This window comes from Sphingomonas sp., assembly GCF_964263785.1.
In the GTDB taxonomy this organism is placed as follows: domain Bacteria; phylum Pseudomonadota; class Alphaproteobacteria; order Sphingomonadales; family Sphingomonadaceae; genus Sphingomonas.
Window position 1 is genome coordinate 1 of sequence record NZ_CAXVWL010000091.1, and the last position, 50,008, is coordinate 50,008.

46 protein-coding genes, 3 pseudogenes and 1 CRISPR repeat array are annotated in these 50,008 nt (G+C 67.3%); of the genes and pseudogenes, 15 read left to right on the forward strand and 34 right to left on the reverse strand.

Annotation, left to right across the window (positions count from 1 at the left end):
* Positions 1 to 237: pseudogene (locus ACE5C1_RS12170) on the reverse strand (MFS transporter); the annotation flags it as partial.
* A 134-nt stretch (positions 238 to 371) separates the two neighbouring features.
* Here ACE5C1_RS12170 and pdhA point away from each other — a divergent pair.
* The gene (gene pdhA / locus ACE5C1_RS12175; protein ID WP_374944345.1) at positions 372 to 1,433 is read left to right on the forward strand and encodes a pyruvate dehydrogenase (acetyl-transferring) E1 component subunit alpha; all 1,062 of its coding nucleotides are present in this window, start codon (positions 372 to 374) and stop codon (positions 1,431 to 1,433) included.
* Positions 1,433 to 2,857, forward strand: coding sequence for a pyruvate dehydrogenase complex E1 component subunit beta (locus tag ACE5C1_RS12180; RefSeq protein ID WP_374944346.1), 1,425 nt, complete (start codon positions 1,433 to 1,435; stop codon positions 2,855 to 2,857). The genes pdhA and ACE5C1_RS12180 overlap by 1 nt, the downstream gene beginning before the upstream one ends.
* 37 nt (positions 2,858 to 2,894) lie before the next feature.
* On the opposite strand, the gene ACE5C1_RS12185 is transcribed toward ACE5C1_RS12180, so the two are convergent.
* From ACE5C1_RS12185 to ACE5C1_RS12195, 3 genes are all read right to left on the reverse strand, one after another.
* Positions 2,895 to 4,247 (reverse strand): pilus assembly protein TadG-related protein, encoded by a 1,353-nt coding sequence (locus ACE5C1_RS12185; protein ID WP_374944386.1) that lies wholly within the window; start codon positions 4,245 to 4,247, stop codon positions 2,895 to 2,897.
* Between the two features lie 98 nt (positions 4,248 to 4,345).
* Positions 4,346 to 4,825, reverse strand: a complete 480-nt coding sequence (locus ACE5C1_RS12190; protein WP_374944347.1) for a TadE/TadG family type IV pilus assembly protein — start codon at positions 4,823 to 4,825, stop codon at positions 4,346 to 4,348.
* Between the two features lie 44 nt (positions 4,826 to 4,869).
* Positions 4,870 to 5,427 (reverse strand): TadE/TadG family type IV pilus assembly protein, encoded by a 558-nt coding sequence (locus tag ACE5C1_RS12195; RefSeq protein WP_374944348.1) that lies wholly within the window; start codon positions 5,425 to 5,427, stop codon positions 4,870 to 4,872.
* A gap of 78 nt (positions 5,428 to 5,505) precedes the next feature.
* Here ACE5C1_RS12195 and ACE5C1_RS12200 point away from each other — a divergent pair, with 78 nt between their 5' ends.
* Positions 5,506 to 6,141: a squalene/phytoene synthase family protein gene (locus tag ACE5C1_RS12200; RefSeq protein ID WP_374944349.1), complete on the forward strand. Its 636-nt coding sequence runs from the start codon at positions 5,506 to 5,508 to the stop codon at positions 6,139 to 6,141.
* A gap of 52 nt (positions 6,142 to 6,193) precedes the next feature.
* Complete coding sequence (locus ACE5C1_RS12205) at positions 6,194 to 6,652, forward strand: EF-hand domain-containing protein (RefSeq protein WP_374944350.1); 459 nt, start codon at positions 6,194 to 6,196, stop codon at positions 6,650 to 6,652.
* 69 nt (positions 6,653 to 6,721) lie between these two features.
* Here the strand turns inward: ACE5C1_RS12205 and trmFO are convergent, their stop codons facing one another.
* Entirely contained in the window at positions 6,722 to 8,104 is a 1,383-nt protein-coding gene (trmFO, locus tag ACE5C1_RS12210; RefSeq protein WP_374944351.1) for a methylenetetrahydrofolate--tRNA-(uracil(54)-C(5))-methyltransferase (FADH(2)-oxidizing) TrmFO, read from the reverse strand.
* Between the two features lie 285 nt (positions 8,105 to 8,389).
* Positions 8,390 to 10,063 (reverse strand): DNA methyltransferase, encoded by a 1,674-nt coding sequence (locus tag ACE5C1_RS12215; RefSeq protein WP_374944352.1) that lies wholly within the window; start codon positions 10,061 to 10,063, stop codon positions 8,390 to 8,392.
* A gap of 314 nt (positions 10,064 to 10,377) precedes the next feature.
* Between ACE5C1_RS12215 and ACE5C1_RS12220 the strand changes: the two genes are divergently transcribed.
* Positions 10,378 to 10,779: a GFA family protein gene (locus ACE5C1_RS12220; RefSeq protein WP_374944353.1), complete on the forward strand. Its 402-nt coding sequence runs from the start codon at positions 10,378 to 10,380 to the stop codon at positions 10,777 to 10,779.
* Between the two features lie 156 nt (positions 10,780 to 10,935).
* Positions 10,936 to 11,367 (forward strand): DUF488 family protein, encoded by a 432-nt coding sequence (locus ACE5C1_RS12225; protein ID WP_374944354.1) that lies wholly within the window; start codon positions 10,936 to 10,938, stop codon positions 11,365 to 11,367.
* A gap of 145 nt (positions 11,368 to 11,512) precedes the next feature.
* Here ACE5C1_RS12225 and ACE5C1_RS12230 read toward each other — a convergent pair whose 3' ends face one another.
* The 5 genes from ACE5C1_RS12230 to yaaA all read right to left on the reverse strand — a co-directional run bounded on the left by ACE5C1_RS12230 (position 11,513) and on the right by yaaA (position 16,489).
* Positions 11,513 to 11,779 carry a hypothetical protein gene (locus tag ACE5C1_RS12230; RefSeq protein ID WP_374944355.1) on the reverse strand — a complete coding sequence of 89 codons (267 nt, stop codon included), beginning with the start codon at positions 11,777 to 11,779 and terminating at the stop codon, positions 11,513 to 11,515.
* A gap of 32 nt (positions 11,780 to 11,811) precedes the next feature.
* On the reverse strand, positions 11,812 to 12,174 hold the full coding sequence (locus ACE5C1_RS12235) for a DUF952 domain-containing protein (RefSeq protein WP_374944356.1): 363 nt from the start codon (positions 12,172 to 12,174) through the stop codon (positions 11,812 to 11,814).
* A complete protein-coding gene (gyrA, locus tag ACE5C1_RS12240) occupies positions 12,171 to 14,975 on the reverse strand; it encodes a DNA gyrase subunit A (RefSeq protein ID WP_374944357.1) in 2,805 nt (934 codons plus the stop codon). Before gyrA ends, ACE5C1_RS12235 begins: the two co-directional genes overlap by 4 nt.
* An 81-nt stretch (positions 14,976 to 15,056) precedes the next feature.
* Positions 15,057 to 15,743: an SDR family NAD(P)-dependent oxidoreductase gene (locus ACE5C1_RS12245; RefSeq protein ID WP_374944358.1), complete on the reverse strand. Its 687-nt coding sequence runs from the start codon at positions 15,741 to 15,743 to the stop codon at positions 15,057 to 15,059.
* Positions 15,740 to 16,489 (reverse strand): peroxide stress protein YaaA, encoded by a 750-nt coding sequence (gene yaaA / locus ACE5C1_RS12250; protein ID WP_374944359.1) that lies wholly within the window; start codon positions 16,487 to 16,489, stop codon positions 15,740 to 15,742. Before yaaA ends, ACE5C1_RS12245 begins: the two co-directional genes overlap by 4 nt.
* Before the next feature lie 151 nt (positions 16,490 to 16,640).
* On the opposite strand from yaaA, the gene ACE5C1_RS12255 reads away from it, so the two are divergent.
* Positions 16,641 to 17,960 carry a hypothetical protein gene (locus tag ACE5C1_RS12255; protein ID WP_374944360.1) on the forward strand — a complete coding sequence of 440 codons (1,320 nt, stop codon included), beginning with the start codon at positions 16,641 to 16,643 and terminating at the stop codon, positions 17,958 to 17,960.
* A gap of 317 nt (positions 17,961 to 18,277) precedes the next feature.
* Here the strand turns inward: ACE5C1_RS12255 and ACE5C1_RS12260 are convergent, their stop codons facing one another.
* The gene (locus ACE5C1_RS12260; protein ID WP_374944361.1) at positions 18,278 to 18,745 is read right to left on the reverse strand and encodes an Lrp/AsnC family transcriptional regulator; all 468 of its coding nucleotides are present in this window, start codon (positions 18,743 to 18,745) and stop codon (positions 18,278 to 18,280) included.
* Positions 18,746 to 18,834: 89 nt separating this feature from the next.
* On the opposite strand from ACE5C1_RS12260, the gene ACE5C1_RS12265 reads away from it, so the two are divergent.
* Complete coding sequence (locus ACE5C1_RS12265; protein ID WP_374944362.1) at positions 18,835 to 20,652, forward strand: sensor histidine kinase; 1,818 nt, start codon at positions 18,835 to 18,837, stop codon at positions 20,650 to 20,652.
* 1 nt (position 20,653) lies between these two features.
* On the forward strand, positions 20,654 to 21,655 hold the full coding sequence (locus ACE5C1_RS12270) for a polysaccharide deacetylase family protein (RefSeq protein WP_374944363.1): 1,002 nt from the start codon (positions 20,654 to 20,656) through the stop codon (positions 21,653 to 21,655).
* A 13-nt stretch (positions 21,656 to 21,668) separates the two neighbouring features.
* Here the strand turns inward: ACE5C1_RS12270 and ACE5C1_RS12275 are convergent, their stop codons facing one another.
* The gene (locus tag ACE5C1_RS12275; RefSeq protein ID WP_374944364.1) at positions 21,669 to 22,502 is read right to left on the reverse strand and encodes an MOSC domain-containing protein; all 834 of its coding nucleotides are present in this window, start codon (positions 22,500 to 22,502) and stop codon (positions 21,669 to 21,671) included.
* Between the two features lie 294 nt (positions 22,503 to 22,796).
* Between ACE5C1_RS12275 and ACE5C1_RS12280 the strand changes: the two genes are divergently transcribed.
* The gene (locus ACE5C1_RS12280; RefSeq protein ID WP_374944365.1) at positions 22,797 to 24,122 is read left to right on the forward strand and encodes a murein L,D-transpeptidase; all 1,326 of its coding nucleotides are present in this window, start codon (positions 22,797 to 22,799) and stop codon (positions 24,120 to 24,122) included.
* Here ACE5C1_RS12280 and ACE5C1_RS12285 read toward each other — a convergent pair.
* Entirely contained in the window at positions 24,101 to 24,385 is a 285-nt protein-coding gene (locus ACE5C1_RS12285; RefSeq protein ID WP_374944366.1) for a hypothetical protein, read from the reverse strand. The genes ACE5C1_RS12280 and ACE5C1_RS12285 overlap by 22 nt on opposite strands.
* A 496-nt stretch (positions 24,386 to 24,881) precedes the next feature.
* On the opposite strand from ACE5C1_RS12285, the gene ACE5C1_RS12290 reads away from it, so the two are divergent.
* The 3 genes from ACE5C1_RS12290 to ACE5C1_RS12300 are packed head-to-tail and all read left to right on the forward strand — an operon-like array spanning position 24,882 to position 28,808.
* Positions 24,882 to 25,547, forward strand: coding sequence for an RNA polymerase sigma factor (locus tag ACE5C1_RS12290; RefSeq protein ID WP_374944367.1), 666 nt, complete (start codon positions 24,882 to 24,884; stop codon positions 25,545 to 25,547).
* On the forward strand, positions 25,534 to 26,487 hold the full coding sequence (locus tag ACE5C1_RS12295) for a FecR domain-containing protein (RefSeq protein ID WP_374944368.1): 954 nt from the start codon (positions 25,534 to 25,536) through the stop codon (positions 26,485 to 26,487). Before ACE5C1_RS12290 ends, ACE5C1_RS12295 begins: the two co-directional genes overlap by 14 nt.
* Positions 26,484 to 28,808, forward strand: coding sequence for a TonB-dependent receptor domain-containing protein (locus ACE5C1_RS12300; protein ID WP_374944369.1), 2,325 nt, complete (start codon positions 26,484 to 26,486; stop codon positions 28,806 to 28,808). Before ACE5C1_RS12295 ends, ACE5C1_RS12300 begins: the two co-directional genes overlap by 4 nt.
* A gap of 4 nt (positions 28,809 to 28,812) precedes the next feature.
* Here the strand turns inward: ACE5C1_RS12300 and ACE5C1_RS12305 are convergent, their stop codons facing one another.
* The 17 genes and pseudogenes from ACE5C1_RS12305 to ACE5C1_RS12385 all read right to left on the reverse strand — a co-directional run bounded on the left by ACE5C1_RS12305 (position 28,813) and on the right by ACE5C1_RS12385 (position 46,230).
* Positions 28,813 to 29,319: a DUF2141 domain-containing protein gene (locus tag ACE5C1_RS12305; protein WP_374944370.1), complete on the reverse strand. Its 507-nt coding sequence runs from the start codon at positions 29,317 to 29,319 to the stop codon at positions 28,813 to 28,815.
* On the reverse strand, positions 29,316 to 29,486 hold the full coding sequence (locus tag ACE5C1_RS12310; RefSeq protein ID WP_374944390.1) for a hypothetical protein: 171 nt from the start codon (positions 29,484 to 29,486) through the stop codon (positions 29,316 to 29,318). Before ACE5C1_RS12310 ends, ACE5C1_RS12305 begins: the two co-directional genes overlap by 4 nt.
* An 11-nt stretch (positions 29,487 to 29,497) precedes the next feature.
* Positions 29,498 to 29,632, reverse strand: a pseudogene (locus ACE5C1_RS12315) (transposase); the annotation flags it as partial.
* A gap of 78 nt (positions 29,633 to 29,710) precedes the next feature.
* A CRISPR array of direct repeats spans positions 29,711 to 30,999; the repeat unit is 36 nt; unit sequence GTTGCCGTTGGACCGCGATCTCTGAGCGGCTATGGT.
* Between the two features lie 73 nt (positions 31,000 to 31,072).
* Positions 31,073 to 31,411 (reverse strand): CRISPR-associated endonuclease Cas2, encoded by a 339-nt coding sequence (cas2, locus tag ACE5C1_RS12320; RefSeq protein WP_374944371.1) that lies wholly within the window; start codon positions 31,409 to 31,411, stop codon positions 31,073 to 31,075.
* On the reverse strand, positions 31,408 to 32,337 hold the full coding sequence (gene cas1, locus ACE5C1_RS12325) for a type II CRISPR-associated endonuclease Cas1 (RefSeq protein WP_374944372.1): 930 nt from the start codon (positions 32,335 to 32,337) through the stop codon (positions 31,408 to 31,410). The genes cas2 and cas1 overlap by 4 nt, the downstream gene beginning before the upstream one ends.
* 3 nt (positions 32,338 to 32,340) lie before the next feature.
* Positions 32,341 to 35,616 (reverse strand): type II CRISPR RNA-guided endonuclease Cas9, encoded by a 3,276-nt coding sequence (gene cas9 / locus ACE5C1_RS12330; protein ID WP_374944373.1) that lies wholly within the window; start codon positions 35,614 to 35,616, stop codon positions 32,341 to 32,343.
* A 229-nt stretch (positions 35,617 to 35,845) separates the two neighbouring features.
* A complete protein-coding gene (locus ACE5C1_RS12335) occupies positions 35,846 to 36,415 on the reverse strand; it encodes a DUF3422 family protein (protein WP_374944374.1) in 570 nt (189 codons plus the stop codon).
* A 128-nt stretch (positions 36,416 to 36,543) separates the two neighbouring features.
* Complete coding sequence (gene pufC, locus ACE5C1_RS12340; protein WP_374944375.1) at positions 36,544 to 37,656, reverse strand: photosynthetic reaction center cytochrome PufC; 1,113 nt, start codon at positions 37,654 to 37,656, stop codon at positions 36,544 to 36,546.
* On the reverse strand, positions 37,653 to 38,627 hold the full coding sequence (gene pufM / locus ACE5C1_RS12345) for a photosynthetic reaction center subunit M (RefSeq protein WP_374944376.1): 975 nt from the start codon (positions 38,625 to 38,627) through the stop codon (positions 37,653 to 37,655). The genes pufC and pufM overlap by 4 nt, the downstream gene beginning before the upstream one ends.
* 16 nt (positions 38,628 to 38,643) lie before the next feature.
* Positions 38,644 to 39,468 carry a photosynthetic reaction center subunit L gene (gene pufL, locus ACE5C1_RS12350; protein WP_374944377.1) on the reverse strand — a complete coding sequence of 275 codons (825 nt, stop codon included), beginning with the start codon at positions 39,466 to 39,468 and terminating at the stop codon, positions 38,644 to 38,646.
* Positions 39,469 to 39,577: 109 nt separating this feature from the next.
* Positions 39,578 to 39,760, reverse strand: a complete 183-nt coding sequence (pufA, locus tag ACE5C1_RS12355) for a light-harvesting antenna LH1, alpha subunit (RefSeq protein WP_374944378.1) — start codon at positions 39,758 to 39,760, stop codon at positions 39,578 to 39,580.
* Positions 39,761 to 39,812: 52 nt separating this feature from the next.
* Positions 39,813 to 39,977: a light-harvesting antenna LH1, beta subunit gene (gene pufB / locus ACE5C1_RS12360; RefSeq protein WP_374944379.1), complete on the reverse strand. Its 165-nt coding sequence runs from the start codon at positions 39,975 to 39,977 to the stop codon at positions 39,813 to 39,815.
* A gap of 157 nt (positions 39,978 to 40,134) precedes the next feature.
* Complete coding sequence (gene bchZ, locus ACE5C1_RS12365; RefSeq protein WP_374944380.1) at positions 40,135 to 41,580, reverse strand: chlorophyllide a reductase subunit Z; 1,446 nt, start codon at positions 41,578 to 41,580, stop codon at positions 40,135 to 40,137.
* Positions 41,577 to 43,013 (reverse strand): chlorophyllide a reductase subunit Y, encoded by a 1,437-nt coding sequence (bchY, locus tag ACE5C1_RS12370; protein WP_374944387.1) that lies wholly within the window; start codon positions 43,011 to 43,013, stop codon positions 41,577 to 41,579. Before bchY ends, bchZ begins: the two co-directional genes overlap by 4 nt.
* Before the next feature lie 92 nt (positions 43,014 to 43,105).
* Positions 43,106 to 44,083 carry a chlorophyllide a reductase iron protein subunit X gene (locus tag ACE5C1_RS12375; protein ID WP_374944388.1) on the reverse strand — a complete coding sequence of 326 codons (978 nt, stop codon included), beginning with the start codon at positions 44,081 to 44,083 and terminating at the stop codon, positions 43,106 to 43,108.
* Between the two features lie 2 nt (positions 44,084 to 44,085).
* Complete coding sequence (gene bchC / locus ACE5C1_RS12380) at positions 44,086 to 45,012, reverse strand: chlorophyll synthesis pathway protein BchC (protein WP_374944381.1); 927 nt, start codon at positions 45,010 to 45,012, stop codon at positions 44,086 to 44,088.
* 99 nt (positions 45,013 to 45,111) lie between these two features.
* A complete protein-coding gene (locus ACE5C1_RS12385) occupies positions 45,112 to 46,230 on the reverse strand; it encodes a methyltransferase (RefSeq protein ID WP_374944382.1) in 1,119 nt (372 codons plus the stop codon).
* Positions 46,231 to 46,287: 57 nt separating this feature from the next.
* Here ACE5C1_RS12385 and crtD point away from each other — a divergent pair, with 57 nt between their 5' ends.
* Together crtD and ACE5C1_RS12395 are read left to right on the forward strand one after the other, a co-directional pair.
* On the forward strand, positions 46,288 to 47,883 hold the full coding sequence (crtD, locus tag ACE5C1_RS12390) for a 1-hydroxycarotenoid 3,4-desaturase CrtD (protein ID WP_374944389.1): 1,596 nt from the start codon (positions 46,288 to 46,290) through the stop codon (positions 47,881 to 47,883).
* Positions 47,793 to 48,716: a hydratase gene (locus ACE5C1_RS12395; RefSeq protein ID WP_374944383.1), complete on the forward strand. Its 924-nt coding sequence runs from the start codon at positions 47,793 to 47,795 to the stop codon at positions 48,714 to 48,716. The genes crtD and ACE5C1_RS12395 overlap by 91 nt, the downstream gene beginning before the upstream one ends.
* Here the strand turns inward: ACE5C1_RS12395 and ACE5C1_RS12400 are convergent.
* The 3 genes and pseudogenes from ACE5C1_RS12400 to ACE5C1_RS12410 all read right to left on the reverse strand — a co-directional run.
* Positions 48,663 to 48,845 (reverse strand): hypothetical protein, encoded by a 183-nt coding sequence (locus ACE5C1_RS12400; protein ID WP_374944384.1) that lies wholly within the window; start codon positions 48,843 to 48,845, stop codon positions 48,663 to 48,665. The two genes, ACE5C1_RS12395 and ACE5C1_RS12400, sit on opposite strands and share 54 nt — an antisense overlap.
* On the reverse strand, positions 48,845 to 49,720 hold the full coding sequence (bchO, locus tag ACE5C1_RS12405; RefSeq protein WP_374944385.1) for an alpha/beta fold hydrolase BchO: 876 nt from the start codon (positions 49,718 to 49,720) through the stop codon (positions 48,845 to 48,847). The genes ACE5C1_RS12400 and bchO overlap by 1 nt, the downstream gene beginning before the upstream one ends.
* A pseudogene (locus ACE5C1_RS12410) lies at positions 49,717 to 50,008 on the reverse strand (magnesium chelatase); the annotation flags it as partial. The gene bchO and the pseudogene ACE5C1_RS12410, both read right to left, overlap by 4 nt.

Consider the following 50,008-nt stretch of genomic DNA (forward strand, 5'->3'; position numbering starts at 1 on the left):
ATCGACGCTGTCGGCAACCAGGCCGACGATCGGTGTCAACAGGAACAAGGGCACGAACTGCGCCGCACCGATCATGCCCAGGAGGAACGCCGCCTCGCGAATGTCCATCGTCTCGCGGGCAAGACCATAGACTTGCCAGCCGATGACGATCCCCTGCGCACTGACCGCGATCGTTCCGGCCAGCCGCGACAGCCAATAGGCGCGAAAGTTCGGAATGCGGAACGGGTGGGTCGCCATAGGGCGCCCGCCTTAGGCTGCGGCGTGCGGGCAGGGCAACCGCGCCGTTGCTGACTCGCGGGGCGATTGAAGTTTGCGCGCGACCGGGACTATACACACGGGCAGCCCCCTCCCCGGATACGAGGTTCCCACACGTGGCAAAAGCCCCCGCGCCCGCGTCAAGCGAGCCCCCCCCCTATCTTCCCAACCTGCCCAATCGCGAACGCCCTGCCGAACCGCAGCCGTTCGCGGCCACCAAGGATCAGCTGCTCGACTTCTACAAGCAAATGCTGCTGATTCGCCGGTTCGAGGAGAAGGCCGGGCAGCTGTACGGGCTGGGGTTCATCGGCGGCTTCTGCCACCTGTATATCGGGCAGGAAGCGGTCGCGGTCGGGCTCCAGTCGGCGCTGGACAACGACAAGGATTCGGTGATCACCGGGTACCGCGACCACGGCCATATGCTCGCCTATGGCATCGACCCCAAGCTGATCATGGCGGAGCTGACCGGGCGCGCCGCGGGCATCTCGAAGGGCAAGGGCGGGTCGATGCACATGTTCTCGACCGAGCACAAATTCTACGGCGGGCACGGCATCGTCGGGGCGCAGGTGTCGCTCGGCACCGGGCTCGCGTTCGGCCACAAGTACACGGGCGACGGCGGCGTGTGCCTGGCCTATTTCGGCGACGGCGCCGCGAACCAGGGTCAGGTTTACGAGAGCTTCAACATGGCCGAGCTGTGGAAGCTCCCCATCATCTTCGTCATCGAGAACAACCAATATGCGATGGGCACGAGCGTCAATCGCGCCAGCGCCGAGGACCAGCTGTACCGCCGCGGCGAAAGCTTTCGCATTCCGGGCATCCAAGTCGACGGCATGGACGTGCTCGCCTGTCGCGGCGCTGCCGAGACCGCGCTCGACTGGGTGCGCGCGGGCAAGGGGCCGGTGATCCTTGAGATGAAGACCTATCGCTACCGGGGTCACTCGATGAGCGATCCGGCCAAATACCGCAGCCGCGACGAGGTGCAGGCGGTGCGCGACAAGTCCGACCCGATCGAGCACGTCAAGAAATTGCTGGAGGAGCAAGGCGTGTCCGCGGACGAGTTCAAGTCGGTCGAGCAGGCGATCCGCAAGCAGGTGAACGAGGCGGCCGACTTTGCCGAGCAGACGCCCGAGCCGGAAGCGGCCGAACTGTATACCGACGTGCTGGTGGAGCGTTACTGATGGCGATCGAGATCAAGATGCCCGCGCTGTCGCCGACGATGGAAGAAGGCACGCTCGCCAAGTGGCTGGTCAAGGAGGGCGATGCGGTCAAGTCGGGCGACATCATGGCCGAGATCGAAACCGACAAGGCGACCATGGAGTTCGAGGCCGTCGACGAGGGAACGATCGGCAAGATCCTGATCGCCGAGGGCACGGATAATGTAAAGGTCGGCGCGGTGATCGCGACGCTGGTCGAAGAGGGCGAGAGCGCCGACTCGCTGCCCGCGGAGCCGCGGTCGGGCGAGGACGCCAACGCTCAGCCGAAAGAGGAGCAGCCCGCAGACAAGGCGCCGCCGCAGCCCGAGAGCAACGTACCCCATCAGGTCGAGACGGGCGCGCGTCAGCTGTTCGATGCCGCCGAACACGAGGGCGCCGCCGACCCGGAGGTCCCCGCGGGCACGGAGATGGTCAAGACCACCGTTCGCGAAGCCTTGCGCGACGCAATGGCGGAGGAGATGCGTGCCGACGACCGCGTGTTCGTAATGGGCGAGGAGGTCGCGCAATATCAGGGCGCGTACAAGGTGACGCAGGGGCTGCTCGACGAGTTCGGCGAGCGCAGGGTGATCGACACGCCGATTACCGAATACGGCTTTGCGGGAGTCGGCACGGGCGCGGCGATGGGGGGCCTCAAACCGATCGTCGAATTCATGACCTTCAACTTCGCGATGCAGGCGATCGACCACATCGTCAATTCGGCCGCCAAGACGAACTACATGTCGGGCGGCCAGATGCGCTGCCCGATGGTATTCCGCGGCCCCAATGGCGCGGCGTCGCGGGTCGGCGCGCAGCATTCGCAGAATTACGGACCGTGGTATGCGTCAGTTCCCGGGCTGATCGTGATCGCGCCATATGACGCGGCGGACGCCAAGGGGCTGCTCAAGGCCGCGATCCGCAGCGACGACCCGGTCGTGTTCCTCGAGAACGAGCTGATGTACGGACGCAGCTTCGATGTGCCGAAGATCGACGATTGGGTGCTGCCGATCGGCAAGGCGCGGGTCGTCAGGCCCGGCAAGGACGTGACGATCGTCACCTATTCGATCGGCGTCGGCGTATCGCTGGAAGCCGCCGAGCAATTGGCAAGCGAGGGAATCGACGTCGAGGTGATCGATCTGCGTACGCTGCGTCCGCTCGACACTAGGACGGTGCTCGCGTCACTCAAGAAGACCAACCGCATGGTCGTGGTCGAGGAGGGCTGGGCAACCTGCGGCATCGCGTCGGAGATCGTCGCGATTGTGATGGAGCACGGCTTCGACGACCTCGACGCGCCGGTCCTGCGCGTCGCCAACGAGGATGTGCCGCTACCTTATGCAGCCAATCTCGAGAAGTTGGCGCTGATCGACGCCGCCAAGGTGGTCGGGGCGGTGAAGAAGGTCTGCTATCGCTGAGATTGCATCGCCTCGCTGGTGAGCGAGGCGATGCACATCATTGTATGATATGCGCGTTGGAGACCGACGCCAGAAAGAGCTTGTTGAGCGCTGCCGAGATGTCACCATCGGTGGTGACCTTGTACATCAGCCCCGGCGACGCGCATGACGTCAGTGCAGGCTCGATTAACGGTATACGGTTGAGAATGTTTCCTCTTGAGGCTTGGATCGACCAGTCATCGCCGGTCACCGCGTCGGTGAGGTACTCGGTATAGAGAATGGCGATGCGAATCCCGCGCGATTTCACCGTCTGGCACAAGGCGGTGTCGATCGCCACTTCGGGTTTGCTGCCGGGACGGCTTTCGTCTCGCATGCCGTCGGTTATCACGAACAAGATCTTTTGTGGCGGGTCGCCGGCGGCCTTGGTGCCGTTACCAGGATTGGGCATGATGGCGTTGATACGCGTGAACGCATCACTCGTCGCTGTGTCCGTATCGTCGTTGGTGTAATCCTTGGTCGGCTTGCCGTTGCTGTAATAAAGCGACGTTGAAGCGCTGTTGGCAGCCGTTCCGACAAGCGACAGTGTGGGCGTCAAGTCTTGCAGTTTCCTGAATACGTTGTTGGCACGCGCGTCCGCTGCCGCAAACGAGTATAGGGCTGCTTGGTACGTCGCGTTGTTGTTGTTCGCCGTCGTTCTCGCGAGAGTCATCATGTTGGATACCGCTGTCTTCGCCTCGTCTACGCGCAACGGGATGCCGAAGGAGGTCGCCACGCCGTAGTAATCGCGCAGATTGTTGCTGGCGTCACGAGCGGTGGCATCGTTGGTCGAGTGGCACGCGAAGGCGCAACCACCGGTCTTGCTGCGCAACAGCGTGATGCCGGCGGACGTCGACGGGAACGCCATGGACCCTGACGTGTCCAGCATGACGAAGAAGTCGATGTTCGGCGCCGTCTTGGCGTTGGTTGTCGACGTACCGCCGATCGCAATGGACGATTGTGCAAGCAGGTTGCCGAAGATGTTCTCCGACCGCGCATCATAGCTGATGTTGACGACGCGGCTCAGTCCGACTGCGTTGTTGTCGGTGACCGTCACCCTGATCGTTCCATCATATCCCGTAAAAGTCGTACCGTTATCCGACAATCCGAAGCCTGAAGCGGCGCATGGATTGAAGATGACTCGGTTCACCGTAGCGCCGGAACATTGGGTGACACCGGCTTGGGCGTACCACATGTTAGCAACAGCCTGGGCCGACTCAAGCCGGGTTTTGGACAGCATCTGCGGCGTCACACCTGCCAGTGCCGCTGCGTCCGTCACCGCGTTCAGCCGTGTCTGCGTACGCGCCGCGCGCGCGTAGTCGATGGTCATGCCCGTCGCGAACGTGATCGGCAGCAACGCGAAGCCAAAGATCATCAGCACGTTGCCGCGCCGATCGCTTCGAAGGCGCTGCCCTAGAGGGGCAAAACGATGAAGGGGCGACACCATGACCGAAAACCTCGTGGAAGATTGCATCAATTATAAGCAACGAATGCCGAGCTGCGCGGCGACATGTAGAGGGTTTGCGTCAGCGGGATCGTGCCGATGAAAGTCGGTGCGATGCGGGGGACATAGGTGTAGGTGATCTCGCTGAAGATATAGTATTTGCCGGGCTGCCGCAGTCCCGCCGGAAGGGTGACCGCGGTGCCATCGGCGTACTCGGCGCCGTTAAGTGCCCGACTCCAGCTGACGGTCGCTCGATTGAACGCGTCGACCTGGATTTGGCTTATCCTCAGCACTGCGCTCGATGGCGAATAGGGTGCCATCACCTGTCGCGAAGCGTTGAGAATTTCATCGGCCTGCGCGTCGGTGATGACGGTGTTCTGCGTCGTCAGGTCGGCGAGCGTACGCACGGTGCTACCGACTTTGCGATACGCGGAAATGGCATCCATCAATTGAAACCCTCCGACGAACAGCAGGACCAGAAAGGGCAACACGCAGGCGAATTCGATCAAGGCCGTTCCGCGGCGGTCCGTCGCAATCTGGGCAGTCGGTCCTGTCATGACCCGTAGGGCTCCGTCTTGAACACCGACGTGGAGATGAGCAGCCGCTTTCCCGTGGACATTGTCGTCAGGTCGAAGCCGAGCGGCCCCTTGCTCACGTTCCATACGTACATGATCCGCGCGACCGTGATCTGGCCGGGCACGCCGGGCTGGTATGTCCAGTTGTTCGTGATATTGCCGCTGGCGTCATAGGTAAGCGTCGGCACGCCGGTATTCGCAGACGAGAAGTTGGAGGCAACCTGAACGTCGACGATGAGATTGGCGCAATCCATGAAGGCGGGCAGCTTGGAACACGCAAGCGATTTGAACTGCGCCTTGGTCATGCTGCTCGATTGGGCGGCACCGGTGAGCAACTGGCGAACCGACTTTTCGGCGGTCGTCTCCAAATTCTGCTGTGCGAAGAAGACGAGACTGGTTTGCAGAGCGGCCATGATCAAGGCAATCAGCGGTCCGGCGACGAAGGCGAATTCGATCAGAGCCGCCCCGCGCCGGTCACGACCTAGCCTTGCCACGAGGCGGGTGAGGCGAGCCTCGAGGAAGGTCTTGATGGACATGGCGTAATCCCCGATGTGCGAGCTCGTCGCACAGCCAAGGTTAAGATTTCGACAATGTCCCGAGGGAAACAAGCGGCGGTGGTGAGTAGGGCCGATCCGGAACGGGCGTTGGCGCTCAGCTATGCCCCCGCCGATGCGCGCGCCGGCATGGCCGCGCTGCTGGCGCTCGACGACGCACTTGCCGCGATCCTGAGGACGACGCGTGAGCCGATGGTCGGGCAGATGCGGTTGACATGGTGGTATGAGGCGCTGGGCGCGCTCGACGAGCGGCCGTCGCCTGCCAATCCGGTCTTGCAGGCGCTCGCCGTGCATGTGCTGCCGCATGTCTCGGGCAAGACGCTGGCGGCGATGGTGGATGGGTGGGAGGCGTTGCTCGACGAGCCGCTCGATACCGCGGCGATGGAGCGTTTCGCGGAGGCGCGCGGCGGCGGACTGTTCGGCGCGGCGGGCGCGGTGCTGGGGGTCGTGCGAGCGGGGCTGGAGGAGGCCGGGGCAGGGTGGGCGCTGGCGGACCTGGCGGCGAACCTTGGCGATCCTGGCGGTGCCGCGACGGCGCGTGCGCTGGCCGCGCCGCGACTGGCGCGGGCGATGCGGGGGCGGTGGCCGGTGCGGGCTCGGGCGCTGGGTGCGCTCGTGCTGCTGGCGCGGCCGGGGACGCCGGGGTCGCCCGCACGGGTCGCGCGGCTCTTGTGGCACCGGGCGACGGGGCTCTAGCGGTGCCGCCATCGACGCGTTAGCCTTGGCTCGGGCAAATGGGGAGACGGCGATGTGGCGGTATCTGGTGGGGGCGGTGGCGGCGCTGATGCTGGCTGGGGCGGGGATGCTGCTGTTCGGCGCGCGGGCACGGACCGACACCGTGCTGCCGGCCGCCTCCACGGCACTGGCGCAGGTCGGGCAGGACGGCGAGGCGCTGCCGGCGACGATGCCGGAGGCGTCGGCGAAGACGCGTGAGGAGAAGCGCTTCGGGCGGTACGACAAGGACCGCGACGGCAAGATCACGCGCGACGAATACCTGGTGTCGCGGCGCAAGGCTTACGCCAAGCTCGACGTGGATCACGATGGCAAGCTGTCGTTCGACGAATGGTCGGCCAAGACGCTGGGCAAGTTCGCCACCGCGGACCGCGACAAATCGGGGGCGATGTCGGCGGGCGAGTTCGCGACCACCGCGGTCGTGCGCAAGACCAAGGCGGTGGTGAAGTGCCCGCCGGTCGAGGCGGAGAGTTAGAGCGAAGCGGTCGAGTAGATCGCTGATTTCCCGTCCGCCCTGAGTGAAGTCGAAGGGCATCGCCCGGCGCTATGTGCTTCGACTTCGCTCAGCACGAACGGGGTCTGGATCTAGCCATCCCGCCAGAGCGGCGCGGGCGCGGTCGGTGTACATCTTCTTGCGGTCGGCCTTCTTGGTGCGGCCCGCGATGGGTGGGAAGAGGCCGAAGTTGACGTTCATCGGCTGGTAGGTGTCAGCTATCGCGGCGCCGGTGATGTGAGTCAGCAAGGCGCCGAGCGCGGTTTCGACCGGGGGTGGGGCGAGGGTCTGACCGGACAGCTCGGCGGCGGCGAACCTACCTGCGAGCAGGCCGATGGCGGCGCTCTCGACATAGCCTTCGCACCCCGTAATCTGGCCGGCGAAGCGGATGGTGGGCTTCGATTTGAGCCGCAGCGTCGGGTCGAGCAGCTCGGGCGAGCGGATGAAGGTGTTGCGGTGGAGCCCGCCCAGACGCGCGAATTCGGCGTTCCGGAGGCCCGGAATGGTGCGGAAGATGCGGACCTGTTCGGCGTGCTTCAGCTTGGTCTGGAAGCCGACGATGTTCCACAGCGTGGCGGTCGCATTGTCCTGGCGGAGCTGGACGACGGCGTGGGGCCAGCGGCCTGTCTTCGGGTTGTCGAGGCCGACGGGCTTCATCGGGCCGTAGCGCAGGGTGTCGAAGCCGCGTTCGGCCATCACCTCGACGGGCATGCAGCCGTCGAAATAGGGGACGTTCTCCCACTCGCGATATTCGGTCTTCTCGCCGTCGATCAGCGCCTGGTGAAAGACGGCATACTCGTCCTTGGTCATCGGGCAGTTGATGTAGTCCGCTTCCCCTTTGTCCCAGCGTGAGGCGCGCCAGCAGATGTCCATGTCGATGCTGTCGTGGTGGACGATTGGGGCGATGGCGTCGAAGAAGGCGAGCGCGTCGGCGCCGGTGGCTTCGCCGATCCCGGCCGCGAGTGCGGGGGCGGTGAGGGGGCCGGTGGCGATGATCGCGTGGCCGTCGGGGAGCGTGTCGACGCGCTCGCGGACGAGGGCGATGTTCGGGTGTGCTTCTATCCTTGCCGTCACGGCGGCCGAGAAGCCGTCGCGGTCAACCGCGAGCGCGGAGCCTGCGGGGACGCGGTGAATGTCGCCCTGCGCCAGGATCAGCGAACTTAGCGCGCGCATTTCCTGGTGGAGCAGGCCGACCGCGTTGCTGTCGCCGTCGTCGGAGCGGAAGCTGTTCGAGCAGACGAGTTCGGCGCAGTCGGTGGTGTGGTGGGCGGGGGTTGCTTCACCGCTGCCGCGCATTTCGGAGAGGCGGACCTTGTAACCGGCTTCGGCGAGTTGCCAGGCGGCTTCGGAGCCGGCGAGGCCTGCGCCGATGATGTGGATGTCGTGAGCCCGTGATTCGCTCGGAAGGTCACGAAGGTAACGGCCATTCGGCAATTTCGTTACTCACACTTGGTACACAGTTGCGCGGTGTGTCGGCTGCGACGGGCGATTGATTGCCGCCTATGTCATATGGGTCGGTTGTAGGACAGTCCTTCGGTCGCGAACCCTTCAAGTTGAATCGGATAGGTTCTCAAATCCTCCCCCGGAGGGGGAGGGGGACCAGCCGCAGGCTGGTGGAGGGGGGCTGGTCGCAAGCGCCTCGCCCGCGGAAGGCCCCCTCCACCACCGCCTTCGGCGGCGGTCCCCCTCCCCCGATGGGGGAGGATTTGAAGACACCATTCAAATCAGCCCGATCTGGCGGTCGTCGGCCGCGTGGGCCGCCGCGGATTTCACCGCGTCGGCGCGGGCCATCGGCAGGTCGAGGCGGTCGCCGCGGAGGATTTCGGCGATGGTGATCACCTGCAGCCGGTCGTCCTCGCGGTTGAGCATTGGGTGCTTGTACTTGCCCGCGGCGGCGATCTCGTCGCGCATCGCCTTGGTCGGCAGGTCCATCGTTATCAGGAAGCCGAAGTCGGCCTTCTCGCGCAGCCGGTCGCTGTTGAGCGTGGCCAGTGTCGCGCGGTTCGACCCACCCGATTTGACCTGGAAGATCGCCTTTCCATTCGTGTCCTTGTCGATCAGGAAATAGGCGATGCCGTCGATCCCGGCGTCGGCGCCCTTCTTTTCGTTGATCCGCGCCTGGTTGCGCGAATAGGTGAGGACCGCCCATTTCTCGAACTCTTTCCGGGTCTTGTCGTCCTTGCGGTTCGCCAGCGCGACCGCGGAGGCAAGGTCGCGGGGGACGCCGTCGAGGAGGATGCCCGCCTCGATCGCGGGCCAGTCGGCGGGATATTTGTCCTCCAGCCGTTTGAGGATCAGCGAGATCGACTGATAGGTGATGTCGATGCCGATCCAGTTGCGGTTCAGCCGCTGTGCGACCGCGACGGTGGTGCCGCAGCCGCAATAGGCGTCGAGGATGGTATCGCCTTCGTTCGAGGAGGCCTTGATGATGCGTTCGAGGAGGGCTTCGGGTTTTTGGGTGGGGTAGCCGAGGCGTTCGGCGCTCGCTGCTTGCAAGGGTGGCAAATCGACCCAAACATCCGCCAGTTTCCTGCCGTCCTGCTCCGCCAGATAATGCTTTCGAGCAATCCGACCGGACATTGTTCTTGGGAACGCCAGACGACCTTCTGAGTCCAGCTGCTCCATTAATTCACGATTGACCCTCCAACCTTTATCAGGTGGTGGATAGCCCTTATACTCGTAAGTCAGATTGGGGCGTGGATTAGGACTGTCGAGTGGCGCAAGTCTGTATTTACCCTTGCCATCTCCGTCATCCAACGTGAAACGACCTAGGTAAGCTGCATCCTTACCTGCATAAATCGACTTCATCTGAGCAAGTTGAGACTTCGTATAGTAGAAAATTACGTCATGTACGGCACCAAACTTGTTCTTGGCGTCGCCTTTAGCTGCGGTTCGCTGCCAGATAAGTTGATTGCGAAAATCGCCGCCCTGTCCGCAAAATACCGCGTCAAGTACGAGTTTCAGGTAATGCGAGGCGGTCTGATCGCAGTGGAGGTAGAAGCTGCCGGTCGGTTTGAGGACGCGGTGAATTTCGACGATTCTGAGCGTCATGTGGACGAGATAGGCGAGCAGGCTGCCGTGTTTCAGCACCTTCGACAGCCCGCGGATCAGCTCCACGGTCTGTTCGGTCCAGCGCACCCCCGATACGTCGCCGCTCAGCCGTTCGATATCGAGGATGTAGGCGAGGCCGCTCTCCGCCTCGTCGCCCCATTCCCAGGTGTCGACGAACGCCTGCGCCTGCGCCCGGTCCTCGCCGCCCTGGTTGTTGTAGATCTGGAAATAGTTGCGCTTCGAATTGAACGGCGGGTCGATGTAGCAGAGGTCGACGCTGGCGCTGGCGATCTTGCGGCGCAGGACGTCGAGGTTGTCTCCGTAGAACAGCTTGCCGGTCATTTTCGCGCGATCTCCCTTGCGGGCAGGCATGGCGGGAAGCGAGGCGGGTGGCAACGCCTGCCTTGTTCCTCCCGGTACGGGGAGGGGGACCGTTCGCGTTCTTCACGCGAATGGTGGAGGGGCAGCCCCAAGCAGTGCAGCCTGTGGAAGTGAGCAGGTTGAACGTGCCCCGCACGTTCAAGAATCGCCTGGGAGGCGATCCGACCTGCTCACTCCCCTCCACCTTGCCTGCGGCATGGTCCCCCTCCCCGTGCCGGGGAGGAAAACAGGCGTTCCGGCTTGCCGCGACGGACCTCCGCGCTCTACGCTGCGGGATGACCGTTCGAACAGCGACCTGCCGGTGCGGCCAATTGCGGGTCACGTGCACGGGCGAGCCCGTCCGCGTATCGGTGTGCCATTGCCTGGAGTGCCAGAAGCGCAGCGGGAGCGCGTTCGCGGTGCAGGCGCGCTGGCCGGACGAGCGGGTTCGGGTGACCGGGGCGTTCAGGGAATGGGCGTCGCGGGCGGGGGACAGCGGGATGCTCGCCACCTTCCGCTTCTGCCCCGAGTGTGGCGCGACGGTCGCCTATGCCAGCGAGGGGATGCCGGGCTTTACCGCTGTTGCGGTCGGCGCGTTCGCGGACCCGGGTTTTCCGCCGCCTGTTTTTTCGGTGTATGAGGGGCGGAAGCATGATTGGGTGGCGGTGACGGGTGATGCGATCGAGCGTTGGGATTGAGGCGTTGTCCAGCCGGTCTCGACACCTCGTCGCCCCGGCCCCTTCGGCGCCGCTCGCGGCGTCGCTCGGGACAGGCTTGAGCCGGGGCCCCGCTTCTCGTCATTCAGCGCCTGGAAGAAGAAGCGGGACCCCGGGTCAAGCCCGGGGTGACGAAGGATGAAAGTCTACACGATCGGCTATGAAGGCGCGACCAGCGCCGATTTCGTCGCGGCGCTGACAACGGCGGGCGTTGAGCGTGTCATCGACGTACGGGCGTTGCCGCTGTCGCGGCGGCCGGGGTTTTCGAAGACGCCGCTCGCGGGCGCGTTGAAAGAAGCCGGGATCGACTATGTGCATTTGAAGGCGCTGGGGACGCCCAAGCCGGGGCGTGATGCGGCGAAGAAGGGGGATTTGGCGACCTTGCGCGCGGTGTATGACGCGCAACTGGAGCTGCCCGAGGCACAGGTGGCGGCGGCGAAGATGCTGGCGCTGGCGGCGGAGATGCCGAGCGCGCTGGTGTGTTACGAGCGGGACCCTTGCCATTGCCACCGGACGTTGTTGCTGGCGGCGGTGGGGGAGGGGATCGAGGTGGTGGATTTGTTTGTTTGACTCTCGATACCTCCTTGGAACGGGGAGGGGGACCATGCGCAGCATGGTGGAGGGGCAGTTCCGCAGGCTGCACTGCTTGGGGCTGCCCCACCACCACGCGCTTCGCGCGCGGTCCCCCTCCCCGTTCCGGGGAGGTATAGCACAGTCAGGCCTCCTGTTTCGCCGCTTTGCGCTTCTTGCGCGGTTTGGGCTTGGCGCTGGTGCCGAACGCGTAGAACAGGCCGCCCGCGATCGCGGCCAGGCCGATGCCGGCGGCGATGCCGATCACCGTCGGGACCGATACCGTCGCCGGTTCGGGCTTGCGCGCGACGTGGGGGTCGCCGGGGGGCGGGGCGTCGTGCTTCGCGTGCGGCGGTTCGTGGAGGGGGTAGGGCGACTGGTTGCCGGCGGGGATGGGGGGCGTGTGGGTCATGGCCTGAGTAACGGGTGATGCGCGGTTAGGTTTCAGCCCGCGACCGGCAGCTTCACCTTGCCGTCCGCATCGCGCTCCAGCGGGCCGTAGGCGATCGCCGTTTCCAGCAGCAGCGGACCGTAGAGGTGCGGGAACAGCTGGCCGCCGCGCGACTCTTCCCATTTGAGCGAGTCGCCGAACGCGCCGAGGTCGACCGCGACGAGGTGGAGGTCGCTTTGCCCGGCGAAGTGCTTGTCGACGGTCTCGGTCAGCTGCGCGGCGGTGGACAGATGGATGTAGCCGTCCGCCAGGTCGACCGGCGCACCCGCGAAGGTGCCGTCGCGTTCGAGCGCCGCCATCTGATCGGCGGTCAGCACCTTGTAGGCGGTATTTGGGTAGGCGGTCGTCTCGCTCATTCTTCGTCGTCCTCGGGCGTCTCGTCGACGCGCTCGTCCATCGTCCGCGGGCCGGTGCCGTCGTCGAGCGTCAGCTGGTCCTCCGCTGCGGCGGGGGCGCCGAGGTCGTCGGCGATCATCGCCTCGGCATCGTTCTCCGGCGTCTCGTCCTCGTCGACGCGGGCGGCGGAGACGACGTGCTCGTTATCGGCGACGTCGAACAGCTTGACGCCTTGCGTGTTGCGCCCGGTGACGCGGGTGTCGCCGACCGACATGCGGATCAGCTTGGCCTGATCGGTGACCAGCATCACCTGCTGCCCCGAATGCGCGGCGAAGCTGGCCAGCACCGCGCCGTTGCGATCGGAGGAGACGATGTTGGTGATCCCCTGCCCGCCGCGGTTGGTGCGGCGGTATTCGAACGCGGAGGTGCGCTTGCCATAGCCGTTGGCGGTGACGGTGAGGATGAATTCCTCCGCCGTCTCGAATTCGGCCATGCGTGTCGGCGAGAGCGTGACGTCGCGTTCGCCTTCCTTCCAAGGGGCGGCGCGCAGGTAGGCTTCGCGCTCCTCGGTGGTGGTCGCGAAGCCGCCGAGGATCGACAGCGAGATGACCGCGTCGTCCTTGGCCAGGTTGATGCCGCGGACGCCGGTGGAGGTGCGGCTCTGGAATTCGCGGACGTCGGTGGCGGCGAAGCGGATCGCCTTGCCGGCGCGGGTGGCGAGCAGGACGTCGTCGGATTCGGTCAGCAACGCGACGCCGATGAGGCGGTCGTTGGCGTCGTCGTCGCCTTCCTCGGTGGCGAAGCGCATCGCGATCTTGCCGGCGCGCGGGATATTGGCGAAGGCATCCATGCTGTTGCGCCGCACGGTGCCGTTGGCAGTGGCGAACATGACGTGGAGGTCCCCCCAGCGCGCCTCGTCCTCGGGCAACGGCAGGACGGTGGAGATCGTCTCGCCGGGCCCCAGCGGCAGGAGGTTGACCATCGGCCGGCCGCGGGTGGCGGGGCCGCCCTCGGGCAGGCGCCAGACCTTCATCCGGTACACCTTGCCGGTGGTCGAGAAGAACAGCACCGGTGTGTGCGTCGAGGTGACGAACAGGCTGGTGACCGCGTCCTCGTCCTTGGTTGCCATGCCGGAGCGGCCCTTGCCGCCGCGGCGCTGCGCGCGGAAGGCGTCGAGGGGCGTCCGCTTGATATAGCCCTGGACCGTGACAGTGACGACCATGTCCTCGCGCTCGATCAGATCCTCGTCGTCGATACCCTCGGCGGCAGCCTGGATTTCGGAGCGGCGCGGGGTGGCGAAGGCGTCGCGGACCGCGATGAGTTCGCCGCGCATGATCTCGTACAGCTTGGCGCGGTTGGCGAGGATTTCGAGCAGCTCGGCGATCGAATCGGCCAGTGCCTTCAGCTCGTCGCCGATCTCGTCGCGGCCGAGCGCGGTGAGGCGGTGGAGGCGCAGGTCGAGGATCGCGCGGACCTGGATCTCGGACAGGCGATAGGTGTCGCCGGTGACCTCGGCCTCGACCGCCTCGACCAGGCGGATGTAGGATGCGATCTCGGCGATCGGCCATTCGCGCGCGCTGAGCTTGGCGCGCGCCTCGGCGGGGCTGGACGAGCCGCGGATGATGCGGACGACCTCGTCCAGGTTGGTGACCGCGATGACCAGCCCGAGCAGGATGTGGGCGCGCTCGCGTGCCTTGGCGAGTTCGAACTTCGACCGCCGGGTAATGACGATCTCGCGGAACTGGACGAATGCCTGGATGATGTCGCGCAGGTTGAGCAGCTCGGGCCGGCCGCCGCGGATCGCGAGCATGTTGGCCGGGAAGCTCGATTGCGCGGGGGTGTGGCGCCACAATTGGTTGAGGACGACCTCTACCGTGGCGTCGCGCTTCAGCTCGATGACGATGCGGACGCCCTGGCGGTTCGATTCGTCGCGGATGTCGGAGATGCCCTCGATCCGCTTGTCCTTGGCGGCTTCGGCGATGCGTTCGACCAGCGCGTTCTTGCCCTGCTGGTACGGGATTTCGGTGAGGATGATCGACTGCTTGTCGCCGCGTGCGGTTTCTACGACGTGGCGCGAGCGGACGATGATCGATCCGCGCCCGGTCTCGTAGGCGGAGCGCGCGCCGGCGCGGCCGAGGATGATGCCGCCGTTGGGAAAATCGGGGCCGGGAACGATCTCGAACAGCTCGGCGACCGTGATCGCGCCATTGTCCATATAGGCGAGGCACGCGTTGACGACCTCGCCGAGGTTGTGCGGCGGGATGTTGGTCGCCATGCCGACCGCGATGCCGCCGGCGCCGTTGACGAGCAGGTTGGGGAATTGCGCGGGCAGCACCGATGGCTCGCGCTCGGAGCCGTCGTAATTGGGGACGAAGTCGACGGTGTCCTTGTCGAGATCGTCGAGCAGGCTGTTGGCGACCTTGGCGAGGCGCGCCTCGGTGTAGCGCATCGCGGCGGGCGGATCGGGGTCCATTGATCCGAAATTGCCCTGGCCGTCGATCAGCGGCACGCGCATCGACCAGTCCTGCGCCATGCGGGCCAGCGCGTCGTAGATCGCGCTGTCGCCGTGCGGGTGGTACTTACCCATCACGTCGCCGACGATGCGCGCGGACTTGCGGTACGGGCGACCGGCGACGAAGCCGCTCTCCGACGCCGAATAGAGGATGCGGCGGTGGACGGGCTTCAGGCCGTCGCGCACGTCGGGCAGCGCGCGCGAGACGATGACCGACATGGCATAGTCGAGATAGCTCGACTTCATCTCGTCGACGATCGAGATGGTCGAGATCGGGGACGGGTCGGCGAGCAGGGTCTCGTCGGTCAAGTTTCAGGCGCTTTCGGGTTTGTGACGGTTCGCGGACGGTCTAGCCGAGGCCTTGGCAAAAGTCACGCGCGGGCGGGCGCGTCAGGGGGCGACTTCGGTGCCGTCCCAGGCGAAAATGCGGCCGCTGTCGGGGGGCCTCAGACCGTCGAGGACGTCGAGCAGCTGCACCGCGGCGCGGCCTGCGTCGAACAGGCGGCCGGGCTGGACACCCGCCTGGAACGGCTTCGACAGCGCGGTGTCGACGGTGCCGGGATGCAGCGCCACGACGATGCCGCGATCGTTGCGGCGCTTGTCCTCGATCGCGACCGTGCGGACGAACTGGTTGAGCGCGGCCTTGGACGCACGATAGCCGTACCAGCCGCCCTGGCGATTGTCGGCGATGCTGCCGACGCGGGCCGACAGCGCGGCAAAGACGGTGCGCTCGCCGCGCGGCATCAGCAGCAGCAGGTGTTTGGCGACCAGCGCGGGGCCGATCGCGTTGACCGCGAAATTGCGCGCGAGCCATGCCGGGTCGAGGTCGCGCAACGCCTTTTCGGGGCCGCGCTCGCCATCGTGGAGCAGCCCGGTCGCGACGATCACGAGTGTCGGCGGCGAGCCCCTGGCGATGTGCGCGGCAGCGGCTGCGATCGTGGCTTCATCTTCCAGGTCGATGTGTAGGTCGCCGGTGAAGGACCGTGCAAAGCCGAGGACAGCAATGCCCTCGGCGGCGATGGCCTCCGCCAGTGCCGCACCGATCCCACCGGAGGCTCCTATCACGACCGCGGTCATGGGCGAACGAAACGCCAGCGGTCCGCGTCGCTTTCGCTTGCATCATAGGCGTAGCCGTCGGTGTCGAAGCCGCGCAGGTCGTCGGCGCGGTCGATGCGGTGCTCGACCATCCAGCGCGCCATCATGCCGCGCGCCTTCTTGGCGTGGAAGCTGACGAAACGCTGCTGTGGGCCTTCGCGGAAATCGATGGCGATCACCCGCACGTCAGCGGGCAGGCGCCCGTCGACCGCGGCCCAGTATTCCTGGCTGGCAAGATTGACGATCGTGCCCGATCCTTCGGTCGCGACATCGCCCGCGAGCAGGGTGGCGATACGGTCGCCCCACCAGTCGGTCAGCTTGTGCCGCCGCGGTGCCCAGCGGGTGCCCATCTCCAGCCGGTAGGGGCGCATCGCGTCGAGGGGACGGAGCAGGCCATACAGCCCCGAGAGCATGCGCAGGTGATCCTGCGCGTAGTCGACGGCCTCGGGCTCCAGCGTGTACGCGTCCAGCCCGGTGTAGACGTCGCCTGCGAACGCGAAAAGGGCAGGCCGCGTGGGTGCGTGCGGGAAGGCACGAAAGCGATCGGCGTTGAGCTTGGCCAGCGCCGGGCTGATCGTCATCAACGCGGCCAGCTTCTTCTGCGTCAGGTGCGCCGCGGCCGCCGCCAGGATCGCAGCCTGCTCCTCGAACCGCGGTGCGGTGGGTGCGACGGCGGGCAAGCGGCTCTCGTAGTCGAGCGTCTTGGCGGGGGAGAGCACGGCAATCATCGCGCCTGGCGTTAGCCGCGCAACCTTGCGCGTTCAATCGACGTTCAGTGGCGGAGCGCCAGCGCTGCATTGCTTGAACGCGGGCCCAGCCGCCGGTAGATGGTCAACGACTGCGGGGCACGAGCCAGCCCCCACGAGGAGAGTTTTTCGCATGAAGACCCGGATGGAGACGATATCCCGACTCGCGCTGGCCGCAGTTCTGGCGACCGGCCTCGGCAGCACCGCGCTTGTCGCGCCTGCGGTCGCGCAGAAGAACAAGAAGGACGACAAGGCAGCGGGCGGCGGGCTGAAGCTGACGCCGGCAGTCCAGAAGCCCGCGGCCGAGGCGCAAAAGGCGATGCAGGCCAATGACATGGCCACCGCCGAGACGCAGCTGGCGGCGGTCGAAGCCGCTGCCGCGGCATCGACCAGCGACGACGACAAATACGTGGCCGCAGCGCTGCGTTACGATTTCGAGACGTCCAAGATGCGGGCCGCGCTGACCGCCAATCCCAACGCGCCGATCGACCAGAGCGTGCTCGGCAAGCCGCTCGACGTGCTGATCGCCAATCCCAAGACGCCTGCCGAGACGCGTCCGCAATACGTCTTCCGCCGCGGTACGCTGGCGTTCAACGCGCGCCAATACCCACAAGCGATCCAGTATTTCGAGCAGGCGCGCCAGCTCGGCTACAAGGACCCCGACCTCGACCTGCAGATCGCCAAGGCGAAGCTGGAGGGGACCGACGTGAAGGGTGGGCTTGCCGACCTGAATACCGTCATCGAGAAGCAGACCGCAGCCGGGCAGAAGCCGCCGGAATCCTTTTATCGTTATGGCATCCAGAAAGCCAACGCGGCCAAGATGGGGCCGGAAACGGTTGTCTGGATTCGCAAGTGGGTCGGCGCCTATCCCACGGCCAAGAACTGGCGCGACGCGATCTTCGTCTACGGGCTCCAGCCGACGTCGGTCGCCAAGCTCGACAACCAGCAGCAGATCGACCTGTTTCGCCTGCTGCGCGCGTCCAAGGCGCTGGCGGACCAGTATGATTACCGCGAATATGCGCAAAAGGTGTACGATCGCGGCCTGCCCGCCGAAGCGCAGAGCGTGCTGGCGGAGGGCTTCGCATCGGGCAAGCTGACCGGTAATGCGGATGCCAAGAGCCTGCAGACGCTCGCCGCCAATGCGCAGCGCAATGAATCGCCGTTGGCGACATTGGCGACCCAGGCCAAGGCGTCGGCCAACGGCAAGCTCGCCGCGCAGACGGGCGACGCCTATCTGGGCCAGGACAAATACGCCGATGCGGCCGGACTGTACCGGGTGGCGTTGCAGAAGGGCGGAGTGAATGCCGACGAGGTCAACACCCGCCTCGGCATAGCGCTCGCGCGATCGGGCGACAAGGCGGGCGCGCAGGCGGCGTTCGCGGCGGTGACGACGGCGCCGCGGGCCGACATTGCCGGCCTGTGGACGACGTGGCTGACGACGCCGAGCGCGTAAGCCTTGTGACGGGATCGTGGGGCAACGGCGCCGTTGCCCCATTGTTCCCCACCAACCTTTACCTAACGCGGTTCGTCGTGCGCGGAGTCGAAGCTCCGAACGACCTATGGGCTTCTATACCCTCCGTTCGTGCTGAGCGCAGTCGAAGCACATTGCTGCGAGCCATGCCCTTCGACTGCCTGCGAAGGCGGACGTTAAGGACAGGCTTCAACTGCGCTCAGGGCGAATGGGTGTTGAGGATGGTCCCATCCGCTTTTGGTCGGTGTGCTTCGACTTCGCTCAGCACGAACGGAAGCGGACGGGCTCCTTTCCACTGGTCACGGATCGCTGACCGGTATACCCGACACCGCCTTGGCCGTCCGGATCGTCAGCGACGTCTTGACGCTGGCCACGTTGGGGGCAGGCGTCAGGTGGGTCGTCAGGATGTCCTGAAAACCCTTCAGATCGGTCGCGACGATCTTCAGGATGAAGTCGATCTCGCCGTTCAGCATGTGGCATTCGCGTACCTCGGGGATCGCGGCGACATAGTGTTCGAACGCGGCGAGATCGTGCTCGGCCTGGCTCTTCAGGCTGACCATGGCAAAGACGGTAATCGGGAAGCCCAGGGTCGCGGCATCGAGTTCGGCATGATAGCCGTGGATCGCGCCCATCTCCTCCAGCGCACGGACGCGGCGCAGGCAGGGCGGCGCGGTCAGGCCGACGCGTTCGGCAAGATCGACGTTCGTCATTCGGCCGTCATCCTGCAGCAGCGACAGGATCTGGCGATCTATACGATCAAGAGCCATGACGCGGCACTCTCCACGGACTTTCCCATACGATTGTCGGACACGGGTGCGACAATAAGATAATTGCGGGTAAACGCAATTGTCCCACAATGCGACGTACCATTTTCGACAGTTCCGCGCGCGACTCCGCTGCGTTAAGAAATTCTTACCGTCTGGCGATCTGCGCCGGGTGCGAGTTCAAGGAATTCTGGCGCGTGCGCTTCGACGACAGCCTGAAGACGGTGCTATCGGCCGAAACCGCGTCGGGTTTCGGCGCGCAATCGGCGTGGCGCCAGCTGGTCGACCTGATCGGCCGCCGCCGCGTCGCGGCCGACGAGCCCGCGATGGCGCGGCTGCGATTGCTGCGCCAGGCGGTGCCGGAATCGGTGCGCGCGGCCAGCGGGCGGACGCTGGCGTTCGCCTCGCCGCCTGCCGCGCTCGTCGGGCTGTTCGGTGAAGATACGCTCGCCATCGGCGCGCCGGTGCTGCGAACCGCGGCGCTGACCGGCGACGAATGGACGACGATCCTGCCGCGGCTGTCGCCCGCTGGCCGATCGGTGCTGCGCCATCGGCGCGACCTGCCCGAGGACGCGAGGCGGGCGCTGGAGACCTTCGGCGCGACCGACTTCGTGCTCGATTACACCGCGCCGGTATCCGCGGCTTCCGCGACTCCCGAGCCGGCAGCGGAACCGGTGCTACCGGCTGCGACACCGCTCAGCGCGACGCCCTTTGTCGCGCTCGGCAAGGTGGCGCTCGGCCTGCCCGTGGTCGCGGAGGCGCTGCGCCGCGCCGAGCCGCCCGCGAACGACGTGCCGCGGTTCGAGATCGCCGATCTGGTCGCGCGCATCGACGCCTTCAATCGCGACCGGGAACGCCCGGCCGAGCAACCCGCCGCCGGATTGCCGGCAGAGGACGGCTTCCGTTTCGAAACCGACGCGAGCGGCACGGTGCGCTGGGTGGAGGGCGTTGCGCGCGCGCCGCTGGTCGGCCTGTGCCTGGCACATGCCGCGCAGCAGGGCGCCGCACAGGTCGACGGCGTCGTCGCAGGCGCCTATCGTCGCCGCTCCGTGTTTCGCGATGCGCGGCTCGCGGTCGGCGGGACGTCGGACGCGGCGGGCGCTTGGCGGCTGTCGGGCGTGCCTGCGTTCGAGCCGGCGACGGGCAAGTTCCTGGGCTATCGAGGCAACGCGCGCCGGCCGCGCGCCGACGAGATCGCGGCGCCGCGCCGGTCGCACGAAGCCGCGGATTCGCTGCGCCAGCTCGTTCACGAATTGCGCACCCCGACCAACGCCATCGCCGGGTTCGCCGAGCTGATCGAGACCGAATTGCTCGGACCGGTGGCGCCGCCGTATCGCGGTCACGCCGCTGCGATCCGCAGCCAGGCGACCGCGCTGATCCAGGCGATCGACGACCTCGACACCGCGGCGCGGATCGAAGGCGATGCGCTGGAGCTGCGCCCGACCGTCGCCGCGCTACGCCCGCTCGTCGAACGCGTGCTCGCCGATCTGCAGCCGCTCGCCGCATTGCGCGGTGCTGTCGTGACTTTCGAACCGGTCGGCGGGTCGCCTGAAATCGCTGCGGACGACCGTGCGACCGAACGCCTCATCGGTCGCCTGCTGGCGGCGCTCGTCTCGGTGGCGGCGCCCGGCGAGCAACTTGTGGTCACGATCGCTGACATGGATGGCGTCGCGCTGCAGATCGATCGCCCGGCCGCGCTGGCAGGAGGGAGCGACGAGGCGTTGCTGTCGATCGACCCGGGCAGCGATGCAGGCGACGGCGCGCCGCTACTCGGCACCGGCTTCGCGCTGCGGCTGGCGACCAATCTGGCGGTTGAACTGGGCGGCAGCCTGGCCATCGGCGCTACCCGCTTGACTTTGCGGCTGCCCGTGGCGGTAGAACGGGAAATGGGGCAGGCCTCGACCAACTGACGTGACGGCGCGCACGCACCCGTACCGCGTACCCGCGGCGCGCGACGACGAGCGCGTCGTATGGCCGGCGCCGTTCGGCACCCGCTTCATCGTATTCGTCGATGTCGAGGAGGAGTTCGACTGGCGCCGCCCGCTGTCACGCGAGAACCGGGGAACGACCGCGATGGCAGCCTTTCCGGACGCGCATCGCCGGTTTGCCGACGAGGGAGTCGCGCTGGCGTGCATGGTCGACCACCCCGTCGCCGCCGATGCGCGCGCGGTCGATATGCTGCGCCGTGCGGTCGAGGACGGGCGCTCGAGCATCGGCGCGCAGCTTCACGCCTGGGTTACGCCGCCGTTCGACGAGGCGCTCACCCCCGCCAACACCTATCCGGGTAACCTGCCGCCGGCGCTGGAAGCGGCCAAGCTCGACACGATGACTGCCGCGCTCATCGCCGCATTCGGCCGGGCGCCGCTGGCGTACCGGGCGGGGCGCTACGGCATCGGGCCGCATACGCTGCCGCTGCTTGCCGCGCGCGGGTACCGAATTGATACGTCGATGCGCGCGCGCTACGATTATCGCGCCGACGGCGGCCCCGATTTCGGCGCGATCGGCAATGTGGCCTTCGTCCGGGAAGGCATGATCGAGCTGCCGTTGACGACGGTCTACACCGGCGCGGCGCGGCGTTTCGGCCCGCGGTTGCATGCGGCGGCCGGGACCATCCGCCATGCCCGCGGCGTGTTGGCGCGCACCGGCCTGCTCTCGCGAGTCGCGTTGACACCCGAGGATATGCCGATCGCCGATGCGCGCGAGGCGGTGTCGGTGGCGGCGGGCGAGGGCACGCGATTGCTGGTCCTGTCCTTCCACTCGCCTTCGCTCGCGCCGGGGCATACGCCGTACGTTCGCGATGCGGCCGATCTGGCGCAGTTTCATGGCTGGTGGACGGCGATGTTCGCGCATCTGCGCCACCACGGGATCGCACCGGCGACGCTCGACGAAGTCCTGGCGGCAGCCGCCGGCTGAGCGCGGGATGATCTTAACTTATCGACGGAGGGACGTTGGAGTCGCCTTCAGCCAGCACTTCGACCTGATCGCCCACGCGCAGCGAGCCGTGGCCGTCGGGTATGGCATTCTGGCCGAACATGATGCCGCCTGCGGCCATCCGGCCCATTGCGCGCAACGTGGTCAGCGGCTCGTTGCCGTCGGTCCGCTCGCCGGTGCGGGGCTCCTGCGTGACGACCAGGCATCGCGGGCAGGGTGCCGCGATGCGCAGAACCGCGTCGCCGACCCGGATCGTCCGCCAGCGGTCCTCCGCCCACGCCGCGGTGCCCGCGATCACCAAATTGGGGCGGAAGCGCGCCATGGACACCGGGGTTGCCAGCCGCGCGTTCAGCGCCGCCAGCGAAGCCTGGGTCGTGACGAGCAGGGGATAGCCGTCGGCCAGGCTGACGTGGTCGCCCGCCTGCGCGTGGCGAGGATGAACCGGGCGCACGCTGGCGTCGAACTGGTGGGCGAGCCGGACCGGACGGCCGAGCGCTTCGCTAAGGAACGCGTCGGCGGCATCGTTGCCCAGGCGCAGCGCAACGGTATCGCGCCAGAGCACCGCATCGACGACCGGTGCCGCGGCGCCCGGTGCCGCAGCGACGCAGCTGCCCAGGACTGGGTGCGACAGGGTTAGCGTCGCTCCGGCCGGCACGGCATCGACAAGCGCCATGGCCGGCACGTCGCGTCGGGTGATGAAGCGATTGCGTGCGTCGATCACCATCCAGCGCCGGTCGCCGGTCAGCCCGCGCGGTTCCAACGGAGACGACGGCAGCGCTTGGCCGCCGAGGCTCTTAACCGGAAAGCGGAACAGGTGCGATAGCCACATCGTTGGTCCGCTAAGGGGCTAGATGGCATAACGGAAGGGCTTGTCGCTTTTGGCGGGCGTCTGCTTGCCGGGCGTGGCATGGGTTTGCGAATGAGCAAACGAGCACAAGCGGATACGAGCATGCCGGACACCCGCACCGGGGCAGGATGGCGCTTGCGCCTACTCGCCGTCGCATTGACGCTATCGTCGGCATCGGCGGCTGTAGCCCAGAGCGGCACGGCCCCCGCTGTGAAGGCTCCCGCGGCTTTGCAAGACGACGCTGCGCCATCCGCGGCGCCGATCGTCTCTCCGCAAGTGGCGCTGCCCGAGCTTTCGGGCGCGCAGGCGCGACTGCTCGCCGATCTGATCCGTGACGATGAGGTGGCGCAGGGTTTGCGGCTGGAGCGCGGGCCGGATCTGTCGCGGCTCGATCCGGCGGAGCTGGCGCACGCGGCGATCGATCACGCGCGAGCGGTGCGCGCGGGTCGGCTGGCGCCCGCGGATTTCCAGCGCGACTGGGCGATCATGCCCGCCGCCTACGACCCGCTGCCGGGCTTTGCCGCCGCAGTCAGGAACGATCGGCTGGCGGCTTGGATCAAGTCGCTGCCGCCGCCGTACCAGGGGTACGACGCGCTCGCCGGTGGCCTGGCCCGCTATCGCACGATCGCCGCCGCAGGCGGGTGGCCGGTCCTTTCCGCGGCCGCGAAATTCGGCGATCGGGGGCCGGCGGCGGCACGGTTGCGCGAGCGGCTCGCGATCGAGGACCCGGAACTCGCCGGTGGCGGCGACCGGTTCGATGCGGCGCTGCTGGACGCAGTCCGGCGGGCGCAACGGCGCTACGGCCTCAATCCCGCGGGGCAGGTCGGGGCACAGACGCTGGCCGCGTTCAATGTGCCGGTGGAGACGCGTATCCGCCAGATCATGGCCAACATGGAGCGCTGGCGCTGGTTGCCGCCGGTGCTCGACCGCCGGCGAGTGCAGGTCAACGTCGCCGCCGCGGTGCTGACCGTGTTCGACGGAGACGCGCCGGTGATGTCGATGAAGGCGGTGACCGGCCGACCGGGCAACGAGACACCGATGCTGGTGTCGCGCATCAACAGCATCGTCATCAACCCGCCGTGGAACGTGCCGTCCTCGATCGCCGACGCCGAGCTCTGGCCCAAGGAGCGCGCGAGTCCCGGCTACCTCAAGCGCAACGGCTTTCGCGTGATCGACACGGGTGGGGGCGGCAAGCGGTTGCAGCAATCGTCGGAGCGCAGTGCGCTCGGCCGGTTCAAGTTCGACTTCCCCAACGCATTCGCGGTGTATCTCCACGACACGCCGGCCCAGTCCGGCTTTTCCCAATACGGCCGGCTGGCGAGCCACGGTTGCGTTCGGCTCGAAAAGCCCGCCGAGCTCGCCAAGCTGCTGATGAAGACGACGAGCGACTGGCAGCCACCGGCGATCGATGCGGCAGTGACAGCGGGCAAGACCGTGCGCGCGCCGTTGGCGGAGCCAGTCAGCGTCTACCTGCTCTACTGGACCGCCTTTGCGGCGCCGAACGCGCAGGTGAGTTTCCGCGACGATCCTTATGGCTGGGACAGCCGACTCGCCGCTAGGATAGAGCGGCGCTCGGCGGTTCAGGCCCTGGCTGCGCGATAGGAAGTATCCTTGGTCACCAAACTACTCCCCGCCGCCTTGCTGACGATCGCGCTGGCCGGCTGTTCGCGATCGGAGCCCGAGGCATCCACGCCAACGAACACCCCCACCGTATCGGTCACGCCGAAGCCGCCACGCCAAGCACCACGGCCTGCGCCCGCACCCGAGCCCAGCAGGACGGCGGACGTGCTCACCACGCCGCCGCCGCCGGTCGCGGAGATCGCGGCGAACGAGCAGATGCTGGACGACGCGTCCGCCACCGGCATGACCGCGCGGGTCGACCGGGAACAAGACGAATCGATCGAACCGCCGCCTGCCAACTCGGACGCGCCATAGACTCGTGGTCCCGTGCGCCGGTCGCTCCGGCTACGCGAGAAGATCGCCGCGTGAATTTCGGGGCATTCTATGTCGTGCAACGTGGCCACTCGCGCATCTGCCTGCCTACGCGGCAATGGCGATGTTTTTCCGCCCAATTAGATCCCGACGCCTTGCTCGCGGCCATCGTCCAAATACGCGAACGAACTCCGAGCGTGGAGCCAGACCGACGCCAATTCGATCGTCATCCGCGGCGGCGACGTCGACGGCGACACCATCGCCGATCGCACGATCCGCGTCGACAGTTCGGCCGCGACCTTCTCGCTCAGCGCGGGCGGCCTGCTACTGTAAGGTCGCGGCGCATCGCCTGCGGGTCTGCCCGCCCGGCGGCGTCCCTGTCATCGAACAGGTGCGGGAGAACAATCGATGACGGTCGCATGCTGCGGCGTGGCTCTATCTTACCATGTCGCCGAACATCCGACGCGGTCGACCGCGGGCGGCGGAGCGGCTAGGGGAGCGACGGCGGTCCGGCAGTTCGGCGGGGCGGCGGCGGCGGAGGTTCGGTTGATCGAGGGGCATCCGCTCGCCTTGGCGTTCCTGGCGGATCGCGCGATGCTGATGCGGTATCTGCGTGCGCGCGGGGCGGGCGAGGAGGCGGAGGATCTGCTGCAGGAGCTGTGGTTGAAGCTGGGCCACGGCCTGGTGAACACGATCGACGATCACCGCGCCTATCTGTTCAGGATGGCGCACAACCTGATGCTCGACCGCCACCGCGCCGAGCAGCGGCGGCGGGGGCGCGAAGACGCGTTCGGCACCGCTGCCGGCGGCATCGACGAGCGTCCCGCGGCACTGCAGTCGCTGCTGGCACGCGAACGGCTGGCGCAAGTCGACGGCGTGCTGGCAGCGCTGGGCGCACGCACGGATCGCATCTTTCGCCTCCACCGGGTCGATGGCGTGCCACAGCGCACGATCGCGCGGGAGCTCGGGATTTCGCTCAGCGCGGTGGAGAAGCACGTCCAGAAAGCCTATCGTGCGCTGGCCACGATGCACAGCGATGGTGCTGGCCGCCCGGATCGCCTCGCATCCAGGGAGGTCGGCGATGGCGGACGGTGAGCGGCAGCGCGAGAACGAAGCGCTGGTGTGGGTCGCGCGCCTGCACGATCCGGCGTTTGCCGAATGGGATGCGCACATCGCCTGGCTCGAAGCCGACCCGCTTCACGCAGCAGCGCTCGATCGGGCGGAGGTTCGCATGGAGGACGCGACGGCGGGGCTCGGTTCCGCGCGCGTCATGCCGATCGAGGCCGCGAACGACAATCCGGCGGTGCCTGCCACGCGCGGGCGCGGGGTACTAGGCGCGGCGGCTGCATTGGCTGCGGCCGTCGTAGGCGCAGTCCTCGTCACCCCGGGAGAGCAAAGCGAGCCGCCGCAGCGGATCGTCGCGCAGACCCAGGCCGGCGAGCACCGCACGATCACGCTGGCCGACGGCACGACGGTCGCGCTGAACGGCGATACCGCGATTTCGCTGACCCGCGGCGACGCGCGCCAAGTCACGGTGGATCGCGGGGAAGCATTCTTCACGGTCGTTCACGACGCAGCGCGTCCGTTCCGCGTGGCAGTTGGGGATGCGGTGATCCAGGACGTCGGCACCGCCTTCAACGTGGTCAGCGCGCAAGGCGATGTCGAGATCGCGGTGCGCGATGGCGCGGTCGACTACGACGCGGATCGCACGCCCGTGCGCGTCGCCGCGGGGAAGCGGCTAAGGGTCGGCGATGGGCTGGCGGTGACGATGCCCGTCGACAGGAGCGCGGTCGGCGGCTGGCGCAGCGGCAGGCTCACCTATCGCGACACCGCGATGACCCAGGTGGCGCGCGACGTGGCGCGCAGCATCGGCGAGCCGGTCGCGGTGTCGCCAGAGGTACGGATGCGCCGCTTCACCGGGGTGATCGCGGTGAATACGAACCACCGCGCCATGTTCGAACGGATCGGAGCGGTCGCCGGCGTCCGGGCGACGCATTCCTCAGCGGGGTGGCGGATCGCGGCGGGATCGCAGTGAGGCCGGAACACGGCGGCTTGGCGCTTGCGGTACTCGTCAGCGTCCCGGGGATGGCGCGTGCGCCGCAGACCAGATCATTCGACATCCCAGCCGGCACACTCGCGGACGCCGTGATCGCGGTCGGCACCCAGGCCAACGTCACCGTCGGGCTGACCGTTCCCGATCTGGCCGTACTGCGGGTGCCGCGACTGGTGGGGCGGATGCCGGTCGCCGAGGCGCTGCGGCGGCTGCTCGCCGGCACCCCGGCCTCTTTCGTCCAAGTCGATGGCGCGACCTTCAGGATCGTCCGTCGCCGCGAGCCCCGGATTGCGCCATCGCTGCCGTCCGCGCCGCCCGTGGTGCCGGCCGATATCGTCGTGACGGCAACGAAGCGGGCGGTATTCCTGACCGATTACCCGGGTGGCGTCGTACTGGCGGACGTTTCGCGGCTGCGGCCCAACCGGCCGGCGAGCGGGTCGCAAGCCCTTGTCGACCAGCTGCCGATGCTGTCCTCGACGCACCTCGGCCCCGGGCGCAACAAGCTGTTCATCCGCGGCATCGCCGATTCGAGCTTCAGCGGCCCGACGCAGGCGACGGTCGGCCAGTATCTCGGCGACGTCAGGCTGAACTACAGCGCCCCCGATCCCGACCTGTCGCTCCACGACATCGCGGCGGTGGAGGTGCTGGAGGGGCCGCAGGGAACATTGTACGGGGCCGGCTCGCTCGGCGGTATCCTGCGCCTGGTGCCGGTGCAGCCGTCGCTCACCGACACCAGCCTGCTGATCGAAAGTGGCGTGGCGACCACCGCCAAGGGGACCTCTGGCGGCGACCTGGCGGCGATCGTCAATCTGCCGATCCGTGACGGCGTGCTGGCGGCGCGTGCGGTCGGTTATGGAAGCGTGGAGGGTGGCTACATCGACGATCGCGGGCGTGGACGCGCGGACATCAATCGCACGACGACCCGCGGCGGCCGCATTATCCTGCGCATCCAGCCTTCCACGAACTGGACCATCGACGTCGGCGCGGTCCGGCAGGACATCAATAGCCGCGACGGGCAATATGCCGAGCGCGGCCTTCCGCCGCTCGAGCGTTCCAGCGCGATCTCGCAGCCCTTCGACAATGATTACACGCTGGGCAGCATCGTTGTCCGTCATACGAGCAGCGCGACCACGCTCACGTCGGTAAGCTCGGCGGTGTCGCATGAACTCACCTCGAGCTTCGATGCGACCGATCCGGTGCAATCCTCATCGGCCGTCCCGCGCCTGTTTCGAGAGCAGGAGCGCGTCATGCTGCTCAGCAACGAGACCCGGCTGGCGCGCACGACCGCGGGCGGAAACTGGGTGATCGGCGCCGAGTTCCTGCACAGCAGCGATCGGCTGTCGCGAGTGCTCGGGCCGGTCGCGTCGCCCGCGGCACTGCCGGGGACGCGCAACGTCGTGACCGAAGGGTCTCTCTTCGGCGAGATCACGCGGTCGGTGTTCGGCGCTGTATCCGCGACGGTCGGGGCGCGCGCCGTCCTGACCCGCTTGATTGCGGAAACCCGCGAAGCGGCCGCGCCCGCCGAGGAGCCGCACCGGCACGCTAGCTCCTTCCTGCCGTCGATCGGCGTGCTGTGGCGTGCCCAGCCAAGACTTTCGATCTTCGCGCGCTATCAGGAGGGATTCCGACCGGGTGGCCTGTCCACGGGCCAAGCGGTGACGCAGCGGTTCGAATCGGACACCGTATCGTCGGTGGAGACCGGCCTGCGCTACGGCGCGACCGGCGATCGTTTCAGCGCCAGTGCGACAGTTTCGCATGTGAACTGGGAAAATATTCAGGCGGACCTCGTGTCGGACAACGGCCTGCCGTATGTCGCGAACATCGGCTCGGGAAGCATCACGGGGTTCGAGGCCCAGGTAAGCTGGCGCCCGATGCCGGAGGTGACGGCGGAAGGGGCGGTGTTTGCCGCCAACAGCGGGCTCGAACACCCCGCGCCGGGATTTGCAAGTCGGCAGGGCGATTCGCTTCCCAATGTCGCCGCAGTGGTCGCACGCGGTGCGATCCGGGCAAGTCTCCCTGTTGCCGGCAAGGCCGTCGAGATCGAAGGATCGGTCCGCTACGCTGGCCCCTCACGGCTCGGCGTCGGCACCGTGCTCGATCTCGATCAAGGGCGCTATGTCGAGACCGCGCTCGGCGCGAGCGTGCCCGTCGGCCCGGTGACGCTGTCGCTCGACGCGACCAACCTGTTCGACGCTCGCGGCAACGTCTTTGCGCTCGGCAATCCGTTCTCGGTCGCCGCCGGGCGGCAGGTGACGCCGCTGCGCCCGCGAACGCTGCGGCTGGGCACGCGGGTCGCATTCTGATGGGTCACCGGCGAAGCGGGCCGAAGGAAAACAGGCCCGAACGGTAGTTCATGATCACCGTCGTCGGCGTCGGCACCGCGCGCACGACCACCGCAGCACTCGCCGCCTTCGGTTTGGCATAGCCGAGCCGAGGGTTCGCGCCAAAGCCGATCCCGTCCTTCAACAGGCTGAAGCCGCGCTTGCCGGTGCGTGCATGGACGACCGCGAGCGCATAGGTGCCCGCAGCCGGAACCCGGATACACAGTTGGACGGGGCCGGAAGACGGCAGCGCGGCGACCACGCGGCGAAACACCTTGCCCTGCGATACCAGCGTGTTGTCGTCGGCCAGAAAGTCGCCGTCGCGCTCGGGGTATATCTCGGCACGCAGAACCCCGGCGCGATCCTTCAGCCCGGTCACGTCGACCAGCAGAGCGGGGCCGCTTTGGCCCGGACGGCACCGGCCTTCGACCGTGCCGAGCGCGGGTGTGGACGCGATTGCCGCCTGCGCCAACATCATTGCGGGCACGATCATCGCGACCAGTCCGTCAGCAGCTCGGTCGCGGTCAGCACGCCGCCGAGCAGCAGGTGGATGGCGAGCCAGAGCCCCGCGATCATGGTCAGCAGGTCGGTCATCGCCGACGCCTGACCGACGGTGAACGCGACCAGCCCGGCGAACACGATGTCCTTGTTGGGGACCAACGGCAGTCGCGATTTCCGGCCATCCACAAAATCGCATCTACGAACAACCGGTTGTCCACCCCGCTACGTCCGCGCGTTCCCGACCGCCCAGGCAGACAACCCTCGATCCGAACCCATTGTTCGTCCGTCAGCATGCGTCTGCTCAAGGCCCGGCTCCTTCGCCAGCCTTCAATCAGAACCGCCGACCAAATGGAATCCCTCAAATGCAGACGCGACCTAAGGTAGTTGCCGTTGGACCGCGATCTCTGAGCGGCTATGGTCCAGGAAGGTCTGCAGATCCAGCGCCGCAAGTTGCCGTTGGACCGCGATCTCTGAGCGGCTATGGTCCACCCGCGGCTGCACCGCCATGACCCCCAGTTGCCGTTGGACCGCGATCTCTGAGCGGCTATGGTCTCCTTCGGCCGGGGGACGGCCGGATTGCGTTGCCGTTGGACCGCGATCTCTGAGCGGCTATGGTGCATCGCCGAGACCGGTGAGGTCTGGCTTTGTTGCCGTTGGACCGCGATCTCTGAGCGGCTATGGTGAAAGCGCCTATCCCGCCGCGCCTGGCGTGGTTGCCGTTGGACCGCGATCTCTGAGCGGCTATGGTGCGAGCAGCGCCCGCGCGTCGACGATGTTCGTTGCCGTTGGACCGCGATCTCTGAGCGGCTATGGTGCTGATCCTGGAGTGCCGCGAGAAGCTGGCGTTGCCGTTGGACCGCGATCTCTGAGCGGCTATGGTCCCCGCGATCTCGCTCACGATCGTCGTGATGTTGCCGTTGGACCGCGATCTCTGAGCGGCTATGGTACTGGCGAAGATTGACCAGATGATCGCGGCGTTGCCGTTGGACCGCGATCTCTGAGCGGCTATGGTCCGCCGAAACGGGTCACGTAGATGAACATCGTTGCCGTTGGACCGCGATCTCTGAGCGGCTATGGTCCGGAACGCGACGTAGACGATGCCGTTAACGTTGCCGTTGGACCGCGATCTCTGAGCGGCTATGGTCGCCTGGGTGAAGGCCGATGCGGCCGGCTTGTTGCCGTTGGACCGCGATCTCTGAGCGGCTATGGTATTTTGCACTCGCGTATGAATGTTAAAACCGTTGCCGTTGGACCGCGATCTCTGAGCGGCTATGGTGCGAAGCGCGAGCGAGACAGAGGCGAAGCGGTTGCCGTTGGACCGCGATCTCTGAGCGGCTATGGTGCGGCGACAGGGCACGCAAGCAGGAGCAAGGTTGCCGTTGGACCGCGATCTCTGAGCGGCTATGGTGACTGAGGGACGGGGTGAAGACTTCGAGGAGTTGCCGTTGGACCGCGATCTCTGAGCGGCTATGGTGAGGCGGCAGCTAAGGCGAAGGGGGCGAGAGTTGCCGTTGGACCGCGATCTCTGAGCGGCTATGGTCACGGGCTACGCGGCCTGGAGCGCGGGAACGTTGCCGTTGGACCGCGATCTCTGAGCGGCTATGGTGCACAACGTTGGCATGGCCCTGTCGACGCTGTTGCCGTTGGACCGCGATCTCTGAGCGGCTATGGTGGATGTGTCGATATGTCGTTGTCCAACAACGGTAATATCGGCGCATCCACCATGCCAAACCGCCCGCGAATCATCAGAATAGCGCCAGCTGATCGGGGTTTTTCCGTGTTCGTCTTCGTCTCTGACCGGAGAACCGCACGATATTCTCATATTGTCGGTCGGTGAAGCACAGGATGTGGACGTCGCCCTTGTCAGGCAGGTGCGCCTCGATTCGGCGCTGATACGCCTCCACGTTTTCCTTGCCGTTGCAAAAGCGGGCATAGACCGAAAACTGGCTCTTCTCGAAGCCTTCATCCAGCAGATATTCGCGGAATTTGGTGGCGGCGCGCGCCTGCGCCTTGGTGGTGACCGGCAGGTCGAACATGACGAAGATCCACATCAGGCGATAGGCACTGAGCTGGGTCGCGCTCACGGATCGACCAGGAGCGCGGCCAGCCCGGCGAGCTCAAGCGCCGACGGCGGCTCAGGCAGCCACAGGTCGGTCGCCCGCCCGCTCTGGAACGCGCCCGCCAGCGTCTGCGCGACTCGCGCGACCGCGTTGGCGAGGGTCGTAATGCCAGCTTCGCCCATCAGGTCGAGCGCGATCAGGCGGGCGAAGGCGCGCTTGGCCTCGGGTGTTACGCGCATGGTGCCTGCGGCGAGCAGGCGCAGCGTCAGCAGGTCGACGAGCGGGCGGAAGGGCTCGATCACGTCGTCGGCCAGCGCGAACGGGTTGCCGCGGTTGGCGTGATGGACGCCGATCGACGGGTGCAGCCCGGCAGCCACCACCGCCCGCGCGCACAAGGAGCGCAGGATCGCATAGCCGTAGTTGAGCAGGGCGTTGGCGCCATCGGCATCACGGTTGCGGCGGAAGTCCTCGCCCATCAGCAGCGGCCAGTATCGGCGCGCGGCCTGCGCCTCGACATTCTCGGGATCGCCCGAACCGACCCGGCGCGCGAGCAGATCGAAGGGCGTGTGCGGCTTGCCCGTTGCCGCGAGCGCTGCGCCCTGCCAGCGGATCTTGGCGACGATGACGCGGCGCCACAGCTGCTTGGCGAGCGGCCTCCCGGCTTCCCATTGCGCGCGCATGCGGCCGTTCTGGGCGTGATGGCCGTCGAGCGGCAGGCAGACCGCCACGGGGCTATGGTTCGATCCGCACAGCAGCAGGATCGCGCCGCGCTCGGCGAGCGCCACGACCAGGTTGGTCGACCACGTCACGCCATGCGCATGGACGATAACCGCGGCGACGTCGTCGAGCGGCACCCGGCCGACCTCGACGCGGTCCTCGGCGACGATCATGAAGCCGCGGTGCGCCGAGAGGTGGCGGCCGTCGATGGCGATGTCGACGATGCGTTCCACCCGCTACTCGGCCGCCCTGGGACGCGTCAGACGGCGGCGGGTTCGGGCGCCGAAACCGGGATCGCGAACTTGGCCGATTTCGTCGATGCCGACCTTGCGTGCGCGCGCTTTCTTCAGGCCTCCCGCAGTCGGGGCGATGTATTTGAACGGATCGTCGTCGTTCGAGGCGGCATCGCGACGTTTCAGGTCGCCCGCCTCATTGGGAGCAGCGAGGGTCACCTGGCCATTCTGTCCGAACTTCACGACGCGCATCAGCCGCCGTTCACCGCCCTCCGGTTCCAATGCGAGAACGTCGTTCTGGTGCAATTGCAGAACGCGACGGGCCGCAGGATGCGGGCGAGGCCGCTCGCCCGGCTGGTGGGCGTCGAACATCGAGACGACATCGGCGCGCCATTTGCCGTCCGGCATCTCCCATATGTCGTAACGGTAGTTGGAATCGCCCTTGTAGCCCTTGTAGATGCGGCCCTCGCGATCGCGGATCGGGATGACCGACAGCGGCTCGGTGACGCGTACCCGGCGGACGCCGCGGAACTGTAACGGTCCCTTTGTCGAGAAATCGACGAGCGCCTGGTCGAGCGTCTTGCCGTCGAGTCCGTCGATCCATTTGTGGAGCTCGGCACGCAGATCGGGGTCGCGGACGGTGGGCAGATCAGCGGGCCTTATGCTGCCCAGCGGCTTGCGGCGGACGACGACCGTGTTGCCCTTGGCGTCGGTCGCGCCGGTCAGGCCGTAAGCGGTGTCGTTGTGGAGCCTGCCCGCGGTCGAACCCTTGCCGTAGCCTGCGGTGCCGTGATCGGCGCGATGGCTTACGGTGATCGCGCGAACCGTCTCGAAGACGTCGTTGCGAAAGCCGTCCCAAGGGGCCGGGATCTTGATCCGTTCGCGACCGTCCTGTCCCTCCAGTCCCGATACGCGCGCGATCTCGTTCAACATGCCGCGATCGACGATGGCGATGACGATCGCGTCGATCGCATGGTGACGATGGTCGAGGCGGTTCTTCGGCTGGTCGGCGCCGCCGGCGAAGTTGTGATCGGGCAGCAGGTCGTTCAGCCCCAGCTTGCGGCGGACCATCTCGGTCAGGCGGCCGGGTGAGACCCACACCTTGCTGCTCCCCTCGCCGCTGCCGGGATAGAGCGACGATAGATATTCCCGCGCGAGTCGGGAGAGATACTGGGTATCGATCAACTGCCTGGCCAGGAAGCCGCCGTCTTCCTTGTGGCGATCCATAGCGTCGGGTTCGAAACGGCTGCGCTTGCCGCGGGGCAGCCGGGCGGCGCGGGCGGCGATCTCCTCCCACTGGTCGGTATGGCCCCAGGTTGCCCAAGGCGACCGCTTGCGCTTGATCCGGTTCGCCTCACGCAGGCAGACCAATTTGTTGCCGTTGCTGTCGTCCAGCGTGTCCTGGAACGGCAGGATGTGATCGACCTCGACCTCCGCCGAGAACAGCATCGTCGGCGAAATGACCTTGCCGGTGTAGACGCACTGCCGCCCGAGCGCATTGCCGTCGAGCTCCTCCCAAAGTTTCAGCAGCGCGCGATTGGCACCGGTGTCGGGTTGGCCGATCTCCTGCAATTTGCGTGACCGCATCTCGGCGGCGAGGCGATTTTCGTTGTTCTCGCGATTGCGCTTCTTCTTCTCCTCGTCGGTCAGCTTCAACTCGCGCGCGAGCTCGACCGCGATCTCGGCCGGCGGGCCGTAGCGCTCGATGAGACGGTTGACGGTGCGCCGAAGCTGATTGAGGCCGATATGCACGGTCGGGTTCGTCAGCCGTCCGACACGTTTCTCCTCCGGATCGGAGGCATCTCCGGTGCCAGGCATGAGATGGCGATCGAGGACCGCCCCGTAATAAGGCAAGGCATCGTGGATTTCGCCCGTCCGAAAATCGCTGTGGTGCTTTCCCAGGGCTTCAACGGCTTCGCTATAGACGATGACCCGGCCTTCCGGATCGCGCTCGAAGGTGAGGGCGTCGATCAGCTCGCGGGTCGCGGTCTCGCCGAAGCGGCCGTGCCCTTGAGGCAGACGAGCGCCGGACACGGCCGCCGCCTGCTCGGGGGTGAACAGGTACGTATCGGCGATCCAGGTACGGAAGGCCGCGACATCGGTGTCGCTCTCCGCTGCCTCCAGTCGGGACACGACGGACCATTGCTCATCGGGAGACAGATGCTGCCAGCGCGTGCCGAACCGCGTCTTGGCTCCCATCACCGCGGCGACCTCGTCGCCCTTGAGCTTGGTACGGTTCTCGCTTTCCTTGTTGAACCGTGCGTCGGCGTCCAGACGGAGCGTCTTGCGCAGGGTTTCGAAGCTGACCTCGTTCTTGTCCTTGAGCTTGAGGACCAGCAGGTCGCGCTGCTCAGGAGTCAGCCGCTGCGCGATCTCGCCCGCGCGAACGATCTTGAGCGCGTTGACCTCCTCCAGCAGTCGGCGGCGCTGGAACAGGGGGTGCGCCTTGGGGAGGCGCGGTTCGCCCGACCCGAAGGTGCAGGTGCCGACCACCGGTGTCCGCAACGGGCGCTGGTGAAAGACGATCTCGTACAGCCGGTCGTGCACGTCGGGCGTGAGGACGTCGGGGTGGTGGGGCGCCTGCGCCGCCCAGATGACGTCGAACTCCTCCTCGAGCAGTGCTCGATCGGGGTAGAAGTCGTAACCCGTGCCCTTGGCATCGGCGCCGTCCTCCGGGCGCAGCCGGGTTCGCACCGACAGGCCTTCGGGATGGTCCTCGGTCGGCTGACGGCGGGCGTGCAGCCATTCGCCGAAGGTGCGAGCGCCCTCGTCCGCAATGGCCTCCCGCAATCGTCCGACACCGACCGCGATCTTGCCGGCATCGTCGTCGGGCTTGTCGGTCTTGCGGTTGGACTTGAACCCGCGGCGTTGGTTCAGGTGCCAGATCGCCCGTCCGAGAAGGGGCAGCCGCAGCGATTCGTCGAGCGCGCGGGCGCGTAGCGCGAACGGGTCTTCGCGCTCCAGCGCCTTGCGCTCGGCCGGGTCCGCAGGAAACAGGCCATCAGCCACCAGATACTTCATCAACGCACGCTGGCGTTGCTGCAAACGGTCCCGCCGCCGCCGCATCGCGCGCGCGTCACGCCGGTCTACCGCCAGCGAGGCTCCCGACTTGGGATCGCGGCCATCATTGAAGATGCGTGAGCCGGCGGCCAGGATGCCTTCCGGTTTGCGCGGCTCGGCCAATTCGCTGGCGGTTGCAGTCGCCGGGATTGGTTTCAGCCTTATCGCCGCCCATCCGAGCGAGTTCGTACCCAGATCGATACCCAGTCGCCAATCCATCGCGTGCCCTCCCGCCGGCAACTTTGCCGGATGACGGATCATCGCAAGGAAGAACGAATCCGCAATGGTGCAAATTGCGCTTTGGCCATCCACGGCCGGCTTGACGCGATCGATGTGGCAGGTATGGTGGCTGCTCAGAGATCGTGGTCTGGCGGTTAACAAGCGTCAGGTACGCACCAGATAGGGCCAGCGCCACGGCGCTGGCCTTTTTGCCGTCTCACTATCGCGATCAGAAGCCTGAACTGGATCGGTTTACGGGAGCTACGGCTTCGTCGGCACCACTCTGGTGAACGATCTTCCGCCGTAGCCACCGGGTCGCCAGTGCCACCCCGAGGATCACGACGGGCACGGCCACCGCGGTCGCGGTGTCGTGGTGCAGGCCCGGGATGCCGCCAGCGAGATAGCCGACCAGCCCGACCAGATAGTAACTGATGGCGACCACCGACAGGCCCTCGACGGTCTGCTGGAGACGCAGTTGCAGGTCGGTGCGGCGGTCCATCGATCCCAGCAGGTCGCGGTTCTGCTTGGCCAGCGCGATGTCGATGCGGGTGCGCAGCACCTCGCTGGTCCAGGCGACCCGCTGCGACAGATCCTCCAGCCGCGCGGAAAAGGATTCGCACGTCCGTACCGCCGGGGTCGGCCGGCGCTCGGTGAAATCGGCAAGCGTCTGATAGCCCTTGACCGCGCCGATCCCCAGACCGTGCAACCGGTCGCTGCTGAGCTGCGCATAGGCGCGGGTCGCGCTCATCCAGTAGCGTGTCTCCGCGGCGAGCCGCGCCAGATCTGCACCAGCCGGCACGGCGCCGTCAGCCGCGGCGGGCGGCGGACGTGCATTTCTTCGGACAGAGCGGCGCGCAGCGGATGGTTGCGCATGGTCACGCCCTTCGCGCCGGGGCCGGCCGGCACCGTCCAGGACCGTGCCCGCCCCTATTTGTTGTCGGTCATCGCCGCCGGCCGCCGGAACGCCGCGGGCACCGCCTTCGAGGCACCGGGGCCGCCCTCCTGTTGCGCCGGGGCGACCGGCGGTCCTTCGCGCAGTGCGGGCGCCTGATCGAGCATGCTGACGCCGCCGAGCGGCTTGGACAGCCCCTGGTGGCACGTCGTGCAATTGACCTTGTACGGGTCGCCGTGCGGGCCCTTGCGATTGGCCGGGAACACCGATCGCAGCGAATTGATGTAGTCGCCGTTGATGTCGCGGACCATGCGGATGCCGTAATAGGCCGTGCCACGCTGTGCGCGGCTGAGGTTCCAGGCGCGGAACGACTGGGTGTTGTGGCAATAGGTGCAATTGACCCCGAGTGCGGTGCTGACGTGCATCATCAGGCCGTACGACTTCTCCGCATCCTTGATCGACACGATGTGGTCGGAGGAAGGGAAGGGGCTGCTGCTCGCCACGCGGATGTTCTTCGCGCCCGCGCCCTGCAGATATTCCGCGAACGGGTCGGAGGGCAGCGAGGCGTAGCCCACGTTCTTGTCGGGGGTATTCTGCCCGTGCTTGTTGCCGCGGATCGCCATGGGATCGAGCGTGCCCTCGGCCAGCGCCCATTTGTATTCGGGCACCGCATTGCCGCGGTGGCAGGTGTAGCAGGTGACTCCGGTCTGCTTGACGTGGGTCGACCAGCGGGTGTTGATGTTGCGCGTCATCTGCAGCATCCGCCGCGCGACGACCTTGGTGTATTTCTCGTCCGAGGCCATGTTCTCGGGGTTGTGGCAATAGTTGCAGCCCTGTTCGGGCGGCGCGACCCACTGGTTCATCTCCGCCATCAGGTGGTTGAACCGCTCGGTGCTGACATTGCCGAGAACGCGCACGTTCTGGTACGTCTCCGACGCGCGCGGGCCGCTATCGTCGGGCAGCGCATAGGGTGCCGCCGGGATGGCCGCGGCCTTCTGGATGTGGCTGACATCGACGATCTGGTCGAGCCCGGCACCGCGATATCCGGTCTGCTGGGTCTGCTTGGGACCGAGCTCGCACCCGCCGAGCAGCAGGACGGTCGCGCCGAGCCCGGTGGCGATCGTCAGCCTCGTCACCAACCCGTTCATCGCGGTGCTCCCGGCAGGGTGGCGGGATCGATCGTGCCGGTGACCGGATAGCCCGGGGCATAGCCGTGCAGGACCGCCCATAGATACCAATTGTCGACCACGGTGCCGGTCAGCAGGATGCCGATCGCGCCCGACAGCGGGGTCAGCACCGCGAACCACCACGCCCAGCGGTGGATCGATTCGGCGGTCGCGTTGAACCCCATCGTCCAGCGCCAGAACAATGCGCCGCGCTCGAAGGCGGTGCCGCGATCGGTAATCTGCTCGATCTCGCGCTCGCCGCCGTAGCGACCGATCGCCAGCACGGTCGCGCCGTGCATCGCGAACAAGAGCGTGGAGCCGTAGAGGAAGGCGATCGAAAGGCAGTGGAAGGGATTGTAGAACAGGTTGCCGTAGCGGATCGAGAAGGCCGCGGTCCAATCCAGGTGCGGGAAGATGCCGAACGGCACCGCCTCCGCCCAGCTCTGCATCAGCAGCGGGCGGATGATGCCCAGCGTCAGGATCAGCAGGATGCCCGCGCCGAACGCCCAGGCGACGTGGTTGCCGAGGCCCAGCGCACGTGCGCGCCGGAACGTGCGCAGCCACCACAGGATCAGCGCACTCGACATGAAGAAGCCCGCCATCTGCCACCACCCGCCCTCCGCCAGCGGCACCGCGAGGGTGAAGCCCCATTCGGGCCCCGGCGGCTCGAGCGCCAACCAAGGGAGTTGGCGCGCGAACTGGATCGGGTCCCAGTTGACGCTGGCCCACATGTTCAGCCCGATGATCTCGAACGCCAGGAAAGCGCAGACCAGCGAGGCGATGCCCAGTTTGCCGAGATAGATCGGACCGATCTGCGCCGCGCCGACCTTGCCGGCCCAGTAGTTGTAGGTACTCAGCTGCCCGCGCGCGAAGCTGCCGGCGGGGAGCCGCGGTCCGGCCTCGAGCGGCCCGCGTAGCTGCACCTGGGTGAAGATGTTCTGATAGCGTGGCATCCCTGTGTCCTCCCTTCTACGACCAGATCGGCAGGTTGAGCCACCACGTCCACCATTCGGGCCAGCCGCGTGTCCATAGCGGGCCCGAAATGATGATGCAGATCGCGCTCCAGAACCCGGCATTCAGCGCCAGGAACAGCCCCAGCCGGTGGATGCCGAGGGTGCCCACCGAATAGCCGATCGTGTCGCGGAAGAACGCGTCCTCGTATTCCGGCGACTTCACTTCCTGGCCCTTGGGCGGGTTGACCGACGACAGCACCAATGCGCCGTGGAAGGCGAGCGCGCCGCCGGTGGTGAAGAAGAAACTGACCGCGAGCATGTGTGCGGGATTGTAGTGGAAATGGAGATATTGGTAGCCCGTGTTCGACACCCAATCGAGGTGGCTGAAGATCCCGTAAGGGAAACCGAAGCCCCAGGCGCCCAGCAGCCACGGGCGGATCACGACGAGCGAAACGTAGGCGAAGATCGCGACGCTGAACGCGACGGGCACGTGATAGCCCATGCCGAGCTTGCGGCTGATCTCCACCTGCCTGAGCGCCCAGGAGACGAAGGCTCCGGTCGCGCACACCGTGATGATCTGCCAGAAGCCGCCTTCGCGCAAAGGTGCGAGCGCCAGACCGTAGCTGAGGTCGGGCGGTGCGATGCTGATGAGCCAAGGATTCCACGTCGGCCCGAGCGAGGCGGCGTAGAAGATGAGCGCGGTGCCCAGGATTGCGAAGATCGCGGTCGTAACCCCGAAAAAGCCGACGTAGAACGGGCCAACCCAGAAATCGAAGAGATCGCCGCCGATCAGCGTGCCCCCGCGTACCCGGTATTTTCGCTCAAAGCTCAGCAGCGCCATGGCTCGATTCCCCGCGCCCGCCGTCTCCGGCGGGAAGATGTACGATGTTTGCGGTGCAGCGTGTGGGCGGGGTGAAGCGCAAAGCCCGCCCCACCCACGCGCGCGTGGGTCAGGTGCCCGACGGTGCGGCCGTCGTCGTCTGAACCGCCTGGGCGTGCCGCGGGCCATCCAGCCAGTTGAACTTGTCGGTGCTGAGCAGGATGAAGTGGATCAGCAGCGCAAGCACGAACAGGAAGATGAACAACGCGACCAGCGCGCGTCGCGGATCGAAGATGAGCCATATTCTCCACATGTCGTGGGTCCTTCTCGTTTTCGTTGAGGGTCAGGGTCTGATCACTCGGACGTCAGAGCCAAGGCCGCCACATCCACACCAAGATATGGGCGACGACCGCAATCGCGGTGAACACCAGGAAGCTCATCACGAAGAGCTTGTGAAACTCCTTGGCTTCTTCGGGGGTCAGGTACGTGCCCATCCCCATCCTTTCGTCTCTCTCGCGTAGGTCGTTCATGTCGACGTCTCCTTGGTTCCCGACGAGGGCAGGAGCGTGAAGCGCGCTCCCCGGCGGCGGCATCCGCGCGGCACGGCGTGCCACGGGGATCGGTGGGCCCGCGCGGCGGAAATGCCGCCAGCGGGAGAAAAGGCTGTCAAAGGCAGTGCCGGCGCGCTCACGACGCGCGGCTTTCGACGATCGCCAGCGCGAGGCGGGCGGGGGTGACCGACTCTTCGCCCGCACGCCGGGCGGCGCGTTCGGCGGCGTCGCGGATGCGCTTGGCGACCGAGATGCGCACCAGCACCGGCTCGCGCTCGACGACAGCGTCGAGATCGGACTTGGCGTCGTCGTCCCAGAGCAACTGGCGTTCGATCCGCGCCGGGGTCGCCTCGACCTTGTCGAGCTGTCCGGCCAGCGGCAGGATGTGGAAGAGCGCATCGAACAGTGCGTTGCACACTTCCTGGACGAGGTAGGTCGCGCCCGCATAGCCCATGAAGGGCGTGCCGATATGACGGCGGATTACCGCGCCGGGGAAGCTGGCGGGGATATAGACCCCGCGTCCGCCCGCCTCCGCCATGTACATCCGCTCGTTGAAGCTGCCGAACAGCACGAGCGGAGGTTGCTCGCGGATCATGTCCTTGACCGCCTGATTGTCGGACTTGAACCCGGCGCAGCGCGATACCGCGAAGGTGCAGGGCAGGCCCATGTCGTCCTCGAGGAACTTGCGGATGCCGCGCGCATAGGTATCGGTGGCGACGATGCCGAAGCTGGCGGTGCCGAAGAAATCCTGAGTAACCGAGCGCCACAGGTCCCACAGCGGCTTGATCGTTGTGTGTTTCTCAGCGGCGATGAACGGCTCGGGGTCGAGGCCGGTCAGTGCGCCGAGCTTGCGCAGGAACAGCGTGGTGCTCTCCAGCCCGATCGGCGCCTGGAGGTATGGCCGCTCCAGCACCTCGCACAGCCCGCGGCCGAACTCGCGGTACATGCAGACGTTGACCTGCGCCGCCGCGAGCTTCTTGACGTCCGCGAGATGGCTGCCGAGCGGGAAGGCCATGCCGACCTCCGCACCGATTCCCTCGATCAGGCGCCGGATCTCGGCGAGGTCGGACGGCATGTTGAAGGTGCCGTACATCGGCCCGATGATATTGACCTTGGGCTTCTCGCCGTCGCGCAACGGGCGGAGGGCAGGAACCTTCTTCGGCCCGAACTGGGTCCATAGCCAGGTGAGCGCACGGTCGCCCGCCTGCCACTGATCCTCGTCGATCGTGCGCGGCAGGAAGCGCTGGATGTTGGTGCCTTCGGGCGTCACCCCGCCGCCGATCATCTCGGCGATCGAGCCGGTGACGACGACCGCGGACAGATCGGGGTCGAGCGTCGCCCAAGCGCGCTTCATCGCCCCCTCGGTCCCGTCGCGGCCAAGCTCCTGTTCGCCGAGTCCGGTGACGACGATCGGCAATTCGTGCGGCGGCAGCCCGTCGGTGTAATGGAGAACCGACGTGACCGGCAAGTTCTCGCACCCGACGGGGCCGTCGATGATCACCTGCAATCCCTTGATCGCAGTGAACGCGTAGACCGCGCCCCAATAGCCGCCCGCGCGGTCATGATCGAGGATCAGGGTCATGTGCCGATATGCTCTTCGGCCTTGGCGGCGGCGATGCGTTTGGCGGCGAATTTCGCTTTGAACTCGGGGCGGTCGATTGGGGTCTGTTGCCAAACACCCGCGGTCACGCCGGTGCCGACGCCTTCGAAGAAGTCGCGCATCTTGTCGAAGCGGTGCTGGTTGGCGAGCGCGGCGTTGACCACCATTGCCAGACTCCCCGCGCCCGCGGGGCCCATCAACGGGCGCGCCGAGATGAGGTTGGTGAAATAGAGCGCAGGAATGGCCCTCTGCTTGGCGTGCTGGACGACGGGCGTGGTGCCGATCGCCAGGTTGGGGCCGAACTCCGATACCGCGGCGATGTCCTGTTCCAGGCTGGCGCGATACTGGACGCGGCAGCCGTGCGCTTCGAGCCATTCGCGGTCCGGGTCGGACCAGCGGGTGCGGGGGCAGGCGGTGCCGACATAAGGCACGTCTGCGCCGCTCTCGATCAGCAGCCGCGCGACGAGGAGTTCGGAGCCTTCGTAGCCCGAGACGGTGATCCGGCCCTTGATCGGCTTGGCGGCGAGTGCGGCGGCGATGGCGGGGAGGAACTTGTTCTTGGACGCATCGACCTTGTCCTGCGCGATGCCGCACGCCTTGCCGACCGCGTCGAGCCAGGCGGCGGTGCCGTCGCGACCGACCGGGGCCGAGCCGATCACCGACCGCCCCGCCGCCTCGAACTCGCGGACCGACGCGGTGTAGAAGGGGTGGATCGCCGCGACCGCAGCGCAGTCGAGCGCCTGGTAGAGCTCGCGCCACTCGCGCGTCGGCACGACCGGGCCTGCGGCCAGGCCCAGCGGTTCGAGCATAAGGCCAATGCCCGGCGGGTCGGCGGGGAACATCTCCCCCAGCAGCGTGATCGTCGGGCGATCGGTGCGCTCCTTGGGCGCGGCGACCGGGCCCTGCTCGGCCTCCTTGCGCGCATAGGCGAGCATCGCTCCGCTGAGCACGTCCTTCGCCTCGGCATGCGTCGGCACGCCGAAGCCGGGGACGTCGATGCCGATCACGCGCACGCCGTTGATCTGGTCGGGCAGCAATTGCAGCGGCACGCCGCTGGCGGTCGGCACGCATAAATTGGTGACGATGATCGTGTCGTACAGTGCGGGGTCGGCGAGTTCGTGAACCGCATCGCGGATATCCTCGAACAATTTGCCGGTGACCAGCGTCTCGGAGGAGAACGGCACGTAGCCGACGCTGCGTTTGGCGCCGTAGAAATGGGCGGTGAAGGTCAGGCCGTATACGCAGCAGGCGGAGCCCGACAGGACGGCGGCGGTGCGGCGCATCCTGAGGCCCACCCGCAACGAGCCGAACGCCGGGCACATCGACTGCGGCTGGTCGTGCGGGCCTTTCGGGTAATCCTTGGCGTAGCGGTCGAGGATGTCGGACTTGCCAGCGATCACTGCGGCGTCGCGCATCGTGTCCTTCGATCCGCAGCCGCCCTCGACCGGAGCTGCGGCGGCGAGGTCGATGCGGTCGCGATCGCGGGGAAGGATTGTTGCCTCCACGATCAAACCGTGTCGTACACGACTTCGAGGCTCGGCTTCGCCACATACGCCGCGCCACGCATATCCGCCTGGGTCGCGGGCTTCAGCGAGTAATCCGCGCCGGTGATGTCGGCGCTGAACAGCCCCAGCAGCCCGTCCTGGTCGAGCGGGGTGGGGCGCAGCGGCGGCGCGCTCGCGACATTTTCGGCCAGGTTCTCGAACAGCGACGCCCATTGGCCGCCGGGCTTGCCGATGATCTGGTAATTGGCCGATTTCTTGCGGATATCCTCGTTCGCGGGAATGGCGGTCAGGACGGGGATGCCGACCGCCGCGGCGAAGGCGTTCGCCTCGCCGGTGCCGTCGTCCTTGTTCAGGATCATCCCCGCGACGCCGACGTTGCCGCCCATCTTGCGGAAATATTCGACCGCCTTGCAGACGTTGTTAGCGACATACAGCGACTGCAGGTCGTTCGACGCGACGACGATCACCTTCTGGCACATGTCGCGTGCGATCGGCAGGCCGAAGCCGCCGCAGACCACGTCGCCCAGGAAATCGAGCAGAACGTAGTCGAAGCCCCATTCGTGGAAGCCGAGTTTCTCCAGCGTCTCGAACCCGTGGATGATCCCGCGCCCGCCGCAGCCGCGACCGACCTCGGGGCCCCCCAGCTCCATCGCGAACACGCCGTCGCGCTGGAAGCAGACGTCCTCGATGCCGATCTCCTCGCCCGCCAGCTTCTTCTTGGACGAGGTCTCGATGATCGTCGGGGTCGACTTGCCGCCGAACAGCAGGCTCGTGGTGTCGCTCTTGGGGTCGCAGCCGATCAGCAGCACGCGCTTGCCCTGCTGCGCCATCATATAGCTGAGGTTGGCGAGCGCGAACGACTTGCCGCTGCCGCCCTTGCCGTAGATCGCGATGATCTGCGTTTCCTTGGTCACCGGGCCGGTCGGCACCGGATCGGGCTCGAACGAGGCTTCCTCGCGCAACACGCCTGGATCGAACATGCTCACAGGCTTCTCCAGTCGAGGACCATTTTCAGGCAATCGGGGTCACCGAACGCTGCCGGGTACGCGTCGAGCGCATCGGCGGCGTCGCGGACGTGGCTGACGAGCCCGTCGAGCCGCAGGCTGCCGCCGGCGATCAGCGCGTTGGTCGCGGCGATGTCGGCGGGGGTGAATTCGGCGGCGATGCGAAGCCGTGCCTCGCGCATGAACGCGGGCGGGAAGGCGAAGGAGAGGCGGTCGTAGAAGCCCGCGAGCACCAGCTCGCCGCCCTGGGCCAGCCGCGGGATAAGCGTGTCGAGGACATCGCCCGCGCCGCTGGCGTCGCAGATCACGCGGTAGTCGCGGCGCTCGTCCTGCGCCGGGTCGACGACCTTGTAGCCCACACCATCGCGGCGCGCGGGGTTGGTCTCCCAGACGGTCGGGGCGGGCGCCCCCATTGCTACGGTCAGCCGTGCGATCAGCCGCCCGACGATGCCGTGGCCGACGATCAGCTCGGGCGGCTTGCCTCCCGCGATCGCATGGTGCGCGGTGGCGGCGAGCGCGGTCAGGATGCCGTCGCGGCCCAGCGACTCGTCGACCGGAATGGCGCGGGCGGAGGGCAGGACGACGCGCTCCGCGGTCCCGCCGAACAGCCCGCGGGCTTGCGCATAACAATTCGCACCGGGGGCAAAGACCCACTCGCCAATCCGCGCGCGGACGTCCGCACCCGCATCGACGATGCGCCCGATCGATTCGTAGCCTGGCACCAGCGGATAGCCCATGCCGGGGAAGCTCGGCATCCGGCCCGACCACAGCAGTTTCTCGGTTCCCGAGCTGATGCCGCTCCAGGCGATCTCGACCAGCACGTCGGCGGCGGTCAGCGCATTGAGCGTCAGTGCGCGGAGCGCCAGCCGCTCGGGTGCCTCCAAGATGACTGCGACCGCTTCCATTGCGACCGTCCCCTGCGCCGAGGCCCTGAACGGGGTCTCTCCAGCCGGTGTAACAATATCTGGACGCTTCTTATTGTCAATGCATCTGGACAGCAAATGTCAGCGGTTTGCGACGATGACCCTCGCGGTGAGCGGAATCGCGGTCCGGATCAGCCGCGACGACGCGAACCCCGCAGCGCGCAGCATCGCCGCGATCTCCCGAGGGCTGCGGGGCCGGCCCGATCCCATCGCCAGCAGGTACAGCCCGAAATAAGCGTCGCCCGCGGGTTTTGCGCCGGGGGTCCGCGCCATCGGCTCGGCGATCAGCAATCGGCCACCCGGGGGCAAGGCGTCGTGAACCGCGCGTAGCAGTGCCAGCGCCGGGGCATCGTCGTGATCGTGAAGCACCCGGACCAGCGAGATCAGGTCGTACCCCTTGGGCAGCGGATCGGCGAGGAAGTCGCCGCCGTACAGCGTCGTTCTGCCGTCGAGCCCTGCCGCGGCGAGACGTGCCTGCGCCCGCTCCCCCACAGCGGGCAGGTCGAACAGCGCCAGGTCGAGCGCGGGTGCGCGGGCGCCCGCTGCGGCCAGGAATGCGCCTTCGCCGCCGCCGACGTCGAGCAGCCTGCGGTGCCGCGCGAACCGGTAGGCGTCGAGCACCTGTTCGGCGATCAACGGCTGCGATGCCGTCATCAGTGCGGAATAGCCGCCTACCTGCGCGGCATCGCCGCTGCCCGTCGACTCGGCATAGGTCCAGTGGCGCGACAGCGCGCCGCCACCGCCGCCGCGCCGCAGCAGCGCAACCGGATCGGCAAGATCGGCATAGAGCAAATGGTGGTGCGCGACCATTTCGGCGATGCCGCGGTTTCCCCGCAGCGCCGCCCCGTCGGCGCCCAGCAGCCACTGCCCGCCGATCGCCTCGACCAGCCGGATCGCGGCGGCGGCGCGCAACAGCCGCTCGGCACCGGCTTCGGGCAGGTCGATCCGCGCGGCGACGCGCGCGGTGGTCGTCGGTGCATCGGCGAGCAGGTCAAGCAGCCCGGTCTGGATGCAGGCCGCCAGCGTCTGCGAATAGGTGAAGCCTGCGACCAGATCGAACAGCGCCCGCGCCCGCGCCCGCGCGACCGGTCGCGTCACCGGAAAGCGCGAGGCGAAGCGCTGGAACCGGGGACTGCCCAATATTCCGTTGCGCCATAGCGCGAACCGTAGTCGCCAATCGTCGAGTCTAGACAATTCCATATGTCCACCAAACTGGACACATGCTACGATCGCGTCAATCGGCGTGAGGTGCAAGCGATGCCCGGCGAACGCGTGGTGGTGATCGGAGCGGGAATCGGAGGGCTGGTCGCCGCCGCGCTCCTCGCCGCGCGCGGGCTCGATGTGACGGTTGTCGAGGCGGCTGCCGGCCCCGGTGGCAAGCTGCGCGCGGTGCCGGTCGATGGCATGGGTATCGACGGCGGCCCGACGGTGTTCACGATGCGCGACGTGTTTGCGGATGTGTTCGCCGAGTGCGGCGAGTCGCTCGAAGACCACCTGACGACTCGCGCCGCGCACGTCCTCGCACGCCACGCCTGGGGGGATGCACGGCTCGACCTGCTCGCCGATCCGCAGGCGGGCGAAGACGCGATCGGCGCATTCGCGGGGGCGGCCGAGGCGCGCGGCTACCGGGCGTATCGCGCCGAGGCAAAACGGTTGCACGATGCGCTGGATGCGCCGTTCATGCGCCGGAGCAAGATCGATCCGATCCGGCTCGGCTGGCGGATGGGCGCGGCGGGCTTCCGCGATTATTGCAGCCTGCGCCCCTACACCTCGATGTGGCGCGCGCTCGGCGGCTATTTCGCCGATCCGCGGCTGCGTCAGCTGTTCGGGCGCTACGCGACCTATTGCGGATCGTCGCCGTTCGCCGCCCCCGCCACGCTGATGCTGATCGCGCATGTCGAGGCGAGCGGGGTGTGGCTTATCGAGGGCGGGATGCACCGGCTGGCAACCGCGCTAGAGGCGCTGGCGGTGCGCCGCGGCGCGCGGTTCCGCTACGCGTCGCCCGTCCGCGAGATTGTGATCGAGCATGGGCGCGCCGCGGGGGTGGTATTGGCGAGCGGCGAGCGGATCGCCGCGGACCGAATCGTCTGCAACGCCGATCCGGCGGCGATCGGCGATGGCGCGTTCGGAATAGCGGCCTCGCGCGCGGTCGCGAAGGTCGCGCCGCGTCGCCGGTCGCTGTCGGCGATGGTGTGGACCGCCAACGCACGCGCCACCGGCTTCCCGCTCGTGCGGCACAATGTGTTCTTCTCGGACGATTACCCGTCCGAATTCGCCGCGCTCGCCGCCGGGCGGCTGGCCGATCGTCCCAGCGTCTATGTGTGCGCGCAGGACCGCGATGACGCCGGTGCCGCGCCCGGCGGCCGTGAGCGCGTCCAGATCCCCCCCGCGCGTGAGCGCGTTCAGATCATCGTCAACGCGCCGCCGCTTGGCGACGAACAGGGCTTCACTCCAGCGGAGATCGACACATGCAGGTTGCGGATGCTCAGCGGGCTTTCGCGGGCGGGGCTTTCGCTCGATCCGGGGGACTCGGCGGTGCTGACGACGCCCTCGGGGTTCGACGCGCTGTGTCCACGGACGGGTGGAGCCCTTTATGGACCGGCCTCGCACGGGTGGGCGGCCTCCTTCCGCCGGCAGGGCAGCCGGACGCGGATCCCTGGGCTCTATTGCGCGGGCGGGAGCACCCACCCCGGCGCGGGCGTCCCGATGGCGGCGCTCAGCGCACGATTAGCCGTCGACTGCCTGCTGGCAGATTGCCAGCATTGGGACCGCGCTTCGACGTCGCGGTCGGCGCGAACGGCTACGCCTGGTGGTATATCGACGCCACCAGTGCGGACGGTCGCTACGGGCTGACGATCATCGCCTTCGTCGGCAGTGTGTTCTCGCCCTATTATAAATGGAGCGGGCGCGGCGATCCCGACAATCATTGCGCGATCAACGTCTCGCTGACTGGCCCGCGCGCGACCGCCTGGGCGATGACCGAGCGCGGGCGGCGGCGGATGACGCGCGATGCGGACACCTTCGCGGTGGGCCCGAGCGCGATGCGCTGGGACGGCGATTCGCTGGTGATCGACATCGCCGAGATTTCCGCGCCGCTGCCCCATCGCGTACGCGGCACGGTGCGTGTCACCCCGGAGATGATCGGCACCACCGCCTTCCAACTCGATCCCGCCGGACGCCACCGCTGGCACCCGGTCGCGCCGCGCGCGCGGGTCGAGGTGGCGATGACCTATCCCGGGGTGCGCTGGTCCGGCGACGGCTATTTCGATTCGAACTTCGGCGACGAGCCGCTTGAGGCGGGGTTCGACGACTGGAACTGGTCTCGTGCGCATCTGAAGAACGATGTCGCGGTGCTGTACGAGGGGCGCCGCGGTGACGGCATGCCGTTCGATCTGGCATTGCGCTTCGACCGGCAGGGGCGCTGGCATGACGTCGCCCCACCGCCGCCTGCGCCGCTGCCGCGCACCGGCTGGCTGGTGAAGCGCGCGACCCGCGCCGACGCCGGATCGACGCCGCGGGTGCGCAAGACGTGGATCGACGCGCCCTTCTACGCGCGCTCGGCGCTCGACACGCGGCTGTTCGGCGAGGACGTGTGCGCGGTGCACGAAAGCCTGTCGCTCGCGCGCTTCCGCTCACCGGTCGTCCAGTCGATGCTCCCCTACCGGATGCCCCGAGCCTTTTGGTGAGTCGTCCTCTCGGCTCGCCTCGTCCTTGGCGATCTCGCGGTTGATCGAAACGAGCTGCCAGATGCCGATGACGAACACGGGCACCCCGACGATCGCCATGTCGAGCAGGCTGAAATAGGATTGGTGCATCACCGCGCTCCCACGAAGGTTTCGATGATCGTCGCGACCTCGGCGGGCCTCTCTTCGTGCGCCAGATGGCCGAGACCGGGGAGGATCGTCACCGCGGCGTCCGCGACCAGCGCCGCCGCCTCACGCGCATTGGCAGGCGGGATCGCGCTGTCCGCACCGCCGTGGATGAGCAGCAGCGGCACCGCCAGCCGCGGCAGGTCGCGCTTGAGCGCTTCCAGGTCCCAGTCCGCCATCATCGTGATCGCGCCCGAACATTGCGCCGGGGTGGCGAACAGCCGCTCGTAATAGCCGACCCCTGCCGCATCGATCCGCGATCCGGTGCTGCGTTCCAGAAACTTCGCGGTCTCCCCCGAAGTGCGCGCGATCGCCGAAAACACGTGCGGCGCGAACGGATTGACGAACAGCATCCGCGCGAGCGTCGGGAACAGCTTGGCGGCAAGGCCCGGAAATGGCAGCAGCGCAGCGTCCAGTCCGACGAGCGCTTTGGGTTTCGCCAAGCCGTCCAGTGTCATCCGAATGCCGATCGCCGCACCCGCGGAATGACCGACGATCGCCTGCGGATCGAGCGCCAGCGTGGCGAGCAGATCGCCGACCGCGCGCGCCATTGCCGACATCGTCAGCCCGCCAACCGGACGCCCGGTCGTGAAGCCGTGCCCGGGCAGGTCGGGCGCGACGACGGTGAAACGCTCGGCCAGCAGCGGCGCAAGGTCGCACCAACTGTGCGTCGCCGCGCCCGTTCCGTGGATCAGCAGCAGCACCGGGCCTTCACCCATCACCTGGACATGCCAGCGGATACGCGGCGTCTCGACGAAGCGGCTGGCGGCGCGATTGGGCCAGTCGCGGCCCTCGACCGTCCAGCTCGGCGCGCGAGTCATGCGCGCTGCGCCTCGACGACCGCGGCATGCATCGCGGTCGCGTCGGCGCGCGGCAGCGGCAGGTAGCGCGCGCCCATCGCCGCGGCTAGCCTGGCGCCCTCCGGGCGAGGTCTGGCGGAGATGTCGACGAAGGCCGCGGCGATCCGCGCCGCGCCGATCGCGCGCGCCGCGGCTTCGGCGTCGGCCTCCGCCGCGCGCCGGTCGGTGCCGCCGTCCGCCGCGACGTTGCCGCGCCCGTCGGTCAGCACCACTACGAACGGGGTCCGCCCGCGCGCGCGCGCCGCCTCC

Excerpts from the sequence above, each read along its gene's own strand:
- ACE5C1_RS12180 (WP_374944346.1), top strand. The coding sequence starts at position 1,433 with ATGGCGATCGAGATCAAGATGCCCGCGCTGTCGCCGACGATGGAAGAA.
- ACE5C1_RS12185 (WP_374944386.1), bottom strand. The coding sequence starts at position 4,247 with ATGATCTTTGGCTTCGCGTTGCTGCCGATCACGTTCGCGACGGGCATG.
- ACE5C1_RS12195 (WP_374944348.1), bottom strand. The coding sequence starts at position 5,427 with ATGTCCATCAAGACCTTCCTCGAGGCTCGCCTCACCCGCCTCGTGGCA.
- ACE5C1_RS12205 (WP_374944350.1), top strand. The coding sequence starts at position 6,194 with ATGTGGCGGTATCTGGTGGGGGCGGTGGCGGCGCTGATGCTGGCTGGG.
- ACE5C1_RS12215 (WP_374944352.1), bottom strand. The coding sequence starts at position 10,063 with ATGACCGGCAAGCTGTTCTACGGAGACAACCTCGACGTCCTGCGCCGC.
- ACE5C1_RS12220 (WP_374944353.1), top strand. The coding sequence starts at position 10,378 with ATGACCGTTCGAACAGCGACCTGCCGGTGCGGCCAATTGCGGGTCACG.
- ACE5C1_RS12225 (WP_374944354.1), top strand. The coding sequence starts at position 10,936 with ATGAAAGTCTACACGATCGGCTATGAAGGCGCGACCAGCGCCGATTTC.
- ACE5C1_RS12230 (WP_374944355.1), bottom strand. The coding sequence starts at position 11,779 with ATGACCCACACGCCCCCCATCCCCGCCGGCAACCAGTCGCCCTACCCC.
- ACE5C1_RS12235 (WP_374944356.1), bottom strand. The coding sequence starts at position 12,174 with ATGAGCGAGACGACCGCCTACCCAAATACCGCCTACAAGGTGCTGACC.
- ACE5C1_RS12245 (WP_374944358.1), bottom strand. The coding sequence starts at position 15,743 with ATGACCGCGGTCGTGATAGGAGCCTCCGGTGGGATCGGTGCGGCACTG.
- yaaA (WP_374944359.1), bottom strand. The coding sequence starts at position 16,489 with ATGATTGCCGTGCTCTCCCCCGCCAAGACGCTCGACTACGAGAGCCGC.
- ACE5C1_RS12255 (WP_374944360.1), top strand. The coding sequence starts at position 16,641 with ATGAAGACCCGGATGGAGACGATATCCCGACTCGCGCTGGCCGCAGTT.
- ACE5C1_RS12260 (WP_374944361.1), bottom strand. The coding sequence starts at position 18,745 with ATGGCTCTTGATCGTATAGATCGCCAGATCCTGTCGCTGCTGCAGGAT.
- ACE5C1_RS12265 (WP_374944362.1), top strand. The coding sequence starts at position 18,835 with ATGCGACGTACCATTTTCGACAGTTCCGCGCGCGACTCCGCTGCGTTA.
- ACE5C1_RS12275 (WP_374944364.1), bottom strand. The coding sequence starts at position 22,502 with ATGTGGCTATCGCACCTGTTCCGCTTTCCGGTTAAGAGCCTCGGCGGC.
- ACE5C1_RS12285 (WP_374944366.1), bottom strand. The coding sequence starts at position 24,385 with ATGCCGGTGGCGGACGCGTCGTCCAGCATCTGCTCGTTCGCCGCGATC.
- ACE5C1_RS12295 (WP_374944368.1), top strand. The coding sequence starts at position 25,534 with ATGGCGGACGGTGAGCGGCAGCGCGAGAACGAAGCGCTGGTGTGGGTC.
- ACE5C1_RS12305 (WP_374944370.1), bottom strand. The coding sequence starts at position 29,319 with ATGATCGTGCCCGCAATGATGTTGGCGCAGGCGGCAATCGCGTCCACA.
- cas9 (WP_374944373.1), bottom strand. The coding sequence starts at position 35,616 with ATGGATTGGCGACTGGGTATCGATCTGGGTACGAACTCGCTCGGATGG.
- pufC (WP_374944375.1), bottom strand. The coding sequence starts at position 37,656 with ATGAACGGGTTGGTGACGAGGCTGACGATCGCCACCGGGCTCGGCGCG.
- pufM (WP_374944376.1), bottom strand. The coding sequence starts at position 38,627 with ATGCCACGCTATCAGAACATCTTCACCCAGGTGCAGCTACGCGGGCCG.
- pufL (WP_374944377.1), bottom strand. The coding sequence starts at position 39,468 with ATGGCGCTGCTGAGCTTTGAGCGAAAATACCGGGTACGCGGGGGCACG.
- pufA (WP_374944378.1), bottom strand. The coding sequence starts at position 39,760 with ATGTGGAGAATATGGCTCATCTTCGATCCGCGACGCGCGCTGGTCGCG.
- pufB (WP_374944379.1), bottom strand. The coding sequence starts at position 39,977 with ATGAACGACCTACGCGAGAGAGACGAAAGGATGGGGATGGGCACGTAC.
- bchZ (WP_374944380.1), bottom strand. The coding sequence starts at position 41,580 with ATGACCCTGATCCTCGATCATGACCGCGCGGGCGGCTATTGGGGCGCG.
- bchY (WP_374944387.1), bottom strand. The coding sequence starts at position 43,013 with ATGCGCGACGCCGCAGTGATCGCTGGCAAGTCCGACATCCTCGACCGC.
- ACE5C1_RS12375 (WP_374944388.1), bottom strand. The coding sequence starts at position 44,083 with ATGTTCGATCCAGGCGTGTTGCGCGAGGAAGCCTCGTTCGAGCCCGAT.
- bchC (WP_374944381.1), bottom strand. The coding sequence starts at position 45,012 with ATGGAAGCGGTCGCAGTCATCTTGGAGGCACCCGAGCGGCTGGCGCTC.
- ACE5C1_RS12385 (WP_374944382.1), bottom strand. The coding sequence starts at position 46,230 with ATGGAATTGTCTAGACTCGACGATTGGCGACTACGGTTCGCGCTATGG.
- crtD (WP_374944389.1), top strand. The coding sequence starts at position 46,288 with ATGCCCGGCGAACGCGTGGTGGTGATCGGAGCGGGAATCGGAGGGCTG.
- ACE5C1_RS12400 (WP_374944384.1), bottom strand. The coding sequence starts at position 48,845 with ATGCACCAATCCTATTTCAGCCTGCTCGACATGGCGATCGTCGGGGTG.
- bchO (WP_374944385.1), bottom strand. The coding sequence starts at position 49,720 with ATGACTCGCGCGCCGAGCTGGACGGTCGAGGGCCGCGACTGGCCCAAT.